This window comes from Ureibacillus suwonensis, from assembly GCF_042655065.1.
Classification (GTDB): Bacteria; Bacillota; Bacilli; order Bacillales_A; family Planococcaceae; genus Ureibacillus; species Ureibacillus suwonensis.
On the sequence record NZ_JBHSNQ010000193.1, the window covers coordinates 1 to 53816 of the forward strand.

Here is a 53816-nt window from a genome sequence, read left to right on the forward strand (position 1 = left end):
ATTTCTCTTTTGACTCTAAAATTTGCAATTCTTCAAAGGAAAATAGACTTTCTTGTAGAATATACAAAGTGACTTCCTCCTTATGGATTTTTGTGGTTTGGTCACTTCAAAATTCTACAAATAAGGGATGAAGTCCTTTTTTATGCTTCAGAAAACCTTATGGTTCTTGGGTTGAAAAATGTGCAAAATGCTCAAATTTAAATAAAGGGGGGAGATTTTCTAATATTTTTCAGTAACTCCAAGATTATTAAGTCTAATATTAGAAGGTATTGGAGGAAATGATTAAAAACATTAAGTATCTATTATTCCTCTTGCTAGTACTTTTTATTATCATACTGACTATTAGTGTAGTTAGAAATAACAGCATAGACATTGTTGGCAATGAGGTAAAAACTATTAAAAAACAGAAGATTGACAATTGGGCTATTAATCTTGTTGGATCGAATCCAACGATGGATACTGATCCTATAAAAATTGCAATCTTAGATAGTGGTATCAATAAGACGCACAAAGAATTTGAAGGCTTATCTTTCAAAGAATATAACTCAATTACTCCTGGCGAGAAAATTAAAGATGAATTCGGGCATGGTACTGCAGTAGCTGGAATTATTGCTGCGAAAGGAATTGAGACCACCGGTATTCTAAAGAACGTTATACTTTACGACGTAAAGGTACTTGATGAAAAAGGACGAGGGAAAATTGAAGATGTGATTGAAGGTATTGAATGGAGTATAGCACAAGAAGTTGACATTATTAATATTAGTTTCGGTTTTTCAAGCGACAAAGTGGAACTTAAATCCGCCATAGATAAAGCTATTGAACAGGGAATTATCATCACTGCGTCTGCAGGAAATACTCTTGGTCTAACGATAGATTATCCAGCTGAATATAATAATGTTCTATCCATCTCTTCTTTTGATGAAGAATTTAAACTTGATCCTTTTTCCGGTATAGGGAAAGTTGATTATTCTGCTCCAGGTGTTGAGATTGTATCTACAGATAACAAAGGTGAATACTCAACATTTTCAGGAACATCATTTGCTACGGCTTACGCAACTGGTGTCATTGCTTCAATTTTGAATGAAAGCGATTCAAATTATAATGCTAATACCATTAGAGAAAAACTCTCCCATTATGTTGTGAAACTAGGGGAAAAAGAACACTTTGGAGAAGGCTTTCTAACATTACAAAAAGAAAGGGTAGAGGAGATTTTAAATGAAAAAGAACTTGATTAAACTATTAGTTGCTACACTTTTGTTCAGTAGTATTGCTGGATTTGCTCCATCTGCATTTGCAGAAGAAACAGAAGTTCCCTCGAATCTAGAGAAAGTTTTAGAAAATGCAGAACAAATTGATGTGAATTTTAATGAAAAAGTTGAGGAAGTTTCAAGTACTGATGATACAACAGTATATGAAGTAACCGCAAATGAATTAGGACTTAACAATGACTCATTTGAAATGGTAGTTGAAGAATCCTCTAAACAAGAGATAACTGTAAACTCTGAGTTAGAAACAGGAGATTTGTCATTTGAATCCGAACTTTACATTAATATTGATACCGGTGAAATGTATGTTACCGAAGAACAAATATCCGAAACTGGAGAAGTGACAAAAACAACATACGACATGTTTTTCACAGAAATCGAAGGTGAAGATTTCATAGCATACTTAATTGATAGAAACTCTGGTGAGCTTTTTGAAATCAATACTATTGATGCCCAGGCTTCAGCTATTCCAGTTCTTGGTTTAATAATAAAACAAGGTGCGAAATGGGCTATTAAAAAGTATGGAAAGAAAGCATTGATTAGTGCCTTTGGAAAATACGCATTGAGTAATGCAATTAAAAACGTTGCTAAATTCACAGTAAAGAATAAGCACTTAAAAGGTGATAAAAGAAATTATGCTAAATTTAACACAAGTAGCCAATCTACTGCTAGAGGATGGGTTAAAGAAGCATTACAAAAAGCGAAAGTTTCTAGTTTTGATATAAATGATAGTGATAAGTTATCATTTAGATTCGATGTCAACTTAGGAAAAAAAGTTGGAACAAAAGGTGAAACAAAAATAAGAATAGTGATAGGATATGATGGTAAGATATGGACAGCATTTCCAGTAAAATAACTTTTGAATACAAATTTGTAAGTGATAAAGGAATTATTTCGAATAGAGATAAAAGTGATGTTCCTACCATATTAGCTGTAGAAGCTACACTTACAATAAAAATCAATAATGAATTATACTTTGAAACAGAACTTGCTATTTTAGAATTCTATAAAGCATTATACGAATGGAAAAACAGAGTCACAGATGAACATACTCCAGAATTCCATTATTATACGATTGAATATGACGATTATGAAGATGGTGCTATTCTGTCTTTAATTCCATTTTCAAATAAAGCAAGAGTGAAATCTATTTGGGCAGAGCAAGATTTGTACAATGTTTTTGATTTAGACTATATCGTAAGGGAATTTATTCAATTAGAGCAAAATCTAAAACGAGATATAGAAAATTACTTTGGAATCGAATTGAAAAAATTCATAAAACATATCCCTTTGATGAAAGGTCCTTATTCGGATGATTATTAGCAAATAAAAGAGGCTGGGACATAAACAAAAAATTAAAGGGGCAGTTGAAATAGTTTTGATAAAAAATTGATATAACGAAAAATTGATTGAAGTGACGGGGCGAGTGCTCCTGTCGCGTACGCTTAGTCGCAAAGCGGAGCAAGCTCAAGGAAGTAAATTCAAAGCTTTCCTGCGACGAGCCCTCTCGAGACACCGCAGGAGCGAATGATTGAATCAAAGGAGGTTCGAGCCGGGCCAGCGGAAAGCGTCCCCGGAACGGAAATCAATTTTAATAACATATCAAAAAAACATCATTTTCTCCAAGGAGAAAATGATGTTTTTTTAGATTTGTCCCAACCTCTTGCTCTTTTCAAGAAAATATTAATATTAATAGGTTCTATACTAATTGAAATGTTTAATACAGTACAGGAGTTAATCATCTCAAGAAGTAGAATTCGTCCTCAAGCAGAGGTTCATCTTTTTACGAATACCCTTTTCTGTGCAGATTGTGGCCGAGGGATGCATTTTAAAAAGAACCGTAAAGGATATGTATGCGGAAACTTTAACAAATATGGCAGCAAGGCATGTTCTGACCATTTTATTAAAGAAAGAGAGCTAGAAGAAATAATCCTGAATGATATAAAGAGTTTTGCACAGCGAATGGATTTAGATAACCTTATCGACCGAGTGATAAAGCAGTTAGAATCTGATACAAAAAATAATACAACCCGTTTAAGCCAAGTTGAGCAAAATATTGAAAAGCTCAAAAAGCAGAAAGTGCAGTTAACCTCATTGCTTGCAGATAACAGTATTGATATTGAAGAATACCGCTTAACAATTGAAGAAATCAATAAAAAAATTAATGATTTGATGTCCGATAAACTGAAGCTAGAAAAATCTAAAGATCAATCCAAACGGGAACGAAAGAATATGAAAAAACTAAAAAATGAATTAAAAGAATATATACATTTCAATAAATTAACCCCTGAGATGCTTCACCGTTTGGTTGATCGAATCGAAATAAAAGAAGACGGTTCACCGAAAATTTATTATCGGTTTGCAAATGATTTTTTAAATGAATAAAGGATATAGGAAAAGCCCGTTTCATTGATTTTCAGAAACGCGCTTTTCCGAATATTTATTTTTTTATAAGCAACGCGCAACACTCCACATGGAACGAGCCGCTTGGATTGATGTCTTGGGCTAATTTTTTGAACCTTACGTTTACGGGAACATGTCAATGAGTTTTTCGGACATTTTTGAAAAATCGCTGTTCACGGGAACATATCTACGCAGGAAGTATATCAGCATAGCCCATTGAAACCTAAAATATGACTCTTGAGGAATAAGTCGTCTTCCTCCACTACTTTACTTTTTTGATTTTCAAGCATGTCTTTAGCAGATCATTCCTAAAGTCAATGTCAAATTCCCTGTAATGCTGGCTTTCTCCCCATTGCCGCATTGATTCATGTTCCGGATGCTTAAGGTCATTCCATGCTTCAAGAAATTCTTTGTAACCGCCAAAACCACCTACATCTTCCGGCGGACAAGCCCCCGCGCCTGCAAGTATTATAGGGTAACCAAACTCATAATCTTCAATGGTTTTTTCCAGTTCAATTTTATGTCTCCAATAATCGCCAAAGTCATAAATGTACTCAAGGGTCTTATATTTTTCCAGATAGTTATCAATTTTGACCGTTTGAGGCTGTCTAACGGTTGTTTCAATTATCCTGGCTATAATGCCATGAGGGTCTTCCTTTCTTGTTGGCTTTTTGCTTTTGTACTTGGCAGAGTAAAATTTAAATACCTCATAGGATTCTTCGTCATTTGTAATTCTGAGTTTCTCCTGCGGAAACTCAAATTCATAAAGATGATAATCCCGCCAACCCATTGAAAATTGTATTGTGTCATGCAGGCGTCTGAAGGTAACATCCGCCGGGATAACTACCCTTCTCCATATTAGTGGTTCGGAATCAATTAATTCGATTTTTATCTGAAAGGCTTTCATCACTTTCACCTGAATTCCTTTCCCGTTATTCTTTTAATCACTTTACAGAACTGCCTCCATTCTTCTGGAAACTTATTGTCGCCATATTTTCTGACGGTTCTCCCGTCTGTAATTATTTCAACGCTCCATTGAGTCCCGTCACAGACTCCGGGTTCTACGTATTTTGCTTTCCAGTTCAGCAGATTGATCTCTTTTAAACTCTTAATGAATTCTTCTGCAGTTTTATTTCGGATGGATCTTGTACTGGTTTTTTCAGAACCACCCTCTTTGAACAGCCATGTAGTTTTAAGATTTTTCAAATCAATATCTACATGATAATACCCGCCAAAGTAACCACCCACTGATGCTTTAAGCCCTTTAATCTGACCGTATATGATGTCAAGCACCTGCTCCCGGTTCCACTCATTTTTACAATCCTTGCAGTAGTATTCCGGACCGCCTTCTATAATGCAACAACCGCCCAATTTTACTTTTCCGGCTTCAGCTTCCTGAAAAAGCTTAAAACTCGGCATGCCATATACAATTTTAACCGAATTCTTAGACCCGCATTTAGGGCATTTTTTATAATTAACAGCCACTTTTCCGCACCTCTTTGCTACATAGCAGTCATTATTAATCCACTACTTCTTTGCCTTATCTATTTCTGAGGTCATACCTGATTTTTATAGTCGAACTATAACCGCTGGGAGTAGTATGTAAAACTTCATCACCAGGCATCATTTTCTCATACATAATCCTGCATATCTGCGGCATCCTGTTTTTCATACCCATCTGCTTATGAATATCCCCTGAAACCAAATCAATATAGTCCTCGCCTCGCAATTTTGCTTCCTGTAACAATTTTTCTATATACTGCCTTACATCATCGGCTGTTTTCCCTTGTGAACCCGTAGCTTCAACAGCCACCCTGACACTATCTTTTGCTCTTTGTACACGTGCTCTATGCCCCGTATTGTTTCTGTAACTATCGTTTCCAAATCTGGCAAGCCACACAACCCGCTCTAATTCTTCATCAGATAAAGGTTGTCCCAGCAAACCCTGTCTATTCCAAAGGCCGCTGTTTGCAATCTCAGGCACAGGGCTATGCAAACCAAGCCAATTGCTGCTCGGGCCAAATGATGAATGCCTGTTTAGTGATGCAATAATACCTTCTTCTAACCTCAATCGCTCAGCTTCTTTATCAACCGGAAAACAAACAAAGGTGATGTTATCTCTTAAATATCGGCTAATTTTTGCCTCAAGTTCAGTTTCAAGCCCTTCATTTATTAAGTGTCCATAGTTTCTTTCGTTTTCAGAATTATGCATATCAATTTCCCACACTTGTAAATATGGATCCGATGCCATTTTCAAAAAAGCCCTACCGATATTTTTACGGAAAATACTACCGTCAGCATCCTCTTTCACAAAGTGATCTCTTAATCTTTGCAACAAACGGTCTTGACCTCTATGGGTACCTACTCTGACTATTCTATCCATACCATGATAATTCTCGCCTTTTTCAAACATTATATATATACCATTTTTATAAGGAATACTGTTAATTATTGACCAATCCAGACGAGGCAAACTATTAAAAAGCATATGAAGAACCTTTGTTTTATCCGATTCTTTTTCAAGCTTAATCAATCTCTCTAACTCTGGAATCCATTCCCCTTGACGTTTACCTTTCAAAGGAAGCCAAAAATGATTCATATGGGGCAACAAATTTTCATGATAAACTTCACCAGCTAAAACAATAAACTCATCATGCTCTAGATCTGAAACCTTTCTTAATTCGTTTAGCACCATTTCTGCCCATGCACGGCGTTCCTGAGTACTTTTATCTTTCAAGGTTTCATTATAAGGTTCGATAATCATGTTCTCTGGTATTAAGCCATATTTTGCAGAAAGGATAAATATTTTATCTGCAATAAGCTTTGCAAAAGAAAAGGCCAGCTGAAACCGCGAGCTTTCTGAATATAAATCTTTTGCTTGGCATTTATATGATTTTTTCCTACTTGTGCAAGAAATCAAAGCAATTTTCATTTTTGTTCGCCACCTATAATTTAAATCTTAAACAAATCGAAACATGCGCTATTTCAGCATGTCCCAATTATTCAAATGATTGTTAACATCAAGTCTTTTCTCAGACTTCAAGCTATGTTCATAACTACCAGAGCGATGTTCGAAGCTTTTGCTATAATAAAATTTAATTATTAAAGGTTTTTTGGCATCAGGTTTGAAGACCTTTATATCGCAAACTATATTTCATAAGGAATTCGAATCCGGATTCCGATTGCATGATGAATAACTCATCAGTTAATCAATCCTTTTACTCAATGCTATTCATTATCTCTTTCATGCTGTCAATTAAATAGTCCTTTTCAGAATCTGACACCTCGCTGTTCTCTTGCAGTCTGGCAATATAGGATTTAATAATATCTTTGGATTTTACAAAGCTGATGTTTCCAGGCAAATTGCTGAGTATCAATTGAGCGTCTATAAATGCGCCCATACTATTAATAACTTGATTCATTAATTTTTCTGCTTGTTCGATGTTCCCGTTTTTCATTGCTTCTTTTGCAGAAATACTAAGGCTACGGATGTCTTCTCCCCATATTGCATATCTTGATGGAGTTGCCTTGCATTCTTCATCACATGAGTCAAAAATCGCTCTTTCTAGTCTGTCCATGCACATTCTTTCACTGTCGTGTTCTTTTACTCTTGTGATTACTACGGGATCATTTCTGTTGTTAAAATTATAAAAGTTTATTACAGCCCGCATCAATGATTGTATTTGAGCCAATCTTTATCATCCCTTTCATCTTAACAATCAATTATAATCAGTTTTCACTGATAAATATGTTTCAGACTGTTGGTAAGGATAAATCACTTCAAAATTCACATCATGGCTGTTTTTCATGTATACTACATTTAAATTCATCGCAATATCCTAAACCATCATCAAATTCCTTAATCTTTCCCTTTGTGCAGCACTTAGGTATACCATTTTCGTCATGTTTACAAAACCAGCAAAAATCGCAAACTGGATCACAAACGGGGTCATTACAGATATACATTCTAATCCTCCTTCAACTTAATGTAGTTGCCTGGCAATGCTTCAAACATATCAGGGTAATGCCCGCACCTTGCCCTTATCTGTGTATATTCCGCCTTACTGCCATCCTTTTTTAAATACAGCCTACGCTTATATATCTCATCGGCAAGTTCAGCAGCATGCATCGTTTTGTTTTCCGCCTCTGATAAGACAATTCTCATAGCTTCATGAAGCGTATAGTTAGGCATTTCGCTCATGCTAATTCCTACATCAGTTAAATTATTTTCATCGTATTTTAAGACTATATAAACCGGCTTATTATCTTTAAGCAGAACAACTTTTCCGTTTTTATCAACAACAGAGAATACATGATCTATATTGGTTTTCAATGAATCAAAGGGAATTAAGCTGTCTATTCTAATATCCATAATTCACCACCTCATTACAATTATATATGAAAAACATTTATTTGTCTATATATTTGTTTATACATTTGTACAAAAATAAAAAAGCCGCCAATTAAGAAGGTTTCCTCCTCAACTGGCGGCAATCTTATTACAATCTTATAGATTCACTTCTATTTCTAACCCAGACTTAAACTCAACCACTAACCTATCATCATATACAATCACTTTTTCAATCAGTTTTCTGACCAGTTTATCATCAAACTCCGTAATATCACCCGTTTGCGTGTTAAGGAAGTCCGTCATCTCAGCAATCCGATCCCTCTTATCTTGGCGAAGAGCGTTTCTTGAAAGTGTTTCTTGCCTTAAATCTCGCAACCTATAAATTTCATTTACAATATTATTGTATTCTTCCTTTAAATTTGCCTTTTGGATCAACTCGGTTTGGAGTTCTTCCAGCCTTTTATCAATATCTGCCGTACTCTCATCCAAATCCTCGCTTAATACGGTTTCAATATTCTTCTTCAGTATGGCCAGAAAAGAGTTTTTTCCGCTGACTGCTACATTGATGGCTTCTACAATTTTCTCTTTAAGCGTATCTTCAAGTATAGTGGAAGCGGTACAAAACAAACAGGTGTTTTCCAATCGGCTAACGCATCTCCATACGATTGATTTCTTTCCTCGGTTATTCCAATGAACCCTGCGGAATATTTCATGACAGTTGCCGCAGAAAACCATCTGTGATAAAGGATGATTATTGCTATAGTTTCTCTTCTTTCCGTTCTTACTTATATGCACACATCTTCTTTTGACAAGCTGTTCCTGAACCTGCATAAAAATTTCACGCGGGATTATAGGCTCATGGCTGTTTTCTACATAGTATTGCGGAACAATACCATTATTGGGTACCCTTTTCTTCGATAAAAAATCTACAGTATATGTTTTCTGCAGCAGTGCATCACCGATATATTTTTCATTCCTCAAAATCTTATTGATGGTACTGGTATGCCATCTGGGATTGCCTGCACCCGTCAGAATTCCGTCAGCCTCCAAACCCCTAGCTATCTGTAGCATACTGGAACCTTCAAGGTATTCTCTGTAAATGCGTTTGACGATCTCAGCCTCTTCAGGTACGATAACTAAATTGCCATCCTTATCCTTTGTATAGCCAAGAAACCGGTTGTGATTGATATGGATTTTTCCTTGCTGATATCGGTACTGAATACCCAGTTTTACATTCTGGCTTAACGATTGGCTTTCTTGCTGTGCCAAAGATGCCATAATGGTCAACAGGATTTCTCCTTTGGTATCCAGCGTGTTTATATTTTCCTTTTCAAAGTAAACCGGAATATTTTTTTCTTTAAGCTGCCTTATGTACTTTAGGCAGTCCAGCGTATTTCTTGCAAAACGGCTGATAGATTTTGTGATTATCATATCGATTTTGCCCTGCATACATTCTTCTATCATCCGGTTAAACTCTTCACGCTTTTTTGTGTTAGTTCCGGTAATACCTTCATCTGCAAATATACCGGCTAACTCCCATTCTGGATTGCTTTTGATGTAGTTTGTGTAGTGCTCAATTTGCGCTTCATAACTGGTTGCCTGCTCCTCGCTGTCCGTAGAAACACGACAGTAAGCTGCTACCCGAAGCTTAGGCAATTCCTCGGCCTTTGCACTATTCCCGATTCGCTTACGGGCAGGAATTACCGTAACATTCCTGGTTGTCATCTAAAATCACCTCGCTCTTAATAAGACCATAAGCATACTCTGCCTGCTGAAATGGATCATCGTATAGATTATCTGGCATTGAAGCATGAAACTTAAAATTCAGGTATTTCTTTTCATTTCCTTTATGTTCATAAATCCTGCCAAGCGCCTCAGCTCGCCTGCGTCTTTCCAGTTGTGCTTTTTCGAATGTGTCCTTGCTGATAATTGGCGGATAAAATTTGTCCTCAACATACCGTTTATCTGAAAGCATTCTTGCAACAGATGTGTGGTAACGCTTAATACCTGCTTTTTGTGCCGCTTCGCTTAAAGAAAGCCCGGAAAGATAAGCCTCAAATAGTTTCTCAATCTTAACTGCTTCCTCTTCATTAATTACAGCCCTACCGTTTTGAATGATATATCCAAAAGGTATATGGCTCATCATTTCACCAGCCTTTCTCTTAAGTTCAACCCGCATTTCATTTTGAAACTTATTTCTTCTTGTGAAAACACAATGATTTCTTCAATAAAATCCTCAAATATTTTGCTATCGAATGCATCAATCTGCTTTTCAGCTTTCGTTGCAAATTTAAGAAGCTTCTCAACCTCAACAAGGATAGTCTGACTCCCATCGATTGCGCGTTTTATGGCTTCTTTTTGTTCTTTTAATATGGCTGCTTCTTTGAGCAGCTCATTTTTCTGTGTATTAAAAAGAGCGGGTTCCAGGTATCCTTTGGCCATAAGACCCATAATCACCTGAACTCGCTCTGTATTTTCTTTGATTTTTGTTTCCATCTCCTGAATCTTTGTTATGTTATCTGAGTAATTTGTCTTCTTTAAGCTTTGTAGCAATGGTCTTAGAATGAATTTATGACCGAAAATAAGCTTATTGATCATTACAACGAAGGCCTGATGGATCGCATCCTCTCTGACAAACTTCATGGAACAGCTTGATGCGTCCTTTATGTGCTTTGTGCAGCACCATGCAATATATTTACGGTCACCGCTGCCATGAATTCGACGCTTAAAATTGCTGCCACATTCTGCGCATTTGATTTTCCCAGAGAAAGGGTAGCGTTTTTGATACTTACTGCTTCCCTTAATTACACCTTTTTCTTTTCCTCTTTGCTTTAATATCTCTTGGGCGGCTTCAAATTCCTCATGGGATATAATGGCTTCATGATGATCTTTTATCATGTATTGATCTTTTTCCCCATGATTATAATGCCGCTTAAAATTCTCATCTGTATAGGTTTTTTGCAGAAGGACATCCCCAGTATATTTTTCATTGCTTAAAATGCCGCGGATAGTTGTCGCTGTCCAGTGTGAACCTCTCTTTGTTGGGATTTTATCCGAATTTATCCCATCTGCAATTATCTGTGTGCCTTTACCGTCCAAAGCCTCGGAAAAAATCCGCTTTACGATTTCAGCCTGTTCTTTATTGATAAATAGCTTTCCATCCACATAATCGTAACCATAGGGAGGATACGAAATTTTGTATGTTCCGTTTTGGAACCTGCGCCTGATAGACCACTTACTATTTTCTGCAATGGATAATGACTCGTTTTCTGCAAGGCTGCTCAAAATTGTCAGCACCAATTCGCCTTCCATGCGCTGCGTGTTTATATTCTCTTTCTCGAAATAAATGAAAACACCGAGATCGGTAAGTTTTCGCACCATCTCAATGCAGTCGGTTGTATTTCTGGCAAATCTGCTGACTGACTTGGTTATAATAAAGTCAATTTTCTTGTTTTCACAATCTGCAAGCAGCCTTAAAAGTCCAGTCCGGTTTTCCTTTTTTGTGCCTGATATGCCTTCATCATAGTAAATCCCTGCAAATTCCCAATCAGGATTTGCTTTTATATAGGATTCATAATGGTCCTTTTGTGCTTCCAGGCTTGCCATTTGTTCATCACTGTCTGTTGAAACCCTGCAATAAGCCGCTACCCTCACCTTTGGCTTGAAAGCTTGGAGAGCATTGTTTCCATCAATCCTCGTTACCTTTCTCACTGTTTTCACCTCCTTTTGGTATGTGACATGTTACCTCTGTGTGCCGCTAATAGCAAGCCAATTAGGCCATAAGCTGTGCATACATCGGCGTGAAAGTTTTGCGGTTCAACTTGTCGATTTTGTCGAATTCCTCCTCTGAAATCAGTCCCGCCTTAAGCATCTTTTGCAGGATTTTATATGCCCGCCAGTAATCAACCTCTCTTTGAATTTCCTCCTGCGTTATCTTTGTATAGTTCGTTTTCTGCGGGTTATATGGTAAATGATTAGCCGCCTCTATCATTCAAGCACCTCCTATAAAGACTTAGGACAGCCGCGATTGGCTGTCCTTTATCGTTATTCCGGCAATTTGAGAACTTGTCCGGGGTAAATAGTATCTGAAGTCAGGCCATTGAGTTTCTTAATCTCCGGATATCTTGTTCCTCTGCCGAGTTCTTTTTCCGCTATTCTCCATAAGGTGTCGCCTTTTTGCACTGTATAGGTTCTATTGCCCTTGTTATCAGGAATGCTGTTTACAATTACAAGGTTTTCTTTTGCTACCCAAGTGTTTATGCCTGCAATCTCTTGACCGCCGGATTTCTTAACCTTTTTGCCAAGCAAAACACATTCTTTGCCGCCTTTTATGACCGGCTTGCCTTTGTATAAAGTCTGTGTGACCCTGTGGTAATAGTCATTTTTGACCCACGTTGGAACTTCCACACTGCCGGGGTAGTAATTCTTTACACTGTCCTTAAACTCCACCATATCTCCAATTCCAATATCAGTATTGGTATCTGTACTGTTCTCCAGCGCTTTTTTTACTGCTTTACGGAAAGTATCCATATTCTCACCATGCTTGGGAAACCAGTGCATCACATCAGCATGGTTGCTGGCAATACCGAGCTTATATCCCTCGGAGTGGCAGATGATGTCATTCTCATTAAGACCGTACTTCTTGCAGAGCATAACGCAGAGTTCAACCGCATTCTGCCACGCTTTACGGAAATAATCTTCCTGCTTTGCTGCATCATAACCCACCATTACCGACCCGGATTTATACGAAAACCCGGCAGGCTCACAGATTTCAAAGCCAATATGGGTATTGTTGGCTGCTCCTCCTGCATGCCATCCGCGATGATCCCAAGGCAAGTATTGCCAAACCTCTTTATCGTCTACAAAAGCGTGAATACATACCTGCCTGTTTATTTCGCCGGCCTTGTAAGACTTGTTCCAACGAGAAAACCAGTCGGCCGCCATTACGCCTGGCACAGCCGTCGAATGTACCATGATTCCTATAGGTGTGATTTTACGACCTGCTGTATAGCAATCGTTTCGCGTCATGTATTTTGTGAAAAGCTTCATTTCTTTTCATCCTCCTCATTTGAGTGGCCATGCAGTTGTTCCAATGCGTTCTTCAGCTTTTCAGGAATGGGCAGTCCTATATGTGCTGCATTCTCAAGAATTGAAATTCCCTCGTTACTCAGGTAAAAGAAAATCACTGCTGTTCGGATTGCCCCGCCGTTGCCGAGCACCTGGCTGTCGATGATGTGTCCTACACCTACAAGTACAAAAATAAGCACTTTCTTAAAGATGCCCTTGGCCCCGACTTCACTCGAAAGCTTTCTGTCTACAACGGCACACATCACTCCGGTCACATAGTCAATGGCTACAAAAGCGATGAGTGCGTATAAAAATCCATCCAGCCCTCCAAGAAACCATCCAAGAAATCCGCCAATAGCAGTAAAAACCGCCTGCGCCCAGTTCCATACTGTTTTCATTGTCTTAAACCTCCGTTCAACTTGAGTTTTGCATATAAAAAAGCGCCCTGCCTTAAAGCAAAGCGCTGAAAATTAAAACTTCTAATCTATATTTGCTTCGGAAGCGCCTCCCACAACCGCATATCCTCCTGCCCAAGAGACCAGATGGCTATACCTCGCAGTTTCCATCGATAAGCCGCTTCGTTTGCCCAGTAAACAAGGCTGTCCACATCCTGATAATACAGAATAGAAAAACCATCTGCATCTCCGAGGAAGAGACGGGATATCCAAATATTGATGTCTTTCGGTATAATCTTTACTTCATAGTCATTACCGCAAGAAAGAGCCAAAAGTTGTGAGTGGAAGAAGTCATAATCCATCGAAATGTCCTCACTGCGAGTTATCGATTCCTCCACATCGCTATTTACTGAAAACACCTGAAATTCATCATCCCACGTGACACCAGTGCGAGCAAGCCTGCCAAAGCTGGTTATAGTTCCATCCGGGAGTTCCACATCAAAACGCTCGTATGGTTCATATACCCACGCATCGCCCAGCCGCAGCAGCTCGCATACCGTCCGGTTGTCCGAGCAGTACCCTGCATAACCACTACCACCGATTACATTCACTGTGAAACGCAGGGTTGAAGCTGCACCAGAATATACTCTTACTTTATTGCCGCGTTTTCGCATCTCTATAGTATACATATTCGGATTAGCACGAAGATCGGCATCTGCAGTTTTTGAGAAACTGGCGGAGTAGCTACCAAGCAAGGAATTACCTTGATAAAGCTCGACTCTTTGCGCGTCATAATTTAAGCAGCAGAAAATATCCCCAAGGAACACCCCAGCCCGTCCACTGCTATTTTGAGGGAAAGCCAGCCTTGCCCGGATATGAATATCGGAAAACCCGTCGTATTTCCATGCAAGTTTGCCATATCCCTCGAGCTGGGAATATGGGCGACTTTCTGTGCTGTCTGGATCTTGCCAAACATCCCATTCGCCATCCAGCACAGTCCAGTAATTTTCAGGCAGGATGTTCCTGTCACGAAAATCTTCATACCAAATAAGCGCCGAGTCGGGTTTTCTTCGCAACATTTCAAAGGTCAGTTTAAAACCTCGATCCGGCTCAACCATCACACCATTTACATCCTTGAACCGACGAGGAGAGAGCATAAAGCTGGCTTTACCGGCAAAGGGATACTCCGAAAATCCACTGCAAACCCTAAAACCGTAAAACTGGACTCCCGGCATACCACCGCTTATGCTGACAGCATGCGTTCCCTCTTGGAGAAATACACCTTTTGCAAGTGTCAACCAGCAAACTCTTCTCCAGTATGGCCACCATAAACGGTTCTCGCTGAAAGTCTTTGATTCACCATCAAGGGAAACGATAATCGCATTTTTGTCCCAGTAAGGAAAGCAAAGCTGTACTGCAATATCGTAATATCCCGCTTCTCTTATCTCAAAACGGTACTCTGCTGACGCCTGGTCATCTCCAAGTGAGGCCATCTCATCAGTAATAATGACATTTCCTTCGTATTCATCCGGAACTCCGTTCCTGTCAATATAAATGGTTCCGAACTCCGATTTCTGCTCCTTGCCATAGCTTGTCAAATATCTTCGCCTGTTATAAACCCCTTTTAGCAGCGGATATTCCCAGGATACAGCATCCCATCCTTCCATATAATCATATACATGAGGAAGAGCCCAAGGTACTTTGTTATAGTCATCCCAGTAAGCCACAATTGGAATAAACGGCTGGGGCGGTGCATCGCCTGTGAAATTGTAAACCCCAGTCATCCAGTATTTTGCCGCATAGTAGGTATTAGACACTCCTCGATAGGTTATTCCAAGGTTTTCAGGTGTATCATGAATCCTCCAGTTCCAGCCATAAGCAGGCAACCCCATGAATATCTTATCGGGTGACATAACGGAAATAGCATAATCATATATGCCCTCAAGCCAGTCACGAGGAGATACTGGGCCGGGAGCAGAGCCCGCCCATGCCATGCCATAGCTCATGATGGCGGCGGTATCGCAATAGTCGTTAAGATCGGCATAAACACACCAGTTTTCACCGCCCACCGAGCCTTGAACGCCGGTCATACCCGGCAGGCAGATGTTGACAAGCTTTGTTGCATCATAAGACTTAACTGTATTATATATATCCCTAAATAAAGCATTCGCCGCATCCTTGTTTTCATAACCTCCACCGCGCTCAAGGTCAATATCTACCCCAGCGCACCATGGATACTTGTTCATTATTCGGATGATTTCAGTGAGAAACTTATCCTTTGCACCGTTTTCGTTGTTGCGAAGTGCAGTAAAAATATTGGCTATTCCATGATTCATAATAGTGAGCAGCCACTTAATGTGCGGCCATTTCTGAATATACGGAAGCATGCTGTTGATGCTGGTACCGGTTTCAGTGATTGTACCTGTTGCGTCAACCTCAAAAGTAAAAATGCCTACCGTATCAAAGCGGTCGCCGTAGTCTCTAAGTGCTTCATACATTCGGGCATTACCCATAAAACTCCACACCATGCAACGTTTGCCTTTTAAGAAATCCCTCACAACCGGTCACCGCCTTCCTGCATCTCCTGAAATTCAAAGAGCACCCGCGCCGATTTTCTCTCTTCCAGTTTCACTGTATGTTTGCTGTCCCATGCCGCAGAATATTGATAAAACCCATCCTTAGGAGTCTGACTTCCGTTTTTTAGGCATTGGCGGGTGGAAGCCTTGAGTGTCAGCTCATCGCCTGCGTTAACCGAGTCAAGAAACCTTACCTTATGCGCGCCCATACCTTGGGATATTTCAATACTTCCTGCGGCCATATCCTGTATAGGATAGATATAGCAGTCAAGACCAGCAGAAGTTTTACCCAGGTTGAATAAAATTACAGTCTCCGCTGTTCGCACCACACCGTTATAATACCGGGGCGGAACTGGCTGCCCGTTTTCCTGCATTTTCGTTAGCATTTTGCTCGTGTGGACGGTATAGCCTGTCAACTGATCTCCATCCTGAAGCTGCAGGTCGGTGAAATAGATTATTCCGGTACAGTCGGAAATCTTGAGTATCACAGTAACGCCCACCACATGTTTATTGCTTTTTAGTTGTATGGTTTCTGCAAATCTTGAAAACTGCATAGTTTTTTCCTCCAAAACTATTTGACAAACATAGGCATCAATGCTAAACTATAATCTGATTTTATATTTGGAGGCTAGTATACACCTATGTGTGGTATTTTTCGTATTCGTAAATAAAGGTGCCCTGAACAAAAGATAGCTCAATAGCAGCGTCTTTGTTTTAGTGCACCCTTTTTCGATTAAAAAAAAAACCGAAAGAGGTGTATTTTTTATGCCCCAAAATAGAAAAAAAGGGACAACTCCGCCCATTTGGGTATCTCAAAACTTTTTGACAAGTTACAAAATCATCAACAGAATTATTCGCAGAACAACCCTTAACAAGGATGATCATGTGATTGAAATTGGCCCGGGAAAGGGTCATATAACAGGCATCTTGATTCAAAAATGCCGAAAAGTCTCGGCAATCGAAATTGACGGCCGTTTATATAATAGATTGACAGCAAAATTCAAGGACGTCAAAAATATCCGTATATATCATCAGGATTTTATGAAGTGGAAGCTTCCTCAATCCGAAGATTATAAGGTTTTTTCAAACATTCCCTTTTGCTTCACTACGGATATTATGCGAAAACTCACGGAGTGCAAAAACGCACCTTCTGAAGCATGGCTTACCATGGAAAAAGGCGCAGCCAAGCGTTTCATGGGTAAGCCTTCAGAATCATTGCGTTCACTGCTTATAAAACCCAGATTTGATTTGGATATTGCTTACTATTTCAGCAGGGAAGATTTTCATCCCAAACCGGGCGTTGATGTAGTACTTCTTCATCTTAAGAAAAAGAGCCCGCCGGATATCCCCGCAAACCAGTGGTTTGCCTATGAACAATTTGTTTCAAAGGCGCTAAAATATGGATTCCGCTGTTTTTTACAAGCAAGCAATTATCTAGGGCATTCCGTCAGGCTGGCGTGCAAAACAATATCACCCCTGCAGAGATTCTTTATGTTCAATGGCTTTGCCTTTTCCGATGCTACTGGGAGCATGTGCTAGGCAGAAAATGATTTGAGTGGCTCATTACCCGTCCAATGTCCACCGGATCTCGCACACATGTCCGACCCATCCGGTGGAAACCGAGCCGCCTTGAAGCAATAAATCCGTAAAGTAAACGGTGCCGGTGCAGTCAGTGACGCACAGCCTGATGGTGATAGATTTGACTCTGCTGATACTTTTGGGAGAAATACTGTGTGCAATCTGATTGAAATATGCCATATCATCACCCTCAAATCAGGTCTATAAATCTTGTTTCTGTTGTACCGTCCTCGTATTCAATTACTATCTCAACACCAACTTGGCCGTTTTCGCCCTTTTCAAGGTTTTCGGAAGCAATCTGCGCTGAAAAAGTATAGCTTTTACGCGTTGCTGGATATACCGTCTGTGACAGACTCTTTGTCATACCAGGTACACCGACAGCCTTGAAGGAAGCAGTTCCCGAAACACCATTCTCAGTATCCACTTCAAAACCGGAATTGACCCAGTAGGCAAAACCATCATCCGCCCTGGAATTGCGCAGATGGTTGAATGGTACCATATCTTTAATTTCCTGACGGTTTACCAACTCTGCTGAGGACAGCGCATCTGCTGCCTTGTCCCACTGTGCTGAAGAATCGCCAAGTTCCCGCAGTTTAGTTGAAAGCTCGATCACTGTTTTCCAAGGCTCCTGCAAGTTGTACTGCCTACGCACAACACGTGTCTTTACCAAAAGGCCTAGTTCTTTATCGTCCACTGTAACAATATCACCCAGTTTCCATGCTTCGTGCTCATAACCGGTTAGCGCAGATAAATCCATTGCAGACAGTACATAAGAAACGCGAGGCTTCGAATATTCTGCAAGCCGCATTTTTGCATATTCCAGCATCTGATACGGATTTGTAAACGACGAACAATCAAGCGTCGACACCCTCACTTCACTGGAAAAAGTGTAATCTTCCACGTATTCCTTACCTCCATTAATTGAAGCGAAGGTCAATCCGTCCTTTCCATAAGCATAGAGCCTTGTCACTAATTCACGTGTATCGACTACCCGCTGAATACTTTTCAAATTCTTTCTATATGAAAAAAGCGCTCCGCTGTCGGTACCACTAAAAGTCAAAAGGTGTACCTGGCGGTTGGCGCTGTCAAACACAAGATCGCCGCCATAAATATTCTGTACGGTGCGAAGGATGGATAAGGCATTTTTTTCTGTACACTGCCATGTTCTCTTCGTGCTAACAGTAACATTTCCTACTGTCCAGCCTGTACCCAAAAGTGCATATTGCATCGGAACATCTGCAGTATCTGCATTGAATTCCCTAGGTACTTTTTCCGCACTGAAAGACAGATCATAAAACACCGCTTCAGCATATACTTGCGTAATAACACGCCCATCTTCACCTTTATTGTCCGTTAAGGTTCGGATCCGGTAAATGTCATTTACGATTTGCACTTGTTTTTCATTTTCCAGTGTGCTTCTTTTTGGATCATGGAACGGAAGCTTGAATTCCAGCGTATCCGCACCATTCACCTCACCAGTGACAATGATATCAAAGGCATTTTCAAGAACAGCTTCCCATGCTCCGTTTTTGTCCAAAATCACAGGACGGGCAAAGCCTAACTTCTCATATGGCGCTTTCGGTATGTCATGAAGCTGTATTTCCAACAGTTTTGGCGTCTTCAATGGGTCACTGCTGGTTAGGGTAACACGGAACCTTATATATTGCCGATTTGGAGATTGAAGCTCACCGCTGGTTCCCACAGCCTGCCATGCAGACCATTCTTCAAGATCATCGCTTGTGCTGGTCTCTACTAAAGACACTGACGTAACACCTGCAGTATATTCGCTTGTGACAGCGACACGACCGCTGCCGGATAAAGCACATGGAACCGCCCTTGTATAAAGTACGCCACTTGCAGGATACTCGCCATCTGTTGCTTTAAGGGTGACTGCGCCAGGCTCTGCCAAAGCATCTACATCCGAAGCCGCATCCCCACCGTTTGCATGTAAAGACGACTTAAAATATAACAGCAAATCATCAGCTGTAAGCTGTGAGTCCGTTTCCAGAAACCAGTCGTCGAAGCCTCCGGCATAGTAGTAGGTATTTGCATGCATCCCCATAATAATGTTTGCTATGCATTCCCGGTTCAATTCTCCCGAAAAGGAACGCACAGGCGACACCCAGGTTGCCCCGTCGCTGCGATCGCATATGATGTTCTGTACCTTTTTGTTGCTTACTTCAATGATGGAGGCAATAAAATACCAGCCGCCGTTTTTTAAGGTAATGGTAGCTGTTTCACTCTGGTCGTAGATTAGTGTGCCGGAGGAGTTATACAACATCAGCCTAAGTCTTCCTTGATAAAGTGAAACATAAAAAATTGGCTGACCAGGTCCTTGGCGGGTATTGAATATGGGTATATATGTCTGGCCGACCGAATAGGTGGTAGGATTAATCCAACCGCCTACAACAATCTTTTCGCCCAGATTGCTAAAGAAACTCCCATCATTTTCTGCTATAAGATGGGTCTTTTCAGAAGTCGGATTAACAATATTTTGCCTGAAGTATCTTCCGAATCTTCCAGCAATAAGGTTTGCTGATGTCCCTGACCAGCCGGAGATGGTAAAATGTCTGCCATGTCCCGATGAGTCTATAAGCTGAAGATTTTCGTCTGGCGTTTTTTCATTAAATCGCCATAAAGCAGACGTCCTTGATGTTACAGGAAACTCACCGGTAAAATCCTCTTGGCTCGTTAGAATTGATTTTATCGCCATGTTATCACCTCCATCTGCTTTTTGCCTGTATTTTTAACTCAGTAAAGGTCGCGTTTTCTGCAGCAATCTCAATATGATTAACACCTTTCCTGAGAATTGGAAAATTCAGATCCTGCAGGCTGGGAAGGCCATTTCTCAAGGTTCCGCCTGTTTCATCAATAACCTTAGCTGTTACCATGCCGGAGTCGACAATCAGAGTTTCACCTTCAGATAATGAGCCAACAATTCGCAATTCCTCGCCGTTTGTAATAAGCGAAATATAGCTTGATGAAGACGTTGATATCAAACCCTTCAAGAGATAAACCGGATTGGAATCCGCATTTCCTTTAACCCTCTCCAACTCATGCAGGCCTGTTTCAGAAAGAACAAATATCTCATCTTCCAACGCATAAGCATACGGGTCGGGACAAACAAACCGAAGTTCAAAGCTGCCCGCTGTCCGCAGTATCCGCTCACAGTCAACCGCTTCTGATAAGCGAGCTATGAAATATCGGTCGGGCAAATCATCTAGAACAAGTTGTTTAAGCCCGTTTTCCGGATTTAACCATTCAGCAACATTATCAAGAACCGATACAAGCTCGGCAAAACTGCGCTGGGGAAGCACACTGCAGCTAATTATTATGTTTCGTTCTGATATGTCGCAGCCAAAATCTGCAATACCTGCTTTGCCCGGCACAGTTTCAAAGGAATTGCGCAGGGCAGGGGAGACCTGCCATTTGGTAAGTCTTGCTCGTATTTTCATACTTTGCGACGATATTCCATTGTAGATAAATCCCATATGCTTCCCTCCATTATGCTGTTATAAAACGTCCCTGCGCCCTTGAACCTGTCTGCATCAGGTTATATAACTCCTGTGAAATCCTACGTATGTCTTCTTCACCACGAACAATCATCTGCTGCACCACAACAAGCGGCCCAGAAGCTAAACCGCTAAATCCACCTCGTCCACTTACATTAATGTCAGGAGATATATTAAAATCTGTCGGCACTGCATTTTGCATATCGTCCGCCACTCTGGCCATAGCCTTGTCAAATCCCTCACCAATACCCAGTGCCATATTGCCGCCAATACCTTCAAAAACAGTGGACGGAGATCTGATTCCAAGAAAATTCTTTACTCCATCAACAATACCGGAAAAGAAACCGGAAACCTTATCCTTAATCCAGCTACCAAGGCTCTTAATACCTTCCCATATGCCTTTTACAATGTTCTTACCGATCTCAACCACCGAAACAACCGCCTTACCCAAACCTTCAATTATAGCCGCAATAATCTGAGGTAAGGACTTTACTAATTCTGGAATGGCTTTCACAAGCCCGGCAGCAAGCTGTACTATAAGCGTAATTCCTAATTCTATGATCTTCGGCATGTTGTTCGTCACAAATTCAATGATTGTTGTAATTATCCTCGGCAGTGCTTCAATTAGTTCTGGCAATGCATTTAAAAGTCCCTGCGCCAGTCCCTGAATCAATGTAAAAGCAGCTTCAAGGATTTTGTCCATATTATCCAGCAGCCCTTGCACAATGGTGATCACTGCTTGAACTGCTGCTGGAATTAGCTCCGGTAATGCTTCTCCAAGCCCCATTACCAACGCTGTGATTAGCTGCACCGCTGCATCAATGAGTAAAGGCAGGTTATCAATGAGTGCTCCGACAATGGTCATGACCGCATCTACTGCTGCTGGAATCAGCTCCGGCAGCAGGCTCAAGAGAGTTTGAAGCACCTGAGAGAACAATTCAGTTACAGTTTGCAACAGCACGGGAAGCAGATCTTTGACTGCTGAGATAATCGCACCGGTTGCCTCCGGCAGAGCGGCCACTATATTTTCCAAAACCGGTATGATATTTTTAACTACAGCCTGAAAGGCATCCACAAGATTTTGTGTTAGGTTCGTCATATCAGCGTTCGCATTGCCAAGTCCTGCTATAAACGAACTTAGAGAGGCTTGTAAAAGACCAATAGAACCGCTGATGGTCTGGGTAGACTCTCTTGCGAAGTTGCCAGCATACTGTTCGGTTTTTTCAAAAAACATCTGCATGGCGATCTCGGCCTTTTCGGCATTGGTTGCGCTATTCCAGGCAAAGTCCAGCCCTTTTGCAAGAGCATAAGCTTCGATGGTAGTGGCGTTCATGGCGACACCCAGATTATCCATCATGGTGAAGTTACCCTTGGCTGCGCCAGCGATGGATTCCATGGCAGTCTGCATGTCAATACCCATAACCGAAGCCATATCTGCCGCCCGTTGCATGGCCTTCTCAGTAAGCTCCAGACTTTTTTGCTGATCGACACCAGCACCCTGAAACAGTGCTCCCATTTTGTTGGCAGTTGCAAGGTACTCGGATTGGGACAAGCCTAGGTTCTTGTAAGCTTCTTCTCCTGTTTTCTGGATACGTTCAGCATATTCTCCAAACACGGCTTCAGAACCGCCGAGGTTTTGCTCAAGCTCTCCGAACTGCTGCACGACCTCTTTTCCCAGCTTGATGGCAGCAGCTCCCGCTGCAGCCGCTGCGGCACCCATAGCCGCACCAACACCTTTGAGGACACTGCCCAGCTTCTCAAATTTTGAGCTGGATTTTTCGGCATTGTCGCCACTTTCCTTCAATTCGTCCCCAAGTTCATCTGCACTTTCAGCAGACTGTTCGAGTTCGCGCTCCATTTTGTTCAGTTCGGCTTTGGCGTTATTAAGCTGTATTTGCCAAGACTGAGTACGCCGATCGGTTTCTCCGAAAGAAGAGGCGGCATTGGCAAGGGCTTTCTCCAAAGTAGCAATTTTTTCTTTCTGCAATTCGATCTCTTTATTCAGCACCTTGTTTCTTGCAGTAACAGCTTCAACTGATTTATCTTGTTTATCAAACTGAGATGCAACAAGGTTCATTTCGCTGCCTAGTACCTTAAAGCTTTGATTAATCTCACGAATGGCGTTCTTAAATTCCTTTTCGCCTTCAATCCCGATCTTCAAGCCAAAATTGTCTGCCATATAACCGCCTCCTTTCCTGCAAAATTTTAAATTCCATAAGGTATCACATCATCAATGGTCATCATACGCTTCGGTTTAGACAGTCCTAAAAACTGTCTATGGCACTCCCATAAATCAAGCAGGTATCCAATTGGCATGAGCCATACTTCTTCCTCTGAACGATTAAGCTGAACAGTGCCGTAATATAAAAGCCGAGTGAACAATTCCTCATCGCTCACTCGGCCGGTGTGTTTTTTAAATCATCTTCACTTTCAACATTTCTTTTGGTTCCCTTGAACATTGCCTCCATGATAGCGTCTTTATATGCTGCCAGTTCCAAAGGAGATGTAAGAAGTTCCACTGTCTCTTCGGTAAGAAGTTCACACTTATCCTGATTTTTGAGGTTGTGTATCAAAATGCTCTGGTTAGCCAGCAGTGTAATCAGCCACACCACTTCGTCAAGAGCCATCTCGAAGTTCTCGGTTTTCATCAGTTTTGTGCCGAGGTTTTCAAGACCGCCATATCTTTTTGCAATCTCCTTTGTCGCTTTAGTGGTTAGTATAAGCTGATATTCTTCATCACCGATTTTGATAGTCGCGCTTCTGTCATTATCCTGCATCATTCACTGCCTCCTCCCACAGCAAATACCGGTTCATAAACTTCTGTATACCAATTATTAATGGTTTCAGGCAATACTCCGGGATCGTCTTCGCTGACCTCTGCCTTCCAAGGGTGCTTTCCCTGGCCATCTGGTTTGTTACGTCTCATGACTGTCCCTTCAATGGTGGGTGTCGAAAACGTAATGCTATCACCTTTCGTTTGCAGATTTGTCGCCGGGATTCCGAATTTCACCCTGTAAAGCCAAAAATACCTGTATTTGCCGTTAGCTTTCTTGGCTCTAAAGCCAATTGCCACAGGCGCGCCTCCATCCTCGCTGGTGGAAATCAGCACCTTATTGTCATCAAGGGTGGCTCCCGTCAAAACCTCAGCAGCGTCTACTCCGATATCTGCAACACCAAGAGTCAGGGTACCGCTTTGAAATTCCTTGACCACTTCTGCCGCCCCGTCATCGGCATAAAGTGTCGCCTCTGCCAGCTCCACAGAAAGTTCTGCCGTAATAGCCTTAGCCAGCGGAACAGGCGTGTCGTATGTCTCTTCTCCGTTTTCATTCTCGGTTATTTTGGCATAATATAACCTGTCCAGTCCGATTGTGGCCATGTTTTTCATTCCTCCTTTACTTCATATTCTTTTGCCACATCAATGGCATAGTGGTGATAGCCGGTATCGTCCTCATGGCCTATATACCGCCTGTCGGTAATGGTAAAGCCTGCTTGAAGCAATGTGTTCACTATTTCGTTTTTACGGGCAGTGTAGTTTCCCTTTATAAATAAAGACAACCTTACCTCCTGGGTTTCTACCTGAGGCCGGTTGTCTGCAAAAACTTCAAATGTATCTGTCATCGGAGTAATGACAAGGTACTCATCTGGCGGTACACCGCTAAATACCCCGGTTTCAATGGGGATACCCAAACCATCCAATAACGAGTTTAATTCTGACAATATGCTCATATACGACCCAGCTCCTGTTCCAGTCTTGACTTCATTGCTTCGATGCAGGACTTCCTTGTAGCTGATTTTGCCGGTTTCAAAAAGGGCCTTGGAGGCTGCCCGGACTTGCCGTACTCAATAATATTAGCAATCTTCGCATTGCTTTCCCCATCCTTCCTTGGTTCAGTAAAGCCGATTTTTATGTTGTGGTTTCCATCCCTGTCTTGTTTGGCAGGAGAGAGTCCCAAAGCATTTACCAATTCACCGGTTGCTCTGGACGGATATTTAGTGCCGTTCCCGATAACTGACTGAAGATTGGACTTCACTTTTGAAAGAACCACTTCCCCGCCTGCTTCCAGCACCTTAGGTATGATTTCGTCTGTTCTTTCTCCAAGTCTGGATAACTCGAGCAAGAACTCTTCCGGCATTTTAACTTCCACCTTAGCCACGTTGCAGCCCCCTCCTCTTATGCTTTGCTTGATTTCACCTTTTCCGCAAGCACCTCAATATACATTCCGCGTCCTTTTACGTCCTCAACACTGATAATGTTGTACCTGCCATCGCTGCAAACGAGTACAAGATCTGTGGTAACTTCCAGGTTAGGTATCTTACGGAAGCGAAACAGGGCAGACGCCTGCGAAAACGCCGCCCTGTTTGCCCATTTTTCACTGCCATGCCTATCTTCCTTGTATGCCCTTACCGAAGCAAGAATGACATCACCTTTTTCTGTAAAACCCTCACTATCCTTAACCGGCTTGACTGAGATAATGTCCACGAAAGTTTTCATTTTCCCAAAGCCCATATTTACACCTTCCAATCCCGGTCGAGCCGCAGCAATAGATTAACTGTATTCCATACCTGCTGTCCTGCCTGCACACTATCCCCAAAAAAGCCAGCCGTCGAGCCATCCCTGCTTTCATAAAAATGGCTCGACAGCATAATTACAGCCTGCTCAGTAGTAGGCGGCATGGGGTTTTCGGCATAATATCCTTCCGGCTTTTTCTGGTAACTTTCCGCATAGGCAACTGCGGCTTTGATATACTCTTGTAAAAGTGCGTCATCTTCGTTGTGCTGCAATATGAGGTTTGCTTTAACCTTCTCCAAAAGTTCCATGCCGCAGCACCTCCGTTTTCATTAAGCTGATTTCTGCTGCAGTATCTTGACTGCTTCAGACAGTACCAGCTTGCCATCTACACGCTGGGTTGCCATGAATCCAACTTGTCCGGTCGCAGCATACAACTCATTAAGCCGCTTAAAAACCCTGCCTTGACGGTCTGCTACCCAGTAATAAGAAAAATCGCCGAATACAATCGTTTTTGCTCCGGCGGCAATGGCTGGCATAAATGCAGAAGTTTTAACTGGACGATTGAGGATAGTATCCGGTGTTCCAGCAGTTACAGAAGGCTGCCAGAGATACTGACCGTTGTTGTCTTTGAGCTTCCTTATAGCTTTAATTGTCGAATCATTCATAATGAATACAGCGTTCCTGCGGTACGGAGACTTTAGACTGTAGAACAAGTCCATGATCTCGTCAAGGGTAATGGCTGTTGCGCTCGCCGCAGTTACTCCTATCTCGCCACCGCCGTTATCAGCCAAGATACCGGTTGGCTTGCCAGATCCGTCGCCGATAAAAAATGCTTCCTCCTCTTTTGCTCCGATTCGGCGGGCGAACTCTTTGGCGATATACTGTTCAAGGTTAAATACACTGTCGTTTAACAATTCCTCTGACACCTTGATCATAGTAGCCAACTTATATGCGCCGATGGATACCTGAGCAAAGGAATCGTCGCTTTCGGGAATCTGGCCTTCCTCATCCACCCAGGATGCAGTACCCTTGCTTGCCACCACAGGAATTTTCTTGTCACCGCTGGACGTGGTAATAACATTGGCAATCTGCCTAAAGATATTCTCCTCCTCCAGCGCTTCCACAAGAGTACGCTCAAAGTCGTCGGGAACAAGATATCCACCTTCGGTGTCCTCTCCAATCTGCAGCGCGTTGTGTACGTCATATTTGCGCCTGCCGCGCATCATGTTCCAGAAAGACTGCCTGTACTCATCGCTGGCACGTCCGGTTTTCTCATTGTTGCCAGATATGGAAGTGGGTTTGTCTGTAATAGGAATATTCAACGGTTTTGACAGTTCCAAATCTATGGCAGCCTGACGCTCAAGACGCTCTATTTCTTTGCCCAGCGCAATAACGTCGGCTTCCATTTTTTCATAAGTCGCGGTATCCTCCGGTGAAAGCAGTCCGTCGTTCCCGCGTTTGCTGTCGAGGAAAGCCTTAGCAGCTTCCCATACTTTAGCGCGTTTTTCACGCAGTTCCAGTATTTTGCTCATAATCAAATCCTCCTTACGGTTTTAATAAAAAAAGCCGCTTTTCAAGCGACTCAATCGGGGTTCCTTTTAGTTTTTCTTTGGGTTTAAGCTTTTGCAGGATGGAATTTGTCACTGCCTGCCTGCTGAAGATCATTCCTCCTGATACTTCAAATTCGGATAGCGATGATTCATTCTCCATAAACAGGATGCCATCGGCAAAGCCCAGTTCCACCGCTTTTCTTGCGTTAAACCAGCTTTCCGCATCCATAAGGTGCGATATTTTCGCCCGGGAAAGCCCGGTTTTCAGCTCATAAGCGTTGATGATGGATTCCTTTATTTCTTCCAGCATTGCGATAGCTTTCTCCATTTCTTCTGTATCACCGATGGCTATTGTCATAGGGTTGTGAATCATCATCATGCTGACTGGTGACATAAAGACGTCACCTCCGGCCATAGCTATGACCGAAGCGGCGCTGGCTGCAATACCGTCAATCTTTACCGTCACTTTGCCTTTGTAATCCATAAGCATGTTGTAAATTTGATTAGCTGCAAATATATCGCCGCCCGGACTGTTAATCCAGATCGTTATATCACCCTCTCCGGACAACAGCTCCGATTTGAACTGCTTGGGAGTTACTTCGTCTCCAAGCCAGCTTTCCTCGGCTATGGGCCCGTCAAGGTACAGAGTCCGGCTGCCGTCATCGTTTTGCACCCAGTTCCACCAGCGTGACGCTGGACCCAATCCGCGCTCCGGGTTTTGCGGGTTTTGGGGCTTATCTGCCCGCGTTTTTGCTTGCATTCTTATCTGCCTCCTTATCATAAAAATTGCCTGCTTGCGACAGCGGAAGCATATTGCCGTTGATGAGATACAGGTCGCCGCCCAGTTCCGCGGGAATGCGGTTCATGTTCTCAAGCTCACGGATATCGTTAGCAGACATCCAGCCGTTCTGGCGAGCTACAGCATAACCATTCATGCGGCTTGCATAATCACCGCGCAGAAGGCCATCTACATTGAATTTGACAAAGTATGCCCGCTTCTCTGATGGTAAAAGCAGCGCTTTTTGGAGAGCCTGTTCCCAACGCACCACCCACGGGTCAAGCGTGTATTTAACAAATTCCAGAGATTGCTGTTCGATGTTTGAAAAGCTTGACTTTTCAAGATCTCCAACCATATGGGGAGGTACTCGGAATATCCGAGCAATTTCATTTATCTGAAACTTTCTTGTCTCTAAAAACTGTGCCTGTTCGGGTGGAATGCCGATTGGTTGAAACTTCATTCCCTCTTCCAGAACTGCAATGCGGTGAGCATTGGCACTTCCTTGATAAACAGCGTTCCAGCTTTCACGCACCTTTGCCGGATCCTTTAATACGCCGGGATGTTCCAGAACACCACCCGGATTTGCACCGTTGGCAAAAAAGGATGCACCATACTCTTCACAGGCAATAGCCATGCCTATGGCGTTCTTGGCCATAGCAATAGGGGAGTATCCGATCAGTCCGTCAAAACCTAGTCCCGGGATGTGAAGAACCTCATCACTTCGTAGGTAAATAAGGCCTGCTTTTGGATTAACCCTACTCTCATCGCTGTCGCACCGATAAGTGTAAAACAGTTCTCCGTTTGGAGCCCTGTCTACCGTCATTTTGTTTGGCAGAAGCGGATAAAGCGCCAGCACCCGTCCCGCGCCGTCCCTAATAATTTGAGCGTAAGCATTTCCCCATAAAAGAAGATGACTCATCAGTGTTTCTCGGAACACGAATGAAGTCATCTCAGGGTTTGGTTCGTCATGGAGTAAATAATAGAGCGGATGGGTCAACGCTTTTTCTTTGCCACCGTCTTCTTTATAGCGGTACACATGAAGCGGAAGCCCGGCGATGGCTTCTGCAAGTATCCTTACACAGGCATACACTGCAGTTGTCTGCATAGCAGTCCGCTCATTGACAGCTTTTCCGCTGGATGTGCCGCCGAAGAAAAAGCTATATGCATTACCGAACAGGCTGTTTTTCGGCTTATCCCTTGCTTTGAACAAACGGGAAAATACACTCATATAATCAACAGCCCCCTTTCATCATAAATTGATCCGTTGCGTTCATCCCCGTCATGCCTTAACGCGCGGTCAAGCGCCATAATTAACGCTACCGCACCATCTATTCTCTCGGTGGACTTTTCTTTGTCTGGCTTAATGTTTCCAGCGGGGTCGGTTTTGACATAGATATTGTCCATCATCCACCGCAGTACTGGATTACCGCCATGGGCGATGCGTTCTTCCAATGTCAGCTTCATCAACTCTTTTGTAGGCGGGGACATATCCTTGAATCCCTGACCGAATGGAACAACCGTAAAACCCAAAGCCTCGAGGTTTTGCGTCATCTGAATTGCGCCCCAGCGGTCAAAGGCTATTTCCTTAATGTTATATTTCAATCCAAGTTCCTCAATAAAGGTCTCGATAAAACCATAATGCACGACGTTACCCTCAGTGGTATATAAAAAGCCTTGCCTCTCCCAGACATCATAAGGCACATGATCTCTCCGCACACGCTGATCAATATTCTCCTCCGGTATCCAGAAAAAAGGTAGAATCTGATATTTATCAGATTCATCAAGCGGCAGAAACACCAGCACAAAGGCGGTAATATCGGTAGTAGATGACAGGTCAAGTCCTCCGTAACAGGTTCTGCCGCGCAATTTTTCTGCATCAACAGGAAACGCACACCTGTCCCATTTATCCATTGGCATCCAGCGCACCGATTGTTTCACCCACTGATTTAAGCGGAGCTGACGGAATAAATTTTCCTCTGCAGGATTTTGCTTGGCATTTTCACAAGCCACCCTCAATTTTTCGATGTCGACTGTAATGCCCAGTGACGGGTTAACCTTTCTCCATACCTTTTCACTTGTCCAGTCATCGGTATCGGCTGCGCTGTAGATAACAGGGTAGAAAGTCGGGTCTATCTTGCGTCCCTGCAGAATATCCTCAGCCTTTTGATGTACTTCCCAGCAGATGGAATTGCGGTCGGTACCCGCAGTTGTAATCAGGAAAAACAGCGGCTGTTTTCTTGCATCGCCAGATCCGTGTAGCATTACATCATACAGCTCCCGGTTTGGCTGAGCATGAAGTTCGTCAAAAACCACACCATGGACGTTTAGCCCATGCTTCGTGTATGCTTCAGCTGAAAGTACTTGATAAAAACTGCCTAATGGTTTATACACCAGCCGCTTTTGCGACAGCATTGGTTTAATTCGAGACTTTAATGCCGGACACTGTTCCACCATATCTACCGCAACATCGAAAACGATGGATGCCTGCTGACGGTCAGATGCACACCCGTAAACCTCGCCACCATGCTCGAAATCACCGCAGGTAAGGTATAAAGCGATTGCTGCTGCAAGTTCGCTCTTACCCTGCTTTTTTGGAATTTCTATATAGGCAGTGTTAAACTGTCGGTATCCGTTAGGTTTCAAGATTCCGAATATATCCCGGACAATCTGCTCCTGCCAGTCAATGAGTTCAAAAGGCATCCCATACCATTCGCCCTTGGTATGCTTCAAGCAGTTTATAAAAGTAACAGCGGCATCCGCCGCTTCCTTGTCATATCGAGAACCTTCGGCCATAAACTTTGTTGGTTTATACCGTTTTAACTTCCGCAGCTTTGCCGCCTCCTCTCTTAAAATTGAACAAGAAAAAAGGAACCTCAGGGATGAAGTTCCTCTCGTTAATGGATTTCTATGAAACCTGTTACGTTATTAACGTTATCGTTTGCCTGTCAGGATAAACTCGGCATATTCTTTCTTGTGTTCATTAAGAAGAACCACCAATTCATAAAAACCCATTTTATATGCCTCTTCCTGCACTCTTGGCAAGTCAAACATATTGCAGGCACCGCTGTCCCGTATGGCAATAATCTGCCGGTAAATCTTATCAGTAATCAGATTTTCGTTCTCCATGGCCTACACCTCAGACTTCTCTGCCTGTGATACTGAATCGCGTACGGCTTTATTGAGAACCGAAATATCAAAGCCCGCGTCTATATATCCCTGGCGAATCACCTCGTAATAGTAACGACCCGGTGCCCCCAGCGGTCTGCCTTCATTCATGATATATACCATCGCGGACACCCACTGTCCTTTGAAACGCACTCTAACCGTTTCTTTCCGGTACAGATGCGGGTAGCCTTCATATCGGTCCAGCGCTTCCTCGTCATAAGGCGTGATTCTCCAAAGCAGTACCGGTACGCTTTCACCTTTTTGCTTTTCTATCGTCGCTACTGCGCCGCCATTCCCGCCTCTGAATAACAGCCGGTATCCTGTGAGTTTTGCACTCCCCAGCACTTTTGCCGTTGGACAGCGGTATGCCATTTGCTTCAAGTTCAGGTTGCTTCCATATGCTAAATATATTGTTCCTTTTTCTTTGCTCATCGTATCATCCTCCTTGTGTGTACCGCAGGCTAGGGGCGGCTCTCCGCCCCCAGCACCCGGTTATCTATGCTGCCCGAAACCGCCATGCCGCGTTGCCGTCGAGGTGTTTGCAAAGGTGCTCCCGGCAGTTTTTGAACTCATCACCGATAAGTCCTATGCGGTTGAGATATGTCCGCATGGCAAACTTCTCATTTTCAACCTGTGGTTTCTTGCTGGAAGCGCATTTTTGGGTTAATGCCTGATGGTTTAGCGCCAGGGCAAGCACTACGTAGCTTCTTATTTTCCCCGCATGAAGTTCGCTGTTGAAACCGCGAAGTTCAATCGTCCCGTTGCCGTTGAAAAAACTGTGCAGGTTCAGAAAATGGTACCTGCTGTTGTGGTAATGGGTACTCCGGCTTTCGCTGTAACCCTCGTACCAGATGCTCTCAATTGCCGCCATGGTTTTGGGCTTACGCCGGTTCATCTTTTCAACCAGTGCCGCATCCATCTTCTTGCAAAACCGTATCCTGTCCGGCTCAATCTGCAATGCCTTATAGAAAAGATCATTCTTGCTGGCGATTATATTGATAAAATTGCGGATGCTGCGCGGCGTGTGGTTTGCCCCGTCTATATGGATATGGATTCCGCAGCTTGTGTTTGCAAAACCTCCCGCCTTGCGGAGCCTCCTTATCAATTCTTGCAGGGTTTCAATATCCTCGCGGTATGTCAGTATCGGGCTTACCAGCTCAACACTGTATTCCCGTCCTGCTGCTTCAATCCGACCGCGCTCCTTTTTCTGAGTCCGGATGCTCCCGTCACTCATGAATTTCCATACCCGTCCGTCCGGCGCAATAACCTTTTGGGTGTCGTAGTAATCTCCGCTGGATTCAATCCTCCCGCCAAGAAAAGCTGCTGCAGTTTTGGCCGCCTGCTTCCTTGTAATCCCTGTTAATTCTACCTCGATTCCAAATCTCGTTGTAAGCATTGCGCTTTCTCCTCGCTTTCTCTGTGTTTTCTGCCCTTTGGCAGTGTACATTAGGCCATTGAAAACACAGGATAGCAAGGCAATTCTGCATGAGTTTCCGCTGGATTTTGGACGATTTTTCGCATCTTAATTTGTGTACATTTACAGCTTCCTGATCATATCCACACCATAAGCTGCGCCCAAGGAAGAACCGCTGTCCCAGTTGATATGTATGGTTCCGATATCATCCACAAAAGAAACTGTACCTTGATCTCCCGGTTTCAGCTTAGAGTACGGATCATCCATGCAGATAAGCTCGACGCGTGTTCCCGGCGGATACTGCTCTTTAAGGCGGAGGACAGTTTCTTTTGAAGGATAATCTCTTACACTCATTGCTCGTCCTCCTTTCCAGGATAATATGCGGCGTACTTTGGATAATCCCTACCGTCCGGCATTACCAGCACTCCGTCAGACTGTCCCCGCCGCTTAACCAGCAAGCAAAGCCACACTCCATCCTCGTCAATGCGGCAAAGCCCTTTGTTTTCCTCAATAAATGTGCGGTCAACGTATAGGTCGGCAATGAAGTTGTCATAGTCAATCTTTGAAAGTTCGACAGTTTTCACAACTGCAAATCGTTTCCTCATCTCATACCGATGCGGCACCTTTAGATCCTCAATCCTAAACGGATGCTTGACAAAGAAGGCGGTGCTATGAAAATCGTTCATTTTCGTCCACCGCCTTTGCTCTGCCTTTCCGGTACGCCCCGTTGCCGGACAGCCTTGAAAGCAGCACCTTGCGTTCGGTTTTGAAGTTATCACCTATAAATCCCAGCCTAAGCAGGAAACAGCGAAAAGCATATTTTTCATTATCTACTGGTTTTTCATTGCACAGCACTCGCTTTTGTGCTTTTGCCTGTTCTGCCATCTGCTTTGCCAGCGTTATATATGTCTGTACCTCATCGGCATTTAGGGTCGCGTTCCAGAAAGGGAAGGTAATCTCATCGTTTTCAGCTAAGACTTCAAGTTCCCGGTCAATCGTCATCGCTTTCTTTATCAGTGTCTCTTTGCTGGCCAGCATATTATTAAGGTTTTCAAGGCTTATCTCGCTAAAGCCATCCAAAAAAAGAGTAATTGTCATGGTTCCCTCTGCTGATAAGCCCGCCATATTCAGCGCGTCAATAACAGGACGGATGCTTTTTATTTCATCAAGACTGATTTTCGGCGAGTGAACCACACTGTCCCTGCCAACCGTCCATCTGTCAGCAGATTTCTCGTCGTTAACCTCATACATAAACCCTGGGGCTCCAGTATAACGCACCTGGCCTTCAAGGACTTCAGCTATGACTGAAGCAATAGTTTTTCTCTCCTGACCGACAACCTTCTGTGAAAAGCGAAAGCTGTTATCGTTCATGCCATACACCTCCCCTCAAACAAGCTAATACATTTCTGATTCCCATAAAAAATCCCACCTTTCCTTTTTGGTGGGGTACATTAACGCTCTATTTTGAGGGGAAAGCAAGGACATTTTTAAGCAATCTGTGTTTCCGCATAAGGTATTTTTTCGCTACCTGACAGCAGGAATACTGAGTCTGTTCCGAATTGTGAAACATAGCGCTTTACAATCACATCACAGTATTTCGGGTCAAGCTCCATCATAAAACAAACCCGCCCGGTCTGCTGTGCCGCAATCATTGTCGTACCAGAACCACCGAACAGGTCAAGAGTTAAATCTCCAATATCGGAACTATTGAGTATTGCCTTTGCTACAAGCGATACCGGCTTCATGGTAGGGTGCTCCTCCGATACTTTAGGACGGGGTATCTCCCAAACATCTGACTGTTTACGGTCTTTAAGCGGGCAAAGGCGTGTTCCTTCAAGCCAACCATACCAGATCGGCTCGTACTGGGTATGATAGTCCTTTCTTGATAGTACCAAGCTGTCTTTTTTCCATATAATTGTGCTCGACCAGTGATACCCTGCCTCCCGCATGACGTTCATCAAACTGCCCCATTCCTGAGCACTCATTACCACATAGGTCATGCATCCGGCTTCAGAAACCTCTTTCATGCATTTAAAAGCGCGCAATAAAAAAGCGCCGAATTCTTCGGTGCTCATATTGTCATTTAGAATTTGTCTTGGCTTCCAGCTTGGATGCCTGGTATCTGAACCGTAATCAACATTCCAGGGTGGGTCGGTGAAAACAAATCTCGCCTTTTGTCCGTTCATCAGCTTTTGCACATCTGAAAGCATGGTGCTATCACCGCACATCAGACGGTGGCTGCCAAGTACCCATATGTCGCCCTTTTTGGTAACCGGAGTTTTAATCTCTGCAATTGCCTTTTCTGTATCGAAATTATCTTCTTTGACATTAGCGGTTGTTTTATCACGGAACAACTCATCAATTTCCGAAGCATCAAACCCGGTAAGAGAAACGTCAAAACCATCTTCATTTAAATCCATAAGCAGATCGGTCAAAAGCGGAATATCAAACTCGCCACTGATTTTATTCAGTGCAACATTGAGCGCCTTTTCCCGCTGTTCATCCAAATCAACTACAACACAGTCGATCTCCTTATACCCCAAAGCTGTAAGTACTTTATAACGCTGATGTCCGCCGACAATATTCCCGGTGCGTTTATTCCATATGACCGGCTCTACATATCCAAACTCTTCAATGGATCGGCGGAGTTTCTCGTATTCAGGATCGCCCGGTTTTAAGTCCTTCCGCGGGTTATATTTCGAAGGTTTTAATTTTTCTGCTGGTATTTTCAGTATATCCATAAATCTTAACCCTCCAGTTTGACGGCTTTTTCGCCGGTGAATTCCTCCCAGCGCTTAACAGCTAAATCACAGTAAACAGGGGATAACTCCATTGCGTAGCATTTACGCTCGGTCTGTTCAGCCGCAATTATAGTAGTTCCGCTACCAGAGAACGGCTCAAGCACAATACCGCCTTTGTCGCTGTGCATTTTGATGCACCGCCATGGAAGCTCCACAGGGAACATTGCAGGATGCTCCTTGTTTGCCCGGACAGTGGTCATCTCCCATATCCCAGCATAACCCCATTTCTTGCGTTCTTCCTTTGTAAGCCGTTTCACAAATTTATAACTGTGTCCCGCAAAGGCTGAAAGCCATACATATTCCTGATCGTTATATTCCTCAACTTCTCCTTTATTGCTGAAGGCTGAAATATACTCATACTGCTGAACCGGCTTGTTTGAAACAAGATGATAAGGTCCTACACCGAAATTTTGCCCTTGTTTCTTCCAAATGCGGATCCAGATAGGGCGGTAACCGTTGTCCAAGAACATATTCACGCTGTAAACACTGGTGGGTTCAATAAACTGAGAGCCGGTGGCATAGAGATCACCTAAGTTCCAGCAGACAATATCTGCATACCTGCACAGGTTTCTAATCACTGGGCGTACTGTCTCGAACCATGGTTCAATCCCAGCCTTTTCATATTCTTTGCCTACCCCATATGGAGGGGAAGTCACTGCCATCTGTGCGTGACACCCTTCCATCAACTTCTCAAAATCCTCATCCTTAGTAGAGTCGCCGCACATCAAGCGATGATTCCCGAGAAGCCAGATATCGCCCCGCTTCGTTACCGGCTCGCACTGCACAATTTCCTCATGCGCTTTATCTATGTCAAAGCTGTCCTGCACCGCTTCCTTGGCATACCATCGGTTGAGCAGTTCGTCAATTTCAGAAGCGTCAAATCCTGTGAGCGAAACATCAAAGGCACCTGCGTCCAACTCAGCCATCAGTTCAGCCAGTTTATTCTCGTCCCACTCTCCCTGAATCTTATTAAGAGCAAGATTGAGCGCTTTTTCCCTCTGGGGGTCAAGATCTACAACGACGCAATCTATCTCTGTCTGTCCCAAGTCCAGCAAGACCTTTAAGCGTTGATGCCCGCCTACCACATTACCTGTTTTTTTGTTCCAGATAACAGGCTCCACATAGCCAAATTCCTCTATTGACCGTTTTAGCTTTTCATATTCCTTATCGCCAGGTTTTAAATCCTTGCGCGGATTATATTTTGCAGGATTAAGTTTATCAACTGAGATTTTTTGTATGTTCATCTTGCATTCTCCTGTTCAATATTTTCTCAAGGCCCTTTTTAGCACCTACACAATCTCCGTTTAATACTTGTCCCCGCAGGGTTTTAAACTGTTGCCTCGTTAAATGGTCTTTGTATTTTCTCAGTTCTCTAAGAAAGCTTGACTTTGATTTTTTCATCAGCCACCCCTCCTGGCTGTCAGGAGTTTTTCCATCACATCGTCGTGGGGAGTGGCCCCCTTGTATTCGGTAGCACAGTTTTCCCGCACGACTTGATAAATTTGATACCACAGGTTATTGGCCTGTTTCATGAAGCTTTGACTCATAGCCACATAAGGTGACGGGATGGCATTGCCAGTCGTCGGATGCTTAGCAAGAAAGCCAAATTCAGTGATACATTCCTCGCACTGGATCCACCGCGCCACACTCTGGGCATATTGCTCTATAAGCTGCGCAGGGATAAGGTGAACACACCTGCGTTCCTTAAGCCACTGCCATGTTTTTTCGTATATTTCCACCGCCAGTGTTGTTTTTCCGTTCTTCTGCTTTGCAGCAAGATAATCCCTCGGTGGCGGCATGCTCTCTCCTTCCAGTTCCGCAGCATCCGTAAACTCCATTACCATGAGCTTTCGTCTGCCGGGATTTCCTTCCAAAATCTTATCCGCCAGAGGTTTTTTCTTCTGTCCTGCACCGATACGTGCCCCGCCGCGGTTGGTACCGTCCTTTGCCATACACATCACCTCGATTCATGTAAAAATAAACAGGGGATATACCCCGTTTGAAACTGCGATTTTTCGCGCGTGACCCCCCGCCCGTTGCACAAAACTGCTTCACCAGAGATTTTGACCCCCCTACCGTCTTGCCCATCGTTCTCCTTCGCGAGCAGTGATCGATGAGTGACATTGTTTGCACAGGCTCATAAGGTTATTGTCTGCATTGGTTCCGCCTTTGGATAAAGGGATAATATGATGTACCTCTTCAGCTGGTGTAAGCCTTCCGTACTTTTGGCACTCCTCGCAAAGCGGATGCTCTGAGATATATCTGTCCCTGATGCGTTTCCATCTCCGGCCATAGCGTTTTCTTGTTTGGGGATCTCGTTCGTATTTGTTGTAATAAGCATCCACTTGCCTTTGATGCATGTCACAGTACCTTCCGTCCGTCAGTTCAGGACAGCCAGGAAAGGAGCAAGGCCTTTTTGGTTTTCTTGGCATCTGGCCACCTCCTTTACGCGTATAAAAAAGCCCTCACAGGTTCATCCCATGAAGGCTTATCCATAACTTTTCACAATACCATTATATTTGGTTTTTTACTGAATTTCATCTCATAAAAATCTCATCTGGAATATTGAACAACACATTTGCTATTTGACCATGGCATCTTACCGTTATAATACTTATCTGAAATATATCTCTGCATATCGGGTGGTAAAGCTGCAAGCAAAAGATAAGCCTTTTTCCTATCTTCCTCTAACTCCTGGGTGCTTTTATAGAAGGAACATTTATCTTGCAAGCACTTGTGTACAGTCAGGATATTGCAGCCATTCCTTCCGTTACTGCCAAAACAATTATCGTACATCTTTCCTCACTCCTGTTTTATGGCATAAAAAAAGCCCCGAAGGGCTTATGCGTTTTAATGTCATTTTTCACGATATCATTATATATTGGATACCTGTGTTTTACATCTCATGAAAATCTCATCTTAAAGGAAGCTAAAAATATCAGTTTATTTGTTCAAAGATAGCTTTCGAATATACTTCTATATCCCCAGGAGTAAGCATGTTGAATTTTTCTTTCACAGCTACAAAATATTTCCCGATCAATTCTTTGGGTATTACACGATTAGAATGCGCATCCACTGGCAAACCGTCTCTAGTATGCCGCCATGGTTTCTCCAGATGCGTAAACTTCTCTAGCGTTTTTCCGCTATAACAGCAGAAGTTCTTAATAACGCTATCCAATATCGCTTTTTCAGCAGTTGTAAAAACTGATTCATCGAAAGCTTCAACGCTCTCAATAGGGTCAAACCGATAAGATGAATACCTGTTATATATATCTCTGTAAACCGGTCCATGGACCCATGCCTCACAGTCTTCTTCAAAAAGAAACCGTCCTTCAAAAGCATAATAAAAACCCTGTACATAATATAGCGCCTTTTGTAAAGCTAAAGGAGTTATGTCCTCGCATTTATAAAGCAGATATTGGATAATTGAGTCCAGCTTTGAACCCGTTTTGTTTTCTTCCCCAAGCAGTTCCTGTACCTTCCGCTTACTTTTTTCATATGCCTGCAGAGATTTTAAATTGTCCTTATTTTTCTCCAGCAATTCTTTATAATACGCTGGATCATCATAAATCTTTTGAAGAATATCCGAATACTGTTTTGTAGGCATATCACCTTCACAATATCTCGAAAAAGTCATTTCCCCCCAACCTAAAAGCAATGATAGCGGACGTTTTCCAATATTGTATTTCTGAGGTATTTCTAATATCTTCTCCAGCGAAATAATGCCGTTTTTTTGACGGTACGTGTCATACAAAGCCTTTAGATTTTCGTCCTCTATATCCGCTACATAGACTTCGCTCCCACATTCCGTACAAACAGCCTTCTTTCCAGTATACTCATATTCTTCGCCTTTAAGTTTACCCTTAATTGTTGCTGTTTCTACCATGTATTCGACATCTCTTCTGCATTCCTCGCAAAATGTCTTATTCCTATTCATAAGGTGGCCTCCTTTCAAACTCTCTAATTTTCTGATTGATCATCGGAAAAGATAATCAATCGGCTTGTTTCGCTTATGAAACGATATAACAACCACTCGTTTTCCACTTTCACTATCAATTAGATTAAATTTCGTATATATATCAACTAACTCCTCGATGCCATCAAAGTTAAATAACGTAACCTGGGGACAAAATACATATAAAACCTCATGTTCAAATCCTACTTTCGTATTTTGCAATGAATGGCAAAAATCTTCTGTTTTTATTTTCAGTAAAATCTCCTTTTGCCTTCTGCTGTTTAGATTATATTCATTTATAAAATCTATGTTTTCTTGTCTATTCTCATTTTTTGATATAATGAATCTGCCCTCTCTAATACAGTCATGTATCATTGCCAAAATCTCATCAATCTGTTCCCAGGTATAATTCTGATTATAGTGCTGATTCATTGCATCACCTCTTTGGTGATACAATGATACTATATTATATGCCTTTTGTCAAGATTTATGCATCAATTAGTGCATTTTTATTTTATTGATTTTTACATTAAAATATGTATACTAAAGATAACAGTTCCTACAAGCTTATATTAAGCGCAATACAGTAGGCCATTAAAAATACCCACTTAGGTAGTTCGTTCTATCTAAGTGGGTTTCCTATTTAACATGCAGCTAATGTTATCTTAAACTACTTCCCGTATAAAAGCAGTGCCAGATGATTAAGTGCCTTATCCTTCCTACGGTACACCTGTGCTCTTTCAAGAAACAGCTTCTCTCCGATGTTTGCTACAGCTTCTGTCTTGCTCACATCATTAACAAAAAATTCTGTCAGTATAAACTGTTCTTCCTCCGACAGGGCTTCCCAAGCAGGCTTGAACCACTCCATATATTCCAATGCCCGCCTGTAACGTTCTTTCAACACATCAATCTCGTCAAGGCAAGCAGCAAGGCGTTCTTCGCCGCTTTTGGGATTGTGTTTGCCCGGAACTCCGGTAATCTTTGCACTATGAGGGCTTGTCATACGGGTTTCAACTTCATATATATCCTCATCACTGTGCTCGATAATGTACTGCATGCTGCTGTAATCTTTCAAAGCTTCAACAGCAGCCGCTTTTTTATCTAAATACTGCCATGCAATCAGCATATCGCACCTCCAAAAAATCAAGATAAAAAACCTTGATCTTTGAAGCAGTGTGCTTATTTGCGTTGCTTTGCAGTGCTTGTTTCCTTGTTCGTTATGTCTTCGTTCTTTATAGAAGGCCATGCTTTTCCAGAATAACCTTCACCTCATCTACCGAATGGACAACCGCTGCCACGCCTCCTGCATTGAGGATTTTCCTTATAGTTGCTTCCTGCAGTTTTGTTGTCTTTCCCGATGGGGTTTTTATTTCAAAAGCTAAAAACCGTCCATTTACACAGGCAATAATGTCTGGTATCCCCGCTGTCCCGTACATACCACCATGTTCCTTCCAACAGAAACACCCCGGTACTGTCTTTAAGTACCGCAGTACTTTAGTCACAATACTTTTTTCAGACATAACCGCTCATCCTCCAAAAATGTTACCTTTTTCCCTCTTATAACCTCGTAACATCCAAAAAGGGCATCTCATAAATCAGCTTCCCAAGCGCTTTTCAGGATTTTGTTACCTTGTTACCTCTTTTTGGGGTAGGTGTATACACAAATATTTTTATTTTTATATTTTTTAGTCTTAAAAAAGCAATGGTACTTTCGCGCGTATATATAAAGTTTAGGTAACAAAGGTAACATCGGTAACAAATGGCTATTCATCAGCGTTTCGGGCGTTACCTTTTTGTTACCTTGTTACCTTTTTCAATACTAAAGAGGCTCAATATCTGTGATTTCAAAGCCGCTCACATCGCATCGCTCTTTCAGTATCGAGAAATCAAGAGCCCACGCTTTTTTTGTTTCATTCCCGAAACGCATCGTTTTATTGCTCTCTATAAAAAAGTCACTTTGCCTCAATTGCTTCAGAAACTGGTTATATGGAAGACATTCACCTGTGATTGCATAATCGCGTCTGTACTTGGTATAGCGGTCATATACATCACAGAAACGAATCCCGATAACCTTGCCATCTTTATCAAAAGTGTAGTCTTGATTCGGAGCCAGTTTCATCCGGGCCATGATTTCCAGCGTCTGTTCTACAATGGTCTTATTATTGCTGCCGCCATCCAGCAAGTACTCCTGCACACCGTTTTGAAGATATCGAATACATGTCACTTTGTTAATGGGAAACACTTCAGACCATGTAACATTAAGGAACTCACATAGTTTGTTTACTAGGATCAGTCCGGCATAGCAACAGGCGAGATTATTGACGATACGAGATGGAAACTCATCAGATATCTCTGACTTTGCTTCCTCATACCACTTCTCTGCCTCAGCAACCGATACTCTGAGTGCTGTATCCAGCAGGCTCCGACCGAAGCTGCCAAGCAGATCCGCTTTCGCACACAGCTTATAAAATGCTTGTCTATGGCTGGCTGGTTTTAAGTCCTTCTTGCTGAATAGCAATTCTATGCTCCGTTCTCTGATGGCCGCTTCATCCGGCGATTCCTCACCAGCTACAATAATAGGCGCCAACAGTTCATAAGTAACAGCACTTTGATCCGCCCTACCGCGGACACCTTCATGGCCGTCATATGCATCTCGAAGATGGTTGTATAAGGCATTTAGCCTTAACTTATCTATCTTTGAAGGCTTGAACTCATCCATCAACTGTGGTATCAGATTCGATGATGCAGATTCCTTCATCAGTGTAAATGCAGTAACCTGTGTAGCCGCGCGGATTTTACTGCATGAAAATACCGGCAGAATAACCCGCTCCAATGTATTACTTTTTCCGCTACCTTGTTCTCCGACAAGCAATAAATGAGGAAACTTGATGCCTGATTTTTTAAGATGCGGTTTGATAAAGCACCCGGCCACCCAGGCCATTACTGATACCGTTTTTATGGGTTCGTTATAGCTGAGGAGCCATTCACCAAGCATAATAAGCTGTTCCTTTGTCAATGGCTCAAAGGTTAGGATATCGGTTGTTATGCTTTTATACTTATCAAGCTGCACGATATCTTCAATCATGTTGCCTCCGGCTTCAATGGCACCATCCGTTGAAACATATACCATCCGCCCGCCATGCTCATAAATTCCAAGAGCCTTGACCCCTGTTTTCCGTATCCACTCCATTTCGGATATATAACCTTTCAGCAGTTCCAAATCTCCTTCTGAACCAAAATAGCCTAAGGATATCGTCCGGCGGTTCAAGATATTTTTAAATTTTTGGATGTTATTGAAGTCGGTAGTCATAAATGTCTGGCGGTATATTTCATCACGAATTGTAATAAGATCAGCAGTCATCTGCGTTTCATCTTCCGATACAATCATCTCCACCGGTTGAATGATAAAATTTGTTATAGGATACACACTTTCGCCTCTGGTGCGGTAATACCTGCCCTCATGTTCAAAGATAACTGACTCGCTTTCGCGGCTGTATACGTTCTCTGTAACTTCAATGGCCTTATCCAGTGTCTCCTGCCCATATGTTGCTCCACTTGCATGATGTACCGTATCCCACTTTTCCCGGAATAACCCGGAATTTCTAAACAGCCTGTCCATCTGCTCTTTGTTTTTGCCTGACCAGAAAGCTAGCATACAGCAAAGGGCAAGGTCGGCTTCGGACTGGCTCGGATACCCTGCTTCCTGCCATTTTCCTTCCCATAGCAGATTAAATTCCTTATGGTTTTCGGCTGTCCGGGCTTTCTCCAGAATTTCTTCATCTGTAAGCGGCTCTAGCTTAACCACCTTACTGTCTTTCTTGCTTTTTCCTCTCCGCTTTTTACTTTTGATATAATTCTCATGTATCCAGGCCAGTGCCCCGTTATCTTCAGCAATATAATCAGGAGTCCCTGGCAGTCGTTCGCCAGTCATTGTGAAGTATCTGCTGTGGGCATACATTTCAACGCCGGTTTTAGTGTTTTTATTGCCCTTGGCAGGCATCTCCCCTTTATAGAAAATATGAAGCCCGGTTCCTGAAGGGCTGATTTCCGTATAGGACGGAAACCGCTCAAGGATATCCTTGGCGGTATCGCTTAATCCCCCAGTGTTTTTGTCGCGGCAGTGATCAATGTCTACCCCCACTAAGCCTCCGCTTTTTGCGAACACAAAACCTAATCCGGTATAGAGGTATTGTTCTTTTGCCGCAATCGCATCGTCAAGGGTCGACCAGTCGTTTGGGTTAGTGCTTGAGGCTTTTCTACCGGTTAAGGGATTGTAAGGGATTTTACTGTCTCTTCCGTCCTTTGTGTTTGGTTCCAGACGCCAGCAGATCCATTGCTTCCGGTTTGCCAATTCTTTAGGGAATGAGATGCTCACTTACACTGCACCTCCTCGCATCGTTCATTAAAATACCGAATCGGAATGCTGCGCTGCTTTGCCTTTTCAATCTCAATGGACATCCCTTTAGTAATTTTTCTGCCAAATACCCACACTTCTGAGCACTTTGACATCAATACCATGCCAAAGAACAATCCCAGATTTCGCATTTGTTCATCATCGTCATCCATAAACTGCGGAAACAAGAGGTGCGGAGCAATAGGTATGCAATTCCTGCTCACTGCAAATCGGCAGTACCCCTGAGCTTTACGGATATTACGTTCTATATCTCCAGCATATGGGCTGCAGATAAATACCATCGGTCTGTAAGGCGCTTTCCTGGCCTCTCGCTCAATCCTAAGCAATGCTTCATAAGGTGTGGGGTCGTAATATCCTTCCGCGTTAAACTTGCTGATACTCATGGTATTACCCCCTGCCTATGCGCTTTTTTGTTCACGTTCGATTACAGGCAATATACCTTTCTTGTTTTTAAGAAGGTCATAGATAAATAGCCTTCCTTTTTGTGTCCAATATGTGTGCATTACGCTTCTTTCTGCATCAATAGCATGAGTCTTGGACTGCGTGTATCCTTGATCGGCGTACTCCTGATATAAAAGCCAGCAGTTTCCCATTTTGTACTGTACTCCAAGCTCATGAAGCAGCTTATTGAAAGCGCGGCCAGACATTCCGTAATCCTTGGCAATCTTGCTGATCGGCACAAGGCTTTTATTTTGCAATATGAGATCATAATAGCTCGCTTTGGGCTTCAACTCACTGATAATCTGTTTATTCTTTGCATTCTCTATTTCTAAAGCTTTCCGTCTGTCGCGTTCTGCCTTCAGTTCAGAGAAAATCCTGATACCATACTCCGGATTAGAAATCATCTCTTCGATAACTTTATCTGTAGCATAAACTCCATATTTTCTGATCGTGGGCAACACTTCATCAAAGACCCATTTCTCAAAGCGTTCAGCTGCAGGAAGTTTACTGCGTATAATAAGGCGATATAGATTTCCTTCTGTAATATAAGTCCGTTCAACATGCTGTTCAGTCGAGACACCATATTGATTTGTAGTTAAGGTGACCCCGTCGTGTTTCACGACCCCGTCTGGTTTACAATGGCGTTGTATCGCATCACGAGGGTTACTATATCTAAGCATCCTTGCACAATCTGTTGCAGGGAAGTATTCCTTTCCATCAATTACGAGAACCTTGAGTTCTCCAAATTCTGTATTCTTAAAAACCTGTAAATTATTCATAACATCAATCCTCCATTTCTTTCATTTCTCCAAAATTTCTGCCTATCGAGGCTTCTGCCACAATAGGTACATCAAATTCTGGGAAGGGTTGTGTTTCCATACACTTTTTTATAAAGGCAACTGCTTCATCCACCTTGTCTTCCGGCAATTCAAAAACCAGCTCGTCATGTATCTGCAGTATAGGTTTCAGCCAAAGCCTCTCGGGAAGTCCACTGATGATGCGCCCGCAGGCAAGCTTTAAAATATCTGCCGCTGTACCCTGAATAGGTGTATTTAATGCGCACCGCTCGGCAAACGACTTCTTGCCCCAATCGGATGACCGAATTCCCAGCAGGTATCTTCGCCTGCCCAGCCATGTTTCTGTATAGCAGCTTTCAGCTGTACGCTTTTTAACTTCATCTTGCCATCGGACAAGACCGGGGTATCCGGATTTCAAGTTTTGAATGATGGTCTCACATTCGGACAAAGTTGGGTTCAGCCCAGCTTTAAATTTAAGTGTTCTCTGTAAGCCAGTAGGAAACAGGCCATAGAACACACCGAAATTGCAGTTCTTTGCAATGGTTCTGCGCTCTTTATAATGTGGAGCATTTCTGTCTGCTGCCTTCTCAAAAGGAATGCGGTAAATAACAGAAGCGGTCTGAGCATGGATATCACCGCCAGTACGATAGGTTTCCAGCATACGTTTGTCCCTGCAATAAAATGCTCCGACGCGCAGTTCTATCTGCGAGAAGTCAAGGGATAAAATAGCCTTTCCTTCCGGTGCAATGATAAATTTCCGTACGCCTATTGGGTCATTGTCTTTCTGCGGACAATTCTGCATATTCGGGTTTCTTGAAGCAAACCGCCCTGTCTCTGTACCCAGCGGCATAAGATCCGGATGAATCCTGCCGGTGTTTTCATCGATAAACCGAAGATAACCGTCTATATAGGTGGATTTGAGTTTTCCCCATTTGCGGTACTCCTGCACCAGATCAAATAAGCGAACAAGCTCAGGTCTGCTAGATTCACACCATTCTTTTAACAGAATCATGGTTTCATCGTCGGCAGCTTCCTGATGTTTTGCGGTTGTTTTCATAACCGGAAGGCCAAGATCCACAAAAAGATATTTTTTAAACGCCGAAGTTGAAGCATTTGCCCCAATCTCTACGTTGCCGATAATCCCGGCAATCTCATTCCTGATACTGACGATCTTTTTCGCAGCTTCCGCTTGTTTTTTCAGCATGGCTGACTTGTCCACCAATATACCGTTATACTTCATTATCCCGACATACACTGATGTAGGCGATTCCACCTCTTCCACAATCGTTCTGTGTTTGGGCAGAAATCTATCAAACCACTGATTAAAAACATGGTATAGGCGAAGAGTATAATCACTGTCAGCACAGGCATAGCAGATAGTCTTCTCATCCTGAGGGTTTAATTCATCGAAAAATCGACCGTCAGTAACTGTTGAGAATTCTGTCATTTCCGCTTTGCATAGTGCGGGTGCAAGCGTCTTAAGTCCGCTGTCAGCAAGACTTCTGAACTCCCACTTGCTTTTTAATGTAAGTTGTGATGCTGCAATCGTGTCATAGCAAGGCTTTTGAAGGACGATACCTCTTGCGTAAAGGAACATAGACTCAAAAGCCAGATTATGAGCAACTTTTATTACATCTTTTGATTCGAATAGTAATTTCAGATAATCCCATATAGCCGCCTGGTTCTCTGCATTTCGCCCGCTACGATGTTTAAGTGGAACATATATAGCAGTCCCTTCTGATACTGAAAAACTGATCCCTGTAATATCTGCTTTATGAGCATCCAGAGCTGCACTTTTATCGTTCCTCCATTTATCGCGGGGTGACGTTTCAAAGTCGAAAGCAAATAGGACAGTGTTTTTCAGATACTCTTGTATTTCAGACAGCATATAAACACATTTGTATCCCATGCGGTTCTCCTTTCCGCCCTATCGGAGATGGAAGTTACTCTCCGATAGGGCCTTTGATCACTTAAGCGGCTCAGTAATTTCACCTGATTCAGGGTCTACATTTATTACCTCTTCACCGGCAGGTTCAGTGTCATGGCCGACTCGGGTACTGAATGCTTTGACCTGCTCGGAAAGCTTGGATATCAACGCATATTCGTCAGCGGTCAAATCCCGATCTACAGCAAACTGAGCCTGTGAATAGGTGATACCGCTTGAATTGGTCGCCTTTTTCAATGAAAAGCGGGTAACTACGCTGTTCGACTTTTTACCTTTAGAAAGCAGCCTTTTGATGTAGCGGGAAAACTCTTTCAACGATCCTGTTGGCAATGAGAGTATCAACGGGAAAATCTCCCCTTCATGCAGTACATATATCCTGCGGCGGTTTTTGCAGGCTTTGCTGCCGTTTTCCCCCGAACCGAACTGATTATATGGGCATTTGGCACAGCTTCCTCCGGGGTCTCCTTCGCCGGTTATACCATCAAAGCTTCCGCAATCCGGTGGGTTACTGCCTCCGGTATACTTGTCCTTGTAGTATGCATAAAGTGGATGATGATAAAGGATTACCGCTGAGAATTCTTTGACAGTATCAGGTTCTCCGGGATTTTCCCCGGGTACTTCGAACACCGTGCTTCCGGCGGAGGGAATCTTGATTCTCTCAAACCCCGCGTCCAGCCCGTCCAGTTCCTCTGCCATCATTTCGGCCATGTTAACACTGGCCAGTTGGTTATACCCACTGAGTACATTGTTTTCCTGCGCCTTAAGCGCCGTTTCTTTCTTGTTTGCCATAATTCGTAACCTCCATAAATTTGTTATTTGCTTGCTTTTCTAACGCCGACCGTAGTTTTGTCAAAGACATTGACCAGCCCTGTCAGCCAGTCCGGTAATGTGTCATCATTTTCCCCAATCTGCTCCTTCACGAAAGAACTGAGGGAATTGGCGTTGACTGTTTCATACACCAATTCACCAAAACCCTGCTGCCGGAGCGCGGCATACAGTTCCTCCTTGGAGCCGGCAACCGCCGAAGCGCGTGTCTTAGTGGTCAGGCAGAACATCGTTCCAGAACGGGTAAAGTTTTGCGTTTCGCTCTCTGCCATAAGCTCCGAAAGTCGGTAGTCTGTCTCATCAATCTTAGCGTTGATGTCTTTGACCTGTTGCTCTAAATCCTGTTTCAAATCACGCAGATTTTTCAGAGTATCCGCTAACTCAAACATTTTTTGCGGTGTTAACTTGTTAACACTATCCATCAGAATCATCCTCTCATTGAAATGGGTTCAGGCCGTGCCGGTAATCATCCACCAGCGTCCGAGCCAAATCCGCCTTGGAACGGAGCGCCTCCAGCACCTTTTCATCCACCGTGCCTTTGGCAACAAGATAAATGTAGGTGCAGTTTTCCTTCTGCCCGACACGGTGAATTCTTGCTTTGGCCTGTTCAAAATTGCTCATGCTGTAATCTTCCGAATAAAACACCATCGTGCTGGCGGCGGTCAGCGTGATGCCGAGACCAGCCGTGGCAATCTGCCCGACAAAGACCTGTATATCCGGATTGTTCTGAAACGCCGACACCTGTTCCTTGCGGTCTTTCACGCCGCCCATGATGCAGGAATAGCCGATGCCCTGTTTATCCAGCAGCTTGCAGATGGCATTAATCTCCGATATGAACCGGGCGATAATCACCAGCTTTTTGCCTTCCTGCTGTGCCTCGTCGATGATGTCCTCCAGTGCCGATTGCTTTGCCGTGCTGATACGCTGCGGCGCGTTGCCATCATCATCCCCGATGAAGCCTCCCGTAAGCTGGGAAAGTCGGAGCAGTCGGGTCAGGATATTGGTGACGGTGACCTCGCTCTGACTGAGTTCGGCATAAGAGTCCTTCACCAAATCGCGGTACACTCTCAGTGCAGCAGATTCCAGTTCCACATAGCGGACGATGTCTGTCATTTCCGGCAGGTCGAGGCATTCGGCCTTGGTCGCTCGAAAGGCAATGCTATGGAGACGACGCATCAGGTCTTGCTCCATCGATCGCTTGAGAACCGGTGTGTGATTTCCATAGCCGGTCATATCAAAGTAGCGATTGCGCCAAACGTAAAAGCTGCCACCGAATATCGCCGTATTTAGGAACTTGTACTGACTGAACACATCGATTGCCTTATTGGTGATTACCGTGCCGGTGAGCAGGAGGCGGTAGGATGCCTTCGCGCCGATCCGGTGCAGTGCTTTGCTGGCGGCGATATTGTGGGTCTTGATTTTGTGTCCCTCATCGGCAATAATAAGGTCGGGCTGCCATGCGAGGATTTCCTTTTCCAGCCGCCACGCTGATTCGTAATTTACCACCGCTACCTGCAGGGAAGCTCCTCGTATATGCCGCAGAGTGTCCGCCTTTTTCGTACCGCTACCGGAGAGAACGGCGAGGGTGTAATCGAAGTCAGCAAACTTGCCGAACTCCTCATCCCACACACCAACGATTGAGAGCGGAGCCACCACCAAAACCCTGCGGATTTTGTCCTTCAGGTACAGCGCACCGGTGATGGCAATGCTGGTGATTGTCTTGCCGGTTCCCATTTCCATCAAGAGCGCCGCGCCTTGACTAAGTGGTGTACCGTTGTCCAGTCCAAACATTCTGCGGCTGAACGCAAACGCCTCACGTTGGTGTTGGTAGGGCGTAGCCTTAATCGGCATGGGCGGACATGGGTTTTCCTCTTGCATCATTGACACCTCCATTCTCTGCCGACCGCTGTTCCAGCAGAGCCAGCTTTTTTGCCAATCGCTTCGATACCACGCTGATGGCAGTAAGTACACCGACCAATTCCTCGGTGGTCTCTGAATCTCGCGGTGGGGATAAAGCGGCAGTTGTTTTTCTGTCCATACATTTCACCTCCGTCTGAGGGTAAATAAAAACCCCTCACTATCCCAAGGACAGTAAGGGGGCGAATGGAACACTTTTACAGATATTTTTTCAAAATGGTTCTCAACTTCTCAATGATACGCTTATGCCGCCGGATAACATTCGTATGGTTAGTGTTATTCAGACGAGCATATTCTCGTATGGTCTGTTCATTAAAATACAGTGCATCAATTAAATTGCGCTCATCATCCGTCAGCGTTGCCAGTGCCTCAAACAGCATATCCAGCAACAGCTTGTCCTCTACAATTTCGTCAATAAGCGCCTGATCGGATGGGATATTTAACCCAGCTTTGGTGAACGCATCCAGCGAAAGCGGAGTCGTGCCGTTTTCCTGTTCTCGCTGCCTGCGTTTCTTTTCAGCCCATACAGGACGCTTGAACGCACGATACACTTCTTCGCTAACTGGAACTTTCTCGCCGTCAATGAGGATATAATATTCCTTTGCCATTGTGCTTCCTCCTTTCCTCGAAAATTTCAAAGAAAGGGGAAGCGGCGGAGCCCTCGCACGATAATGCGTTAATTCAGCAGTATATGAGGAATTTCGCAACAAAAAAAGCGCGGAACCTAACCTTTCGGTCAAGCTCCGCGCTTTACATTTCATTATGTAATATTGTGTGCTTTCATGTCGTCCGGGCGAACTGCGCATGGCGGCCACCTCCACGGTGCCGCCGGTTGAATGAAGCGCAACGAGTCGTATTGCTACAACTCTATACACACCACCGCTGTTAGCTTATTTCCTACATATAAACGGCGGCTCTTATTTTAATAAATTCAAGCCGCCTGATGATTGTCCAATTTTAATACAGGTACGGAAGGGCGGCATATTTTAAAGATTCTGGATCAAGCAACATTGCGAAATGCCGCCTCCTTTTGCTTTGGATTTGCGGGTATATATCAGCTTCATTCTATAGAGAGAAAAAGAGCCGACAACTGTGATTTTACTCACGGTTATCGGCTCTGCGTCTTGCGTCCGGCTCTTTGATAACTGATATTTTTAGTTGTTGTACATCAATCAATGTTTCTTTTTTGCACTTTGGACAGAACAATGGAAAGTTCTTCAGTTCTGTGTCTGCCCGTATTTTTATTCGAGTTTTATTCTTGCAGATAGGACACAGCAACCAGTTTTCTTTATTCATTTAGCATCACTCCTTTGCACGATTTATACAGTCATGGCTTGCGCTGTTCGAGGGATGTTTTTTATTTTAACATTTCAAAGCGTCCCTGTGCCTCTCCATCAATTGACCATTCCGTATCTTTTTCAAAATTAAGAGGAAAAACATCAACAGATATGCAAAGATGCCCATCCAGATTGAACTACGATATAAAAGTTAAACTAATAATGTATCAAGTATCATTATCAAGGTGTCTTTTCGCTCGGGTCATAAACTCCCATTTAATCTTGAACAGTTCTCCTATAAGGAAAAACTTGTACTTGGCATACAGGATCAAATCCACCGAGCCGAGCATGGTGCTGCTGACCGTCATGGCAAGGTTAATCTTTGAAATTCTCCTGTGATATGCAATATACCTTGGCTTCCATACACTTGGGTCAAATTTCTTTTTGAACTGGTGTAACTTTTTGAAGTGGTAGCCGGCATCCATTTTCTGAAAGATGGCATTCAGCAACCTTTCCACAATGGTCATTCCAGTTTCACCTGTGCCTATTCCTGCCAACGGCGCTAAGTTCAGACTGATTTCCTCAATGCCTTCTTCCCGTACTGCTCTGGCAACGGAAATGATTGCGTGTTCCATGCTGCCGGTAGGCGCATCCATCTTTCGATGCATCAGGTCTACGCAGAGCTTCTTTCCATGATCATATGGCAGGAAGGAAAGAAATATCAGCATCGTTCCTTCTGCATCTCTGGTGATGAAGAATCGTCTGTCGTAGGGATGTTCAAAATCAATGCTTCCCACAGCAAAATTGATTTGCCGTTCTTTGCTCTCATACCACTTCCGGGACAAATCCACGATCTCAGTTTCCAATGCTAAATCACGCTTTTTCTGCGGACAGTATTCCTGCAAAGTAACACCACTTTTATCGCCTTTATTCACGCTTCGGCGCAAGACTGCACGGGTGCCACCAACAAGGGTGTAATCCGAAAGGTTAAGGATAGCTTCTTCGCCGCACTTCATGACCGAAAGTCCCAATTCCTGCATAATGTGCATCGTATCGCTGCTCACAGCAATGAAGATCGGCTTTAAGTATTGTCCTTCACAAAAGCGAAGGTATTCCTCTATCAAAAGTTTTCTGTCCTCCGACTCACATACTGGGTCGCCCAGACTCATGGCCTTTCTGCCTTTGCGCAGATAGGAAATATAACCTTGAACCTGCGTTCCAAAGAAAAATTCATATTCTTCCGTAAGGCTCAGATAGTTCAGAGAATCATATCCGTGTGCTTTTTGTAGAAGATAGGCTCTATCAATTTGCTTTCTCTTTTCTGTCATGTTATTCGCTCACCTCGCTCTCGCCATTTATTTGCTCATTGAAGAAGTCCAGGATCAAGGCAATCATCTGATCCTGCTGTTCTTTCCAGGTGATCGTTGCCTTTCCGTCAAATCCCGGATGCCAGTAAGCGCCGAACTGATTATGATTTGCGCCCTCGATCATGACACTGATGGAGTTCTCCGGCAGGTAGTTCAGATTTGATTCCATCATTTTATCAGGCATAACGCCGTCATGCTCTGCGGTAATACGAATGGCGGATATGTCTGTACACGACAAATCAAGAAACATCAAGGATGCTACGAAAGCGATACCCTCCAGCTTCTCCGGCTGCTCTGCGGCAATCTGGCTGATTGGCAGGCCACCAAGGGAATGACCAATCAGAAACCATTTCTCAATTTCGGGGTTATCCTCCATAATTTCAAGCCCCTGTTTGGGACCATAAACAGCCATGTGCAGAGGAATATTGGGAATGATAACAGTATGACCTTCCTTATTGATCTGCTGAGCGATATAGGCATAGCTTCTTTCATCCGCCTTTGCACCGGGGTAGATGATAAAGCCCACATCACTTTCTCCATAGAAATACAGATCGCCGCCCACATTTTCCATTTGGTCTGCAATCTTCGCTACTTCCGGCAGGGCGGGTGTATAGATAAATGCTGCAATGAGCAAAACAACAAGCACAACGACAGCCACAATAAGCCATCTCTTTTTCCTTCTTTTCTTCTTATCCATTTTGTGTTCTCCTTTTTTGTTTTGCCTGAAAGGATTATTCTCTCCACGGGAATAATCCTTTTATCTTTCATCGGTTTTTCATTTCAGAATGACCATCATCAACAACATATCTTAGCACGATTAACTTGCGAGATAAAAGGCTATGCCCTCATCCTGACAAACCGGAATTTGTGCGATTAACTTCCGGTATATCCTTCATTCATTCTTTAATTATATTTTCGTAAGCACGTCGTCTATATCCCCATCAATGCAGATGCTCCTATATCAATTCCTTCAACGCATCCGCCAGCGGCGTAATCTCACGACCCAGAACCTTTTCCAGCTCTTCCGGAGACAGAGCATCTTCTCCGTTGTTCCCTGCAAGCGCATAATCCTGATAGTTTGTGCCCAGCATCCTGCCTAGCGGTGAAATCTCATCTTCCGTGTACACTGTTTCAAATCCCTCTCTTGTGACCACTTTTACATCCAGCTTCTTACTGCCTGCCCTTTGGGCAACAAAAGAGATAAAAAAATAAACCTGCAGGCAATCTTTCATTGAATCATTTCAGAATATATTCCATATGTGTTGTCATCAAACAGCACCCACATCACCAAATCAAATGCATCCGGATTCTCATCCATATATTTCTGAACGGTCTTAACTGCAACCTTCGCAGCCTGCTCAACCGGATAATAAAACACACCTGTAGAGGTAGTGTCAAAAAATCTATGAAAACTTAGTTTTGGAGGGATGTGATCTAGCGAAACTAGAGGAAATGCCGCCGCAATCGCTCTTGACAAACACGTCAATGGTTTGATTTCGAACCAACAAGGGCG

At 43.3% G+C, this 53816-nt stretch carries 58 protein-coding genes and 2 pseudogenes; 5 read left to right on the forward strand and 55 right to left on the reverse strand.

The window, feature by feature from the left end; all coding sequences use genetic code 11:
* Window positions 1–278 precede the first annotated feature (278 nt).
* From ACFPOH_RS16225 to ACFPOH_RS16240, 4 genes are all read left to right on the forward strand, one after another.
* Complete coding sequence (locus ACFPOH_RS16225; RefSeq protein WP_390310635.1) at window positions 279–1235, forward strand: S8 family peptidase; 957 nt, start codon at window positions 279–281, stop codon at window positions 1233–1235.
* Window positions 1216–2121 (forward strand): SAR2788 family putative toxin, encoded by a 906-nt coding sequence (locus ACFPOH_RS16230; RefSeq protein ID WP_341361598.1) that lies wholly within the window; start codon window positions 1216–1218, stop codon window positions 2119–2121. The genes ACFPOH_RS16225 and ACFPOH_RS16230 overlap by 20 nt, the downstream gene beginning before the upstream one ends.
* Entirely contained in the window at window positions 2097–2588 is a 492-nt protein-coding gene (locus ACFPOH_RS16235) for a DUF7878 domain-containing protein (protein ID WP_141603098.1), read from the forward strand. The genes ACFPOH_RS16230 and ACFPOH_RS16235 overlap by 25 nt, the downstream gene beginning before the upstream one ends.
* Window positions 2589–2792: 204 nt before the next feature.
* The gene (locus tag ACFPOH_RS16240) at window positions 2793–3650 is read left to right on the forward strand and encodes a recombinase zinc beta ribbon domain-containing protein (RefSeq protein ID WP_390310637.1); all 858 of its coding nucleotides are present in this window, start codon (window positions 2793–2795) and stop codon (window positions 3648–3650) included.
* 280 nt (window positions 3651–3930) lie between these two features.
* Here the strand turns inward: ACFPOH_RS16240 and ACFPOH_RS16245 are convergent, their stop codons facing one another.
* From ACFPOH_RS16245 to ACFPOH_RS16305, 13 genes are all read right to left on the reverse strand, one after another.
* The gene (locus ACFPOH_RS16245; protein ID WP_014256612.1) at window positions 3931–4575 is read right to left on the reverse strand and encodes a plasmid pRiA4b ORF-3 family protein; all 645 of its coding nucleotides are present in this window, start codon (window positions 4573–4575) and stop codon (window positions 3931–3933) included.
* A gap of 5 nt (window positions 4576–4580) precedes the next feature.
* A complete protein-coding gene (locus ACFPOH_RS16250) occupies window positions 4581–5153 on the reverse strand; it encodes a hypothetical protein (RefSeq protein WP_014256613.1) in 573 nt (190 codons plus the stop codon).
* Between the two features lie 55 nt (window positions 5154–5208).
* Window positions 5209–6600, reverse strand: a complete 1392-nt coding sequence (locus tag ACFPOH_RS16255; protein WP_078683309.1) for a DUF6884 domain-containing protein — start codon at window positions 6598–6600, stop codon at window positions 5209–5211.
* Between the two features lie 286 nt (window positions 6601–6886).
* Window positions 6887–7360 carry a hypothetical protein gene (locus tag ACFPOH_RS16260; RefSeq protein WP_390310639.1) on the reverse strand — a complete coding sequence of 158 codons (474 nt, stop codon included), beginning with the start codon at window positions 7358–7360 and terminating at the stop codon, window positions 6887–6889.
* 275 nt (window positions 7361–7635) lie between these two features.
* Complete coding sequence (locus tag ACFPOH_RS16265) at window positions 7636–8040, reverse strand: hypothetical protein (RefSeq protein ID WP_012032692.1); 405 nt, start codon at window positions 8038–8040, stop codon at window positions 7636–7638.
* Window positions 8041–8175: 135 nt separating this feature from the next.
* Window positions 8176–9744 (reverse strand): recombinase family protein, encoded by a 1569-nt coding sequence (locus ACFPOH_RS16270; protein WP_390310641.1) that lies wholly within the window; start codon window positions 9742–9744, stop codon window positions 8176–8178.
* Complete coding sequence (locus tag ACFPOH_RS16275; protein ID WP_465270746.1) at window positions 9707–10165, reverse strand: recombinase family protein; 459 nt, start codon at window positions 10163–10165, stop codon at window positions 9707–9709. Before ACFPOH_RS16275 ends, ACFPOH_RS16270 begins: the two co-directional genes overlap by 38 nt.
* Complete coding sequence (locus ACFPOH_RS16280) at window positions 10162–11730, reverse strand: recombinase family protein (protein ID WP_390310642.1); 1569 nt, start codon at window positions 11728–11730, stop codon at window positions 10162–10164. The genes ACFPOH_RS16275 and ACFPOH_RS16280 overlap by 4 nt, the downstream gene beginning before the upstream one ends.
* Before the next feature lie 61 nt (window positions 11731–11791).
* Window positions 11792–12010, reverse strand: coding sequence for an SHOCT domain-containing protein (locus tag ACFPOH_RS16285; RefSeq protein WP_390310643.1), 219 nt, complete (start codon window positions 12008–12010; stop codon window positions 11792–11794).
* A gap of 53 nt (window positions 12011–12063) precedes the next feature.
* Entirely contained in the window at window positions 12064–13068 is a 1005-nt protein-coding gene (locus tag ACFPOH_RS16290; protein WP_390310645.1) for an N-acetylmuramoyl-L-alanine amidase, read from the reverse strand.
* The gene (locus ACFPOH_RS16295) at window positions 13065–13484 is read right to left on the reverse strand and encodes a phage holin family protein (protein WP_004400092.1); all 420 of its coding nucleotides are present in this window, start codon (window positions 13482–13484) and stop codon (window positions 13065–13067) included. The genes ACFPOH_RS16290 and ACFPOH_RS16295 overlap by 4 nt, the downstream gene beginning before the upstream one ends.
* Window positions 13485–13570: 86 nt before the next feature.
* Window positions 13571–15994, reverse strand: a complete 2424-nt coding sequence (locus tag ACFPOH_RS16300; RefSeq protein ID WP_465270747.1) for a glycosyl hydrolase family 18 protein — start codon at window positions 15992–15994, stop codon at window positions 13571–13573.
* A 41-nt stretch (window positions 15995–16035) separates the two neighbouring features.
* Window positions 16036–16611, reverse strand: a complete 576-nt coding sequence (locus ACFPOH_RS16305) for a hypothetical protein (protein WP_390310649.1) — start codon at window positions 16609–16611, stop codon at window positions 16036–16038.
* Between the two features lie 211 nt (window positions 16612–16822).
* Between ACFPOH_RS16305 and erm the strand changes: the two are divergent.
* A pseudogene (gene erm, locus ACFPOH_RS16310) lies at window positions 16823–17607 on the forward strand (23S ribosomal RNA methyltransferase Erm).
* A 218-nt stretch (window positions 17608–17825) separates the two neighbouring features.
* Here erm and ACFPOH_RS16320 read toward each other — a convergent pair.
* The 42 genes and pseudogenes from ACFPOH_RS16320 to ACFPOH_RS16530 all read right to left on the reverse strand — a co-directional run.
* Window positions 17826–20348, reverse strand: coding sequence for a phage tail spike protein (locus tag ACFPOH_RS16320; protein WP_390310651.1), 2523 nt, complete (start codon window positions 20346–20348; stop codon window positions 17826–17828).
* Window positions 20349–20352: 4 nt separating this feature from the next.
* The gene (locus ACFPOH_RS16325) at window positions 20353–21126 is read right to left on the reverse strand and encodes a distal tail protein Dit (protein ID WP_367669974.1); all 774 of its coding nucleotides are present in this window, start codon (window positions 21124–21126) and stop codon (window positions 20353–20355) included.
* Window positions 21127–21139: 13 nt separating this feature from the next.
* Window positions 21140–23326, reverse strand: coding sequence for a phage tail protein (locus ACFPOH_RS16330; protein ID WP_367669973.1), 2187 nt, complete (start codon window positions 23324–23326; stop codon window positions 21140–21142).
* Between the two features lie 214 nt (window positions 23327–23540).
* The gene (locus tag ACFPOH_RS16340; protein WP_465270748.1) at window positions 23541–23927 is read right to left on the reverse strand and encodes a hypothetical protein; all 387 of its coding nucleotides are present in this window, start codon (window positions 23925–23927) and stop codon (window positions 23541–23543) included.
* Window positions 23924–24523: a major tail protein gene (locus ACFPOH_RS16345; protein ID WP_367669972.1), complete on the reverse strand. Its 600-nt coding sequence runs from the start codon at window positions 24521–24523 to the stop codon at window positions 23924–23926. The genes ACFPOH_RS16340 and ACFPOH_RS16345 overlap by 4 nt, the downstream gene beginning before the upstream one ends.
* A gap of 5 nt (window positions 24524–24528) precedes the next feature.
* Window positions 24529–24873, reverse strand: a complete 345-nt coding sequence (locus ACFPOH_RS16350) for a hypothetical protein (RefSeq protein ID WP_003516028.1) — start codon at window positions 24871–24873, stop codon at window positions 24529–24531.
* The gene (locus ACFPOH_RS16355) at window positions 24870–25301 is read right to left on the reverse strand and encodes an HK97 gp10 family phage protein (protein ID WP_390310655.1); all 432 of its coding nucleotides are present in this window, start codon (window positions 25299–25301) and stop codon (window positions 24870–24872) included. Before ACFPOH_RS16355 ends, ACFPOH_RS16350 begins: the two co-directional genes overlap by 4 nt.
* Before the next feature lie 17 nt (window positions 25302–25318).
* Window positions 25319–25654, reverse strand: coding sequence for a head-tail adaptor protein (locus ACFPOH_RS16360; RefSeq protein WP_127837355.1), 336 nt, complete (start codon window positions 25652–25654; stop codon window positions 25319–25321).
* Window positions 25655–25656: 2 nt separating this feature from the next.
* The gene (locus ACFPOH_RS16365) at window positions 25657–25965 is read right to left on the reverse strand and encodes a head-tail connector protein (protein ID WP_028306855.1); all 309 of its coding nucleotides are present in this window, start codon (window positions 25963–25965) and stop codon (window positions 25657–25659) included.
* Between the two features lie 21 nt (window positions 25966–25986).
* The gene (locus ACFPOH_RS16370) at window positions 25987–27189 is read right to left on the reverse strand and encodes a phage major capsid protein (RefSeq protein ID WP_013297316.1); all 1203 of its coding nucleotides are present in this window, start codon (window positions 27187–27189) and stop codon (window positions 25987–25989) included.
* Window positions 27190–27202: 13 nt separating this feature from the next.
* Window positions 27203–27967 (reverse strand): head maturation protease, ClpP-related, encoded by a 765-nt coding sequence (locus tag ACFPOH_RS16375; protein ID WP_390310657.1) that lies wholly within the window; start codon window positions 27965–27967, stop codon window positions 27203–27205.
* Complete coding sequence (locus tag ACFPOH_RS16380; RefSeq protein WP_390310659.1) at window positions 27942–29213, reverse strand: phage portal protein; 1272 nt, start codon at window positions 29211–29213, stop codon at window positions 27942–27944. Before ACFPOH_RS16380 ends, ACFPOH_RS16375 begins: the two co-directional genes overlap by 26 nt.
* Complete coding sequence (locus ACFPOH_RS16385; RefSeq protein ID WP_465270749.1) at window positions 29210–30778, reverse strand: terminase large subunit; 1569 nt, start codon at window positions 30776–30778, stop codon at window positions 29210–29212. Before ACFPOH_RS16385 ends, ACFPOH_RS16380 begins: the two co-directional genes overlap by 4 nt.
* Before the next feature lie 138 nt (window positions 30779–30916).
* Complete coding sequence (locus ACFPOH_RS16390; protein WP_390310661.1) at window positions 30917–31111, reverse strand: DUF5049 domain-containing protein; 195 nt, start codon at window positions 31109–31111, stop codon at window positions 30917–30919.
* 3 nt (window positions 31112–31114) lie between these two features.
* A complete protein-coding gene (locus tag ACFPOH_RS16395; RefSeq protein ID WP_204614532.1) occupies window positions 31115–31582 on the reverse strand; it encodes a gamma-glutamylcyclotransferase family protein in 468 nt (155 codons plus the stop codon).
* 64 nt (window positions 31583–31646) lie between these two features.
* Window positions 31647–32546 (reverse strand): amidoligase family protein, encoded by a 900-nt coding sequence (locus ACFPOH_RS16400; RefSeq protein ID WP_058258370.1) that lies wholly within the window; start codon window positions 32544–32546, stop codon window positions 31647–31649.
* Between the two features lie 141 nt (window positions 32547–32687).
* The gene (locus tag ACFPOH_RS16405) at window positions 32688–32918 is read right to left on the reverse strand and encodes a DUF4314 domain-containing protein (RefSeq protein WP_058258371.1); all 231 of its coding nucleotides are present in this window, start codon (window positions 32916–32918) and stop codon (window positions 32688–32690) included.
* A complete protein-coding gene (locus ACFPOH_RS16410) occupies window positions 32915–33187 on the reverse strand; it encodes a DUF6329 domain-containing protein (RefSeq protein ID WP_390310664.1) in 273 nt (90 codons plus the stop codon). The genes ACFPOH_RS16405 and ACFPOH_RS16410 overlap by 4 nt, the downstream gene beginning before the upstream one ends.
* Before the next feature lie 46 nt (window positions 33188–33233).
* Window positions 33234–33935: a virulence factor gene (locus ACFPOH_RS16415; RefSeq protein ID WP_390310665.1), complete on the reverse strand. Its 702-nt coding sequence runs from the start codon at window positions 33933–33935 to the stop codon at window positions 33234–33236.
* A gap of 116 nt (window positions 33936–34051) precedes the next feature.
* Window positions 34052–35305, reverse strand: coding sequence for a site-specific DNA-methyltransferase (locus ACFPOH_RS16420; protein WP_390310667.1), 1254 nt, complete (start codon window positions 35303–35305; stop codon window positions 34052–34054).
* A gap of 5 nt (window positions 35306–35310) precedes the next feature.
* A complete protein-coding gene (locus ACFPOH_RS16425) occupies window positions 35311–36609 on the reverse strand; it encodes a site-specific DNA-methyltransferase (protein ID WP_390310669.1) in 1299 nt (432 codons plus the stop codon).
* Window positions 36584–36766: a hypothetical protein gene (locus ACFPOH_RS16430; protein WP_281742712.1), complete on the reverse strand. Its 183-nt coding sequence runs from the start codon at window positions 36764–36766 to the stop codon at window positions 36584–36586. Before ACFPOH_RS16430 ends, ACFPOH_RS16425 begins: the two co-directional genes overlap by 26 nt.
* A complete protein-coding gene (locus ACFPOH_RS16435; protein WP_003515999.1) occupies window positions 36766–37317 on the reverse strand; it encodes a P27 family phage terminase small subunit in 552 nt (183 codons plus the stop codon). Before ACFPOH_RS16435 ends, ACFPOH_RS16430 begins: the two co-directional genes overlap by 1 nt.
* A gap of 120 nt (window positions 37318–37437) precedes the next feature.
* Window positions 37438–37797, reverse strand: coding sequence for an HNH endonuclease (locus ACFPOH_RS16440; RefSeq protein ID WP_390310671.1), 360 nt, complete (start codon window positions 37795–37797; stop codon window positions 37438–37440).
* 506 nt (window positions 37798–38303) lie between these two features.
* Window positions 38304–39302, reverse strand: coding sequence for a type II TA system antitoxin MqsA family protein (locus tag ACFPOH_RS16445; protein ID WP_158740443.1), 999 nt, complete (start codon window positions 39300–39302; stop codon window positions 38304–38306).
* Between the two features lie 39 nt (window positions 39303–39341).
* On the reverse strand, window positions 39342–39752 hold the full coding sequence (locus ACFPOH_RS16450) for a hypothetical protein (RefSeq protein ID WP_034844757.1): 411 nt from the start codon (window positions 39750–39752) through the stop codon (window positions 39342–39344).
* A 238-nt stretch (window positions 39753–39990) separates the two neighbouring features.
* A complete protein-coding gene (locus tag ACFPOH_RS16455; RefSeq protein ID WP_004400053.1) occupies window positions 39991–40446 on the reverse strand; it encodes a hypothetical protein in 456 nt (151 codons plus the stop codon).
* A 106-nt stretch (window positions 40447–40552) separates the two neighbouring features.
* The gene (locus ACFPOH_RS16460; protein ID WP_390310673.1) at window positions 40553–40840 is read right to left on the reverse strand and encodes a VRR-NUC domain-containing protein; all 288 of its coding nucleotides are present in this window, start codon (window positions 40838–40840) and stop codon (window positions 40553–40555) included.
* 299 nt (window positions 40841–41139) lie between these two features.
* The gene (locus tag ACFPOH_RS16465) at window positions 41140–43695 is read right to left on the reverse strand and encodes a phage NrS-1 polymerase family protein (protein WP_390310675.1); all 2556 of its coding nucleotides are present in this window, start codon (window positions 43693–43695) and stop codon (window positions 41140–41142) included.
* Window positions 43692–44117, reverse strand: a complete 426-nt coding sequence (locus ACFPOH_RS16470; RefSeq protein WP_004400050.1) for a DUF7768 domain-containing protein — start codon at window positions 44115–44117, stop codon at window positions 43692–43694. Before ACFPOH_RS16470 ends, ACFPOH_RS16465 begins: the two co-directional genes overlap by 4 nt.
* A 15-nt stretch (window positions 44118–44132) precedes the next feature.
* Window positions 44133–44954, reverse strand: a complete 822-nt coding sequence (locus tag ACFPOH_RS16475) for a phage antirepressor (RefSeq protein ID WP_390310676.1) — start codon at window positions 44952–44954, stop codon at window positions 44133–44135.
* A 4-nt stretch (window positions 44955–44958) separates the two neighbouring features.
* Entirely contained in the window at window positions 44959–46881 is a 1923-nt protein-coding gene (locus tag ACFPOH_RS16480) for a bifunctional 3'-5' exonuclease/DNA polymerase (protein WP_390310678.1), read from the reverse strand.
* 57 nt (window positions 46882–46938) lie between these two features.
* Window positions 46939–47706: a hypothetical protein gene (locus ACFPOH_RS16485; protein WP_390310679.1), complete on the reverse strand. Its 768-nt coding sequence runs from the start codon at window positions 47704–47706 to the stop codon at window positions 46939–46941.
* A gap of 23 nt (window positions 47707–47729) precedes the next feature.
* Window positions 47730–48164: a gp33 family protein gene (locus ACFPOH_RS16490; protein WP_390310680.1), complete on the reverse strand. Its 435-nt coding sequence runs from the start codon at window positions 48162–48164 to the stop codon at window positions 47730–47732.
* 13 nt (window positions 48165–48177) lie between these two features.
* Window positions 48178–49623 carry a DEAD/DEAH box helicase gene (locus ACFPOH_RS16495; RefSeq protein WP_390310681.1) on the reverse strand — a complete coding sequence of 482 codons (1446 nt, stop codon included), beginning with the start codon at window positions 49621–49623 and terminating at the stop codon, window positions 48178–48180.
* On the reverse strand, window positions 49583–49780 hold the full coding sequence (locus tag ACFPOH_RS16500) for a hypothetical protein (protein ID WP_390310683.1): 198 nt from the start codon (window positions 49778–49780) through the stop codon (window positions 49583–49585). Before ACFPOH_RS16500 ends, ACFPOH_RS16495 begins: the two co-directional genes overlap by 41 nt.
* 76 nt (window positions 49781–49856) lie before the next feature.
* Window positions 49857–50267: a sigma-70 RNA polymerase sigma factor region 4 domain-containing protein gene (locus tag ACFPOH_RS16505; RefSeq protein ID WP_390310685.1), complete on the reverse strand. Its 411-nt coding sequence runs from the start codon at window positions 50265–50267 to the stop codon at window positions 49857–49859.
* A 490-nt stretch (window positions 50268–50757) separates the two neighbouring features.
* Window positions 50758–50955 (reverse strand): cysteine-rich KTR domain-containing protein, encoded by a 198-nt coding sequence (locus ACFPOH_RS16510; protein ID WP_390310687.1) that lies wholly within the window; start codon window positions 50953–50955, stop codon window positions 50758–50760.
* A gap of 208 nt (window positions 50956–51163) precedes the next feature.
* On the reverse strand, window positions 51164–52264 hold the full coding sequence (locus tag ACFPOH_RS16515; protein ID WP_390310688.1) for a bifunctional lysylphosphatidylglycerol flippase/synthetase MprF: 1101 nt from the start codon (window positions 52262–52264) through the stop codon (window positions 51164–51166).
* 1 nt (window position 52265) lies between these two features.
* Window positions 52266–53000, reverse strand: coding sequence for an alpha/beta hydrolase (locus ACFPOH_RS16520; RefSeq protein ID WP_390310690.1), 735 nt, complete (start codon window positions 52998–53000; stop codon window positions 52266–52268).
* Between the two features lie 259 nt (window positions 53001–53259).
* A complete protein-coding gene (locus ACFPOH_RS16525) occupies window positions 53260–53457 on the reverse strand; it encodes a hypothetical protein (RefSeq protein WP_390310692.1) in 198 nt (65 codons plus the stop codon).
* Between the two features lie 74 nt (window positions 53458–53531).
* Window positions 53532–53816, reverse strand: a pseudogene (locus ACFPOH_RS16530) (hypothetical protein); the annotation flags it as partial.

Coding starts and splice junctions, on each gene's coding strand:
- ACFPOH_RS16295 (WP_004400092.1), bottom strand. CDS start 13,484: ATGAAAACAGTATGGAACTGGGCGCAGGCGGTTTTTACTGCTATTGGC.
- ACFPOH_RS16285 (WP_390310643.1), bottom strand. CDS start 12,010: ATGATAGAGGCGGCTAATCATTTACCATATAACCCGCAGAAAACGAAC.
- ACFPOH_RS16395 (WP_204614532.1), bottom strand. CDS start 31,582: ATGAGCAAAGAAAAAGGAACAATATATTTAGCATATGGAAGCAACCTG.
- ACFPOH_RS16270 (WP_390310641.1), bottom strand. CDS start 9,744: ATGACAACCAGGAATGTTACGGTAATTCCTGCCCGTAAGCGAATCGGG.
- ACFPOH_RS16350 (WP_003516028.1), bottom strand. CDS start 24,873: ATGAGCATATTGTCAGAATTAAACTCGTTATTGGATGGTTTGGGTATC.
- ACFPOH_RS16365 (WP_028306855.1), bottom strand. CDS start 25,965: ATGGAACTTTTGGAGAAGGTTAAAGCAAACCTCATATTGCAGCACAAC.
- ACFPOH_RS16420 (WP_390310667.1), bottom strand. CDS start 35,305: ATGGATATACTGAAAATACCAGCAGAAAAATTAAAACCTTCGAAATAT.
- ACFPOH_RS16265 (WP_012032692.1), bottom strand. CDS start 8,040: ATGGATATTAGAATAGACAGCTTAATTCCCTTTGATTCATTGAAAACC.
- ACFPOH_RS16385 (WP_465270749.1), bottom strand. CDS start 30,778: ATGGCCGAAGGTTCTCGATATGACAAGGAAGCGGCGGATGCCGCTGTT.
- ACFPOH_RS16405 (WP_058258371.1), bottom strand. CDS start 32,918: ATGAGTGTAAGAGATTATCCTTCAAAAGAAACTGTCCTCCGCCTTAAA.
- ACFPOH_RS16325 (WP_367669974.1), bottom strand. CDS start 21,126: ATGGGATTTATCTACAATGGAATATCGTCGCAAAGTATGAAAATACGA.
- ACFPOH_RS16345 (WP_367669972.1), bottom strand. CDS start 24,523: ATGGCCACAATCGGACTGGACAGGTTATATTATGCCAAAATAACCGAG.
- ACFPOH_RS16510 (WP_390310687.1), bottom strand. CDS start 50,955: ATGAATAAAGAAAACTGGTTGCTGTGTCCTATCTGCAAGAATAAAACT.
- ACFPOH_RS16450 (WP_034844757.1), bottom strand. CDS start 39,752: ATGAATCAGCACTATAATCAGAATTATACCTGGGAACAGATTGATGAG.
- ACFPOH_RS16330 (WP_367669973.1), bottom strand. CDS start 23,326: ATGGCAGACAATTTTGGCTTGAAGATCGGGATTGAAGGCGAAAAGGAA.
- ACFPOH_RS16370 (WP_013297316.1), bottom strand. CDS start 27,189: ATGAGCAAAATACTGGAACTGCGTGAAAAACGCGCTAAAGTATGGGAA.
- ACFPOH_RS16275 (WP_465270746.1), bottom strand. CDS start 10,165: ATGATGAGCCATATACCTTTTGGATATATCATTCAAAACGGTAGGGCT.
- ACFPOH_RS16230 (WP_341361598.1), top strand. CDS start 1,216: ATGAAAAAGAACTTGATTAAACTATTAGTTGCTACACTTTTGTTCAGT.
- ACFPOH_RS16490 (WP_390310680.1), bottom strand. CDS start 48,164: ATGGATAGTGTTAACAAGTTAACACCGCAAAAAATGTTTGAGTTAGCG.
- ACFPOH_RS16500 (WP_390310683.1), bottom strand. CDS start 49,780: ATGGACAGAAAAACAACTGCCGCTTTATCCCCACCGCGAGATTCAGAG.
- ACFPOH_RS16255 (WP_078683309.1), bottom strand. CDS start 6,600: ATGAAAATTGCTTTGATTTCTTGCACAAGTAGGAAAAAATCATATAAA.
- ACFPOH_RS16425 (WP_390310669.1), bottom strand. CDS start 36,609: ATGAACATACAAAAAATCTCAGTTGATAAACTTAATCCTGCAAAATAT.
- ACFPOH_RS16375 (WP_390310657.1), bottom strand. CDS start 27,967: ATGCAAGCAAAAACGCGGGCAGATAAGCCCCAAAACCCGCAAAACCCG.
- ACFPOH_RS16360 (WP_127837355.1), bottom strand. CDS start 25,654: ATGGGCTTTGGGAAAATGAAAACTTTCGTGGACATTATCTCAGTCAAG.
- ACFPOH_RS16460 (WP_390310673.1), bottom strand. CDS start 40,840: ATGTCTGAAAAAAGTATTGTGACTAAAGTACTGCGGTACTTAAAGACA.
- ACFPOH_RS16400 (WP_058258370.1), bottom strand. CDS start 32,546: ATGCTTACAACGAGATTTGGAATCGAGGTAGAATTAACAGGGATTACA.
- ACFPOH_RS16300 (WP_465270747.1), bottom strand. CDS start 15,994: ATGGGTAATGCCCGAATGTATGAAGCACTTAGAGACTACGGCGACCGC.
- ACFPOH_RS16505 (WP_390310685.1), bottom strand. CDS start 50,267: ATGGCAAAGGAATATTATATCCTCATTGACGGCGAGAAAGTTCCAGTT.
- ACFPOH_RS16290 (WP_390310645.1), bottom strand. CDS start 13,068: ATGAAGCTTTTCACAAAATACATGACGCGAAACGATTGCTATACAGCA.
- ACFPOH_RS16470 (WP_004400050.1), bottom strand. CDS start 44,117: ATGAGTATCAGCAAGTTTAACGCGGAAGGATATTACGACCCCACACCT.
- ACFPOH_RS16240 (WP_390310637.1), top strand. CDS start 2,793: ATGATTGAATCAAAGGAGGTTCGAGCCGGGCCAGCGGAAAGCGTCCCC.
- ACFPOH_RS16340 (WP_465270748.1), bottom strand. CDS start 23,927: ATGATGCAGGATAATGACAGAAGCGCGACTATCAAAATCGGTGATGAA.
- ACFPOH_RS16245 (WP_014256612.1), bottom strand. CDS start 4,575: ATGAAAGCCTTTCAGATAAAAATCGAATTAATTGATTCCGAACCACTA.
- ACFPOH_RS16475 (WP_390310676.1), bottom strand. CDS start 44,954: ATGAATAATTTACAGGTTTTTAAGAATACAGAATTTGGAGAACTCAAG.
- ACFPOH_RS16515 (WP_390310688.1), bottom strand. CDS start 52,264: ATGACAGAAAAGAGAAAGCAAATTGATAGAGCCTATCTTCTACAAAAA.
- ACFPOH_RS16225 (WP_390310635.1), top strand. CDS start 279: ATGATTAAAAACATTAAGTATCTATTATTCCTCTTGCTAGTACTTTTT.
- ACFPOH_RS16445 (WP_158740443.1), bottom strand. CDS start 39,302: ATGAATAGGAATAAGACATTTTGCGAGGAATGCAGAAGAGATGTCGAA.
- ACFPOH_RS16305 (WP_390310649.1), bottom strand. CDS start 16,611: ATGCAGTTTTCAAGATTTGCAGAAACCATACAACTAAAAAGCAATAAA.
- ACFPOH_RS16480 (WP_390310678.1), bottom strand. CDS start 46,881: ATGGGATACAAATGTGTTTATATGCTGTCTGAAATACAAGAGTATCTG.
- ACFPOH_RS16495 (WP_390310681.1), bottom strand. CDS start 49,623: ATGATGCAAGAGGAAAACCCATGTCCGCCCATGCCGATTAAGGCTACG.
- ACFPOH_RS16440 (WP_390310671.1), bottom strand. CDS start 37,797: ATGCCAAGAAAACCAAAAAGGCCTTGCTCCTTTCCTGGCTGTCCTGAA.
- ACFPOH_RS16520 (WP_390310690.1), bottom strand. CDS start 53,000: ATGGATAAGAAGAAAAGAAGGAAAAAGAGATGGCTTATTGTGGCTGTC.
- ACFPOH_RS16435 (WP_003515999.1), bottom strand. CDS start 37,317: ATGGCAAAGGACGGTACCAACCGCGGCGGGGCACGTATCGGTGCAGGA.
- ACFPOH_RS16390 (WP_390310661.1), bottom strand. CDS start 31,111: ATGGAGAACGAAAATCTGATTACTGATAAGATTTACCGGCAGATTATT.
- ACFPOH_RS16485 (WP_390310679.1), bottom strand. CDS start 47,706: ATGGCAAACAAGAAAGAAACGGCGCTTAAGGCGCAGGAAAACAATGTA.
- ACFPOH_RS16430 (WP_281742712.1), bottom strand. CDS start 36,766: ATGAAAAAATCAAAGTCAAGCTTTCTTAGAGAACTGAGAAAATACAAA.
- ACFPOH_RS16320 (WP_390310651.1), bottom strand. CDS start 20,348: ATGGCGATAAAATCAATTCTAACGAGCCAAGAGGATTTTACCGGTGAG.
- ACFPOH_RS16380 (WP_390310659.1), bottom strand. CDS start 29,213: ATGAGTGTATTTTCCCGTTTGTTCAAAGCAAGGGATAAGCCGAAAAAC.
- ACFPOH_RS16415 (WP_390310665.1), bottom strand. CDS start 33,935: ATGAACGATAACAGCTTTCGCTTTTCACAGAAGGTTGTCGGTCAGGAG.
- ACFPOH_RS16455 (WP_004400053.1), bottom strand. CDS start 40,446: ATGCTGATTGCATGGCAGTATTTAGATAAAAAAGCGGCTGCTGTTGAA.
- ACFPOH_RS16235 (WP_141603098.1), top strand. CDS start 2,097: ATGGACAGCATTTCCAGTAAAATAACTTTTGAATACAAATTTGTAAGT.